Origin of the sequence: Pseudonocardia sp. (assembly GCF_035305885.1) — a bacterium.
Classification (GTDB): Bacteria; Actinomycetota; Actinomycetes; order Mycobacteriales; family Pseudonocardiaceae; genus Pseudonocardia.
Genome location: NZ_DATGOP010000106.1, coordinates 1 through 49,610, shown reverse-complemented (window position 1 = coordinate 49,610; position 49,610 = coordinate 1). Strand labels below are relative to the sequence as shown.

General features: G+C 73.6%; 47 protein-coding genes and 1 pseudogene. 27 read left to right on the top strand and 21 right to left on the bottom strand.

The annotated features are described in order from the left end of the window. Positions 1 to 6 precede the first annotated feature (6 nt). Positions 7 to 1,473 carry an NAD(P)/FAD-dependent oxidoreductase gene (locus VKZ81_RS22360; RefSeq protein ID WP_324243597.1) on the bottom strand — a complete coding sequence of 489 codons (1,467 nt, stop codon included), beginning with the start codon at positions 1,471 to 1,473 and terminating at the stop codon, positions 7 to 9. A 5-nt stretch (positions 1,474 to 1,478) separates the two neighbouring features. Further along, positions 1,479 to 2,423, bottom strand: coding sequence for a UDP-glucuronic acid decarboxylase family protein (locus VKZ81_RS22355; protein ID WP_324243596.1), 945 nt, complete (start codon positions 2,421 to 2,423; stop codon positions 1,479 to 1,481). Positions 2,424 to 2,980: 557 nt separating this feature from the next. Between VKZ81_RS22355 and VKZ81_RS22350 the strand changes: the two genes are divergently transcribed. After that, complete coding sequence (locus tag VKZ81_RS22350; protein WP_324243595.1) at positions 2,981 to 5,029, top strand: DEAD/DEAH box helicase; 2,049 nt, start codon at positions 2,981 to 2,983, stop codon at positions 5,027 to 5,029. 66 nt (positions 5,030 to 5,095) lie between these two features. Here the strand turns inward: VKZ81_RS22350 and VKZ81_RS22345 are convergent, their stop codons facing one another. Genes VKZ81_RS22345 through VKZ81_RS22325 form a run of 5 tightly spaced genes read right to left on the bottom strand, consistent with a single transcriptional unit; the run spans position 5,096 to position 9,903 of the window. Beyond that, the gene (locus VKZ81_RS22345) at positions 5,096 to 6,106 is read right to left on the bottom strand and encodes an ABC transporter substrate-binding protein (protein ID WP_324243594.1); all 1,011 of its coding nucleotides are present in this window, start codon (positions 6,104 to 6,106) and stop codon (positions 5,096 to 5,098) included. After that, positions 6,103 to 6,975: an ABC transporter permease gene (locus VKZ81_RS22340; RefSeq protein WP_324243593.1), complete on the bottom strand. Its 873-nt coding sequence runs from the start codon at positions 6,973 to 6,975 to the stop codon at positions 6,103 to 6,105. The genes VKZ81_RS22345 and VKZ81_RS22340 overlap by 4 nt, the downstream gene beginning before the upstream one ends. After that, positions 6,972 to 7,772, bottom strand: coding sequence for an ABC transporter ATP-binding protein (locus VKZ81_RS22335; protein WP_324243592.1), 801 nt, complete (start codon positions 7,770 to 7,772; stop codon positions 6,972 to 6,974). The genes VKZ81_RS22340 and VKZ81_RS22335 overlap by 4 nt, the downstream gene beginning before the upstream one ends. Positions 7,773 to 7,786: 14 nt before the next feature. Further along, entirely contained in the window at positions 7,787 to 8,629 is an 843-nt protein-coding gene (locus VKZ81_RS22330; RefSeq protein ID WP_324243591.1) for an NAD-dependent epimerase/dehydratase family protein, read from the bottom strand. 29 nt (positions 8,630 to 8,658) lie between these two features. Beyond that, positions 8,659 to 9,903 carry an FAD-dependent oxidoreductase gene (locus VKZ81_RS22325; RefSeq protein ID WP_324243590.1) on the bottom strand — a complete coding sequence of 415 codons (1,245 nt, stop codon included), beginning with the start codon at positions 9,901 to 9,903 and terminating at the stop codon, positions 8,659 to 8,661. An 81-nt stretch (positions 9,904 to 9,984) separates the two neighbouring features. Between VKZ81_RS22325 and VKZ81_RS22320 the strand changes: the two genes are divergently transcribed. Together VKZ81_RS22320 and VKZ81_RS22315 are read left to right on the top strand one after the other, a co-directional pair. After that, complete coding sequence (locus VKZ81_RS22320; protein ID WP_324243589.1) at positions 9,985 to 10,908, top strand: LysR family transcriptional regulator; 924 nt, start codon at positions 9,985 to 9,987, stop codon at positions 10,906 to 10,908. 74 nt (positions 10,909 to 10,982) lie between these two features. Continuing rightward, positions 10,983 to 11,723 (top strand): SDR family NAD(P)-dependent oxidoreductase, encoded by a 741-nt coding sequence (locus VKZ81_RS22315; RefSeq protein WP_324243588.1) that lies wholly within the window; start codon positions 10,983 to 10,985, stop codon positions 11,721 to 11,723. Here the strand turns inward: VKZ81_RS22315 and VKZ81_RS22310 are convergent, their stop codons facing one another. Beyond that, positions 11,724 to 12,650, bottom strand: a complete 927-nt coding sequence (locus tag VKZ81_RS22310; protein WP_324243587.1) for a LysR family transcriptional regulator — start codon at positions 12,648 to 12,650, stop codon at positions 11,724 to 11,726. An 81-nt stretch (positions 12,651 to 12,731) separates the two neighbouring features. Here VKZ81_RS22310 and VKZ81_RS22305 point away from each other — a divergent pair, with 81 nt between their 5' ends. Then, positions 12,732 to 13,661, top strand: coding sequence for a DMT family transporter (locus VKZ81_RS22305; RefSeq protein ID WP_324243586.1), 930 nt, complete (start codon positions 12,732 to 12,734; stop codon positions 13,659 to 13,661). A 13-nt stretch (positions 13,662 to 13,674) separates the two neighbouring features. Here the strand turns inward: VKZ81_RS22305 and VKZ81_RS22300 are convergent, their stop codons facing one another. Beyond that, on the bottom strand, positions 13,675 to 14,334 hold the full coding sequence (locus VKZ81_RS22300; protein ID WP_324243585.1) for a GntR family transcriptional regulator: 660 nt from the start codon (positions 14,332 to 14,334) through the stop codon (positions 13,675 to 13,677). 79 nt (positions 14,335 to 14,413) lie between these two features. Here VKZ81_RS22300 and VKZ81_RS22295 point away from each other — a divergent pair, with 79 nt between their 5' ends. From VKZ81_RS22295 to VKZ81_RS22275, 5 genes are read left to right on the top strand one after another with little or no spacing between them, the layout of a single operon-like run. After that, positions 14,414 to 15,169 (top strand): sulfite exporter TauE/SafE family protein, encoded by a 756-nt coding sequence (locus VKZ81_RS22295; protein ID WP_324243584.1) that lies wholly within the window; start codon positions 14,414 to 14,416, stop codon positions 15,167 to 15,169. Continuing rightward, complete coding sequence (locus tag VKZ81_RS22290) at positions 15,159 to 16,508, top strand: amidohydrolase family protein (protein ID WP_324243583.1); 1,350 nt, start codon at positions 15,159 to 15,161, stop codon at positions 16,506 to 16,508. The genes VKZ81_RS22295 and VKZ81_RS22290 overlap by 11 nt, the downstream gene beginning before the upstream one ends. Positions 16,509 to 16,544: 36 nt before the next feature. After that, on the top strand, positions 16,545 to 17,786 hold the full coding sequence (locus tag VKZ81_RS22285) for an MFS transporter (protein WP_324243582.1): 1,242 nt from the start codon (positions 16,545 to 16,547) through the stop codon (positions 17,784 to 17,786). After that, positions 17,783 to 18,490, top strand: coding sequence for a fumarylacetoacetate hydrolase family protein (locus tag VKZ81_RS22280; protein WP_324243581.1), 708 nt, complete (start codon positions 17,783 to 17,785; stop codon positions 18,488 to 18,490). The genes VKZ81_RS22285 and VKZ81_RS22280 overlap by 4 nt, the downstream gene beginning before the upstream one ends. Next, positions 18,477 to 19,382, top strand: coding sequence for a polysaccharide deacetylase family protein (locus tag VKZ81_RS22275; protein ID WP_324243580.1), 906 nt, complete (start codon positions 18,477 to 18,479; stop codon positions 19,380 to 19,382). The genes VKZ81_RS22280 and VKZ81_RS22275 overlap by 14 nt, the downstream gene beginning before the upstream one ends. A gap of 18 nt (positions 19,383 to 19,400) precedes the next feature. Here VKZ81_RS22275 and VKZ81_RS22270 read toward each other — a convergent pair whose 3' ends face one another. The 3 genes from VKZ81_RS22270 to VKZ81_RS22260 all read right to left on the bottom strand — a co-directional run bounded on the left by VKZ81_RS22270 (position 19,401) and on the right by VKZ81_RS22260 (position 21,246). Then, positions 19,401 to 19,562, bottom strand: a complete 162-nt coding sequence (locus VKZ81_RS22270; RefSeq protein ID WP_324243579.1) for a DUF1059 domain-containing protein — start codon at positions 19,560 to 19,562, stop codon at positions 19,401 to 19,403. Between the two features lie 86 nt (positions 19,563 to 19,648). Continuing rightward, on the bottom strand, positions 19,649 to 20,392 hold the full coding sequence (locus VKZ81_RS22265; protein WP_324243578.1) for an AfsR/SARP family transcriptional regulator: 744 nt from the start codon (positions 20,390 to 20,392) through the stop codon (positions 19,649 to 19,651). A 176-nt stretch (positions 20,393 to 20,568) separates the two neighbouring features. Further along, the gene (locus VKZ81_RS22260) at positions 20,569 to 21,246 is read right to left on the bottom strand and encodes a TetR/AcrR family transcriptional regulator (RefSeq protein ID WP_324243577.1); all 678 of its coding nucleotides are present in this window, start codon (positions 21,244 to 21,246) and stop codon (positions 20,569 to 20,571) included. A gap of 188 nt (positions 21,247 to 21,434) precedes the next feature. Here VKZ81_RS22260 and VKZ81_RS22255 point away from each other — a divergent pair. The 5 genes and pseudogenes from VKZ81_RS22255 (at position 21,435) to VKZ81_RS22235 (ending at position 25,952) form a co-directional block, all read left to right on the top strand. Then, positions 21,435 to 21,982: pseudogene (locus VKZ81_RS22255) on the top strand (MFS transporter). After that, complete coding sequence (locus VKZ81_RS22250) at positions 21,979 to 22,164, top strand: hypothetical protein (RefSeq protein WP_324243600.1); 186 nt, start codon at positions 21,979 to 21,981, stop codon at positions 22,162 to 22,164. The pseudogene VKZ81_RS22255 and the gene VKZ81_RS22250 overlap by 4 nt, the downstream one beginning before the upstream one ends. After that, complete coding sequence (locus VKZ81_RS22245) at positions 22,113 to 22,787, top strand: MFS transporter (RefSeq protein ID WP_324243599.1); 675 nt, start codon at positions 22,113 to 22,115, stop codon at positions 22,785 to 22,787. The genes VKZ81_RS22250 and VKZ81_RS22245 overlap by 52 nt, the downstream gene beginning before the upstream one ends. Positions 22,788 to 22,902: 115 nt before the next feature. After that, entirely contained in the window at positions 22,903 to 23,799 is an 897-nt protein-coding gene (locus VKZ81_RS22240; protein WP_324243576.1) for an LLM class flavin-dependent oxidoreductase, read from the top strand. After that, positions 23,799 to 25,952: an LLM class flavin-dependent oxidoreductase gene (locus VKZ81_RS22235; RefSeq protein ID WP_324243575.1), complete on the top strand. Its 2,154-nt coding sequence runs from the start codon at positions 23,799 to 23,801 to the stop codon at positions 25,950 to 25,952. The genes VKZ81_RS22240 and VKZ81_RS22235 overlap by 1 nt, the downstream gene beginning before the upstream one ends. Positions 25,953 to 25,967: 15 nt before the next feature. On the opposite strand, the gene VKZ81_RS22230 is transcribed toward VKZ81_RS22235, so the two are convergent. From VKZ81_RS22230 to VKZ81_RS22210, 5 genes are all read right to left on the bottom strand, one after another. Further along, positions 25,968 to 26,825 carry a helix-turn-helix domain-containing protein gene (locus VKZ81_RS22230; protein WP_324243574.1) on the bottom strand — a complete coding sequence of 286 codons (858 nt, stop codon included), beginning with the start codon at positions 26,823 to 26,825 and terminating at the stop codon, positions 25,968 to 25,970. Positions 26,826 to 26,883: 58 nt separating this feature from the next. Then, on the bottom strand, positions 26,884 to 28,575 hold the full coding sequence (locus tag VKZ81_RS22225) for a BCCT family transporter (RefSeq protein ID WP_324243573.1): 1,692 nt from the start codon (positions 28,573 to 28,575) through the stop codon (positions 26,884 to 26,886). A gap of 93 nt (positions 28,576 to 28,668) precedes the next feature. Beyond that, complete coding sequence (locus tag VKZ81_RS22220) at positions 28,669 to 29,796, bottom strand: aromatic ring-hydroxylating oxygenase subunit alpha (RefSeq protein WP_324243572.1); 1,128 nt, start codon at positions 29,794 to 29,796, stop codon at positions 28,669 to 28,671. Between the two features lie 22 nt (positions 29,797 to 29,818). Next, the gene (locus VKZ81_RS22215) at positions 29,819 to 30,994 is read right to left on the bottom strand and encodes an NAD(P)/FAD-dependent oxidoreductase (protein WP_324243571.1); all 1,176 of its coding nucleotides are present in this window, start codon (positions 30,992 to 30,994) and stop codon (positions 29,819 to 29,821) included. Beyond that, positions 30,994 to 31,320, bottom strand: coding sequence for a bifunctional 3-phenylpropionate/cinnamic acid dioxygenase ferredoxin subunit (locus VKZ81_RS22210; protein ID WP_324243570.1), 327 nt, complete (start codon positions 31,318 to 31,320; stop codon positions 30,994 to 30,996). Before VKZ81_RS22210 ends, VKZ81_RS22215 begins: the two co-directional genes overlap by 1 nt. 137 nt (positions 31,321 to 31,457) lie before the next feature. Here VKZ81_RS22210 and VKZ81_RS22205 point away from each other — a divergent pair, with 137 nt between their 5' ends. Further along, positions 31,458 to 32,264, top strand: a complete 807-nt coding sequence (locus tag VKZ81_RS22205; RefSeq protein ID WP_324243569.1) for an IclR family transcriptional regulator — start codon at positions 31,458 to 31,460, stop codon at positions 32,262 to 32,264. 5 nt (positions 32,265 to 32,269) lie between these two features. Here VKZ81_RS22205 and VKZ81_RS22200 read toward each other — a convergent pair whose 3' ends face one another. Continuing rightward, entirely contained in the window at positions 32,270 to 32,929 is a 660-nt protein-coding gene (locus VKZ81_RS22200) for a GntR family transcriptional regulator (RefSeq protein ID WP_324243568.1), read from the bottom strand. A 95-nt stretch (positions 32,930 to 33,024) separates the two neighbouring features. Here VKZ81_RS22200 and glyA point away from each other — a divergent pair, with 95 nt between their 5' ends. Genes glyA through purU form a run of 9 tightly spaced genes read left to right on the top strand, consistent with a single transcriptional unit; the run spans position 33,025 to position 44,654 of the window. After that, positions 33,025 to 34,335: a serine hydroxymethyltransferase gene (gene glyA, locus VKZ81_RS22195; protein ID WP_324243567.1), complete on the top strand. Its 1,311-nt coding sequence runs from the start codon at positions 33,025 to 33,027 to the stop codon at positions 34,333 to 34,335. Then, entirely contained in the window at positions 34,332 to 35,549 is a 1,218-nt protein-coding gene (locus VKZ81_RS22190; RefSeq protein WP_324243566.1) for a sarcosine oxidase subunit beta family protein, read from the top strand. The genes glyA and VKZ81_RS22190 overlap by 4 nt, the downstream gene beginning before the upstream one ends. 8 nt (positions 35,550 to 35,557) lie before the next feature. Continuing rightward, a complete protein-coding gene (locus tag VKZ81_RS22185) occupies positions 35,558 to 35,836 on the top strand; it encodes a sarcosine oxidase subunit delta (RefSeq protein WP_324243565.1) in 279 nt (92 codons plus the stop codon). After that, a complete protein-coding gene (locus VKZ81_RS22180) occupies positions 35,833 to 38,730 on the top strand; it encodes a 2Fe-2S iron-sulfur cluster-binding protein (protein WP_414709443.1) in 2,898 nt (965 codons plus the stop codon). Before VKZ81_RS22185 ends, VKZ81_RS22180 begins: the two co-directional genes overlap by 4 nt. Continuing rightward, complete coding sequence (locus VKZ81_RS22175) at positions 38,720 to 39,304, top strand: sarcosine oxidase subunit gamma (protein WP_324243564.1); 585 nt, start codon at positions 38,720 to 38,722, stop codon at positions 39,302 to 39,304. Before VKZ81_RS22180 ends, VKZ81_RS22175 begins: the two co-directional genes overlap by 11 nt. Beyond that, positions 39,304 to 41,763 carry a GcvT family protein gene (locus tag VKZ81_RS22170; protein ID WP_324243563.1) on the top strand — a complete coding sequence of 820 codons (2,460 nt, stop codon included), beginning with the start codon at positions 39,304 to 39,306 and terminating at the stop codon, positions 41,761 to 41,763. The genes VKZ81_RS22175 and VKZ81_RS22170 overlap by 1 nt, the downstream gene beginning before the upstream one ends. Positions 41,764 to 41,796: 33 nt before the next feature. Next, entirely contained in the window at positions 41,797 to 42,414 is a 618-nt protein-coding gene (locus tag VKZ81_RS22165; RefSeq protein WP_324243562.1) for a cyclodeaminase/cyclohydrolase family protein, read from the top strand. Beyond that, positions 42,411 to 43,784: an L-serine ammonia-lyase gene (locus tag VKZ81_RS22160; protein WP_324243561.1), complete on the top strand. Its 1,374-nt coding sequence runs from the start codon at positions 42,411 to 42,413 to the stop codon at positions 43,782 to 43,784. The genes VKZ81_RS22165 and VKZ81_RS22160 overlap by 4 nt, the downstream gene beginning before the upstream one ends. Positions 43,785 to 43,805: 21 nt before the next feature. Further along, a complete protein-coding gene (gene purU, locus VKZ81_RS22155; protein WP_324243560.1) occupies positions 43,806 to 44,654 on the top strand; it encodes a formyltetrahydrofolate deformylase in 849 nt (282 codons plus the stop codon). A gap of 13 nt (positions 44,655 to 44,667) precedes the next feature. Here the strand turns inward: purU and VKZ81_RS22150 are convergent, their stop codons facing one another. Next, the gene (locus VKZ81_RS22150) at positions 44,668 to 45,054 is read right to left on the bottom strand and encodes a MerR family transcriptional regulator (RefSeq protein ID WP_324243559.1); all 387 of its coding nucleotides are present in this window, start codon (positions 45,052 to 45,054) and stop codon (positions 44,668 to 44,670) included. Beyond that, positions 45,051 to 46,058, bottom strand: a complete 1,008-nt coding sequence (locus VKZ81_RS22145; protein ID WP_324243558.1) for an aldo/keto reductase — start codon at positions 46,056 to 46,058, stop codon at positions 45,051 to 45,053. The genes VKZ81_RS22150 and VKZ81_RS22145 overlap by 4 nt, the downstream gene beginning before the upstream one ends. 61 nt (positions 46,059 to 46,119) lie before the next feature. Between VKZ81_RS22145 and VKZ81_RS22140 the strand changes: the two genes are divergently transcribed. Both VKZ81_RS22140 and VKZ81_RS22135 read left to right on the top strand, forming a co-directional pair. Beyond that, positions 46,120 to 47,064, top strand: coding sequence for an RNA polymerase sigma-70 factor (locus tag VKZ81_RS22140; protein ID WP_324243557.1), 945 nt, complete (start codon positions 46,120 to 46,122; stop codon positions 47,062 to 47,064). A gap of 104 nt (positions 47,065 to 47,168) precedes the next feature. Beyond that, on the top strand, positions 47,169 to 48,341 hold the full coding sequence (locus VKZ81_RS22135) for an NAD(P)/FAD-dependent oxidoreductase (RefSeq protein ID WP_324243556.1): 1,173 nt from the start codon (positions 47,169 to 47,171) through the stop codon (positions 48,339 to 48,341). Positions 48,342 to 48,353: 12 nt separating this feature from the next. On the opposite strand, the gene VKZ81_RS22130 is transcribed toward VKZ81_RS22135, so the two are convergent. Next, positions 48,354 to 48,572 carry a hypothetical protein gene (locus VKZ81_RS22130; RefSeq protein WP_324243555.1) on the bottom strand — a complete coding sequence of 73 codons (219 nt, stop codon included), beginning with the start codon at positions 48,570 to 48,572 and terminating at the stop codon, positions 48,354 to 48,356. Between the two features lie 382 nt (positions 48,573 to 48,954). Here VKZ81_RS22130 and VKZ81_RS22125 point away from each other — a divergent pair. Then, positions 48,955 to 49,610, top strand: a 656-nt coding sequence (locus VKZ81_RS22125; RefSeq protein ID WP_324243554.1) for a glycoside hydrolase family 16 protein, incomplete at its 3' end; no start/stop codon positions are given.

The window sequence follows — 49,610 nt, the reverse complement described above, 5'->3', positions numbered from 1 at the left end:
GTCCGCTCAGCCCCGGCGCGGGAGCACCGGCGCGTCCCGGCCGGTGCTGATCTCCTCGTGGTAGTCGGCGTCGACGTTCACCGACCAGATGTCGTGGTCGGCGCCGAGGACGTTCTCCACGGCGAGCATCGCCGTGAGCATCGAGTGGTCCTGGTTGTTGTAGCGGTGCTGGCCGTTGCGCCCGACCGGCTGCACGTTCGGCGCGTGCTCGGCGAGCCAGGAGCGCAGCAGCGCGACGCGCTCGGCGAAGCCCTCCTCGTAGACCGGGTAGGCCTTGGGCATCCGCACGACGTAGCCCGCCTCGACCCGGTCCGCCGGGACGAGGCCGATCGCCGCGAGCTCCCGCGTGCCCAGCGCGACCAGCTCCTCGTCGGGCAGCTCCCACAGCTCGTCGCCCTCGAAGACGAAGTACTCCAGCCCCAGGCAGGTGCGCCCCGGCTGCACCATCGCCTCCGACCAGGCCCCGAAGTTCTGGATCCGCCCGACCGCTACCTCCGGGGAGTGCACGTAGATCCAGTTGTCGGCGAAGGCGCACTCGGCGGGCACGACGAGCGCCACGGTGAGGAAGTCGCGGAACCGCAGGGCGGCGGCCGCGGCGGCGACCTCGGGCGGCGGGGGCGGGTCCATCGCCCTGACCAGCTCGGGCAGCGGCATCGACGAGATCACGTGCGTGCACGGGTAGACCGAGACGGCGCCGTCGGCGGTGGTCTCGACGCTCACCACGCGCCCGTCCTCCCGGCGGAGGCGGGTGACCGGCTGCTCGAGCAGTACCTTGCAGCCCGCGGCCTCCACCCGCTCGGCGCAGCGCTCCCACATCAGCCCGGGGCCCAGCCGCGGGTAGTGGAACTGCTCGATCAGCGAGACGACCTCCGTGCGGCGCCGCGGCAGCAGCGCGTTGCGCACCGCGGCCGCGAGCGAGAGGTTCTTGATCCGCTGGGCGGCCCAGTCGGCGGGCATCGCCGAGGCGGGCATGCCCCACACCTTCTCGTTGTAGCTTTTGAAGAAGTGCCGGTAGAGGCGCTTGCCGAAGCGTGCGGAGACCCAGCCCTCCAGGTTCGTCTGGTCGGCGGGCGGGTGGATCTGCGCCCACGCGTAGGACGCGATGCAGCGCATCGCCTCCACGAACCCGAGGTTGCGCAGCGCGTCCCACGGCCGCAGCGGGTACTCGAAGAACCGGCCGCGGTAGAGGATGCGGCTGCGCCGGGGGCGCAGGAGGAACTCCTCGTCGCCGAGCAGGTCGTGCCAGAACCGGGCGACCCGCTCGACCTTGGTGAAGAAGCGGTGCCCGCCGATGTCGAAGCGCCAGCCCTCGCGCTCGACGGTGCGGCTGATCCCGCCCACCACGGAGTCGGCCTCGACGACGGTGGCCGGGACGCCGGCGGCCACGAGCTCGGCGGCGGCGGTGAGCCCCGCCGGCCCGGCGCCGATGACGACCACCTCGAGGTCGGGCCGGGGTTCGGCCGTTGCCGACATCCAGATCAGACGGCCCGCACGACGGCGGGGTCGTCGAGCGTGGCGCGGAACCAGTCGATGGTGCGGCGCAGGCCGTCGGCGAGGTCGACCTTCGGCTCCCAGCCGAGCACGGCGCGCGCGAGGCTGATGTCGGGCCTGCGCACGGTGGGGTCGTCCTCGGGCCGGGGCACGTACTCCAGCGGGCTGTCGGAGCCGACCAGGTCGCGCACGAGCAGCGCCAGCTCGGTCATCGACACCTCGCACGGGTTGCCGATGTTCACCGGCCCCGCCTCCCGCGAGTGCAGCAGCCGCACGCACCCCTCGACGAGGTCGTCGACGTACTGGATGGACCTGGTCTGACTGCCGTCACCGGATACGGTGATCGGCCCGCCGGTGAGCGCCTGGCGGATGAACGTCGGCACCGCGCGGCCGTCGTCGGGGCGCATCCGCGGGCCGTGCGTGTTGAAGATCCGTACGATCGCGGTGTCGACGCCCTGCGCCCGCCGGTAGGCCATCGTCATCGCCTCGGCGAACCGCTTCGCCTCGTCGTAGACCCCGCGCGGCCCGACCGGGTTGACGTGGCCCCAGTAGGTCTCCGGCTGCGGGTGCACCTGCGGGTCGCCGTAGGCCTCGGACGTCGAGGCGAGCAGGAACCGCGCCTTCTTCTCCTTGGCCAGGCCGAGCGTGTGCAGCGTCCCGATCGAGCCGACCTTCAGCGTCTCGATGGGCATCCGCAGGTAGTCGGCGGGCGACGCGGGCGAGGCGAAGTGCAGCACCGCGTCGACGTCGCCGACGACGTGCACGAAGTCGGTGACGTCGGCCCGCACCAGGCGGAACGGCCCGATCTCGGCCAGGTGCGCGACGTTGGCCGGGGATCCGGTGGAGAAGTCGTCCAGGCACAGCACGCTGTAGCCCTCGTGCAACAACCGTTCCGACAGGTGGGAACCCAGGAACCCGGCCCCGCCCGTCACGACTGCCCGCGGTCTCGCCACAGCCCACCAACCCTTTGATCGGCCCCGACGACTGACAAAGTATGGCTACCCTAGCCTAAGTAGCGCGGATCCGGGCCGGATCGGCGGAACCGTCACCGGGATCACTCCGACCGGGAGGAATCGACGCTCGCACCGGAGCGTTGCACCCGTCAACCGGTCGGGCCCGGCGTTCATCGCGCCGCAACCGGCGCGGCGCGCGCCGGGCGGTAGGATCGGGCGAACCCGGCGGGCAACGCTCGTCCGGCGACAGCCGGCCCGGTGCCGCGGCCGTCGACGGTGGTCGCGCCTTTCCCGCCACACGTGGGTGGGCTGCCCGGCCCGCGGTGTCCACCTCCGCGAATCCGCGGGTCCGCTCGCGTGCGAGAGGAGCCAGTCGGCCCCTTCCCGCGAGCCGTCACCCGTCCACAGCACCGAATGCGGCACCCCACCAGGAGGAGTCAGTGGCTCGACGAGGCCAGCCCAGTACGAGGGCTCGCCGCCCCGCATCATCACGCGACCGCCGTTCCGGCCGTCGCCGAGCCGACGTCCCACAGGACGTGAACGCGGTGCTCGCCCGCGCCGTCCGGGAGATCGAGGCGGCGCTGCGGAGGGGCCGGGCCACGTCCACCACGCGTACGAAGTTCCAGGCCACCGCGCTCCTGCTGCGCGAGGAGCGGGCGAAGGTCCAGGAGGGCGAGGGCAGCGAGGCGCACAAGGCCGAGCAGCTCAAGCGGCTCGACGGCATCGCCAAGATCCTCGCGACGAGCGCCGTGCGCGACTCCGACCTCCTCGCGCTGCTCGCCGACGACGCCGTCGTCACGCCCGAGGCCCGGGCGCTCAAGCGGGAGATGCTGCGGTCCGCGGGCCTCGACCCGGGCGAGGAGGAGCCGCCGCCTGCGCCGCCGGCCGAGCCCGAGCACCGCGTGGTGCCGCGGTCGGTGATCTCGCGGCAGCTGGCGAACCCGTTCCTCGCGCCCGACGCCTCCGCCGTCCGGCCGCGCGCGCCGCGCCCGACCCGGCTGGCCACGTGGGAGCTGATCGGTCCCCTGCTCAGCTCGTTCGAGCGCGCCGGCAGCGGCGCCGTGTCGTGCATGGACCTGCCCGAGCCCACCGCGCGCTACACGCCGCGCGGGATGGAGCTGATGCCGCACCAGGGCCGCGTGGTGGCCGCGGCCGCGGCGGGCCACCGGACGTTCCTGCTCGCCGACGAGCCCGGCCTGGGCAAGACCGCGCAGGCCCTGCTCGCGGCGGAGGCGGCCAACGCCTACCCGCTGCTGGTCGTCGTGCCGAACGTCGTCAAGACGAACTGGGCGCGCGAGGCCGCGATGTGGGTGCCGCACCGCACGGCCACGGTCGTCCACGGCAACGGGGAGTCGGTCGACGGGTTCGCCGACATCGTCGTCGTCAACTACGAGATCCTCGACCGCCACGTGGGGTGGCTCGGCGATTTCGGCCTGCGCGGGATGGTCGTCGACGAGGCGCACTTCATCAAGAACAAGCAGTCCCAGCGCTCCCGCAACGTCCTCGCGCTCTCCGACCGGGTCCGCTCGTTCACCGCGCGCCCGCTGATGATGGCCCTCACCGGCACCCCGCTGATCAACGACATCGACGATTTCCGGGCCATCTGGCAGTTCCTCGGCTGGATCGACGAGACCAAGCCGCTCGCCGACCTGATGAACGCCCTCGACGAGACCGGCCTCACCCCGGCCGACCCCGGCTTCTACCCCGCGGCCCGCCAGTGCGTCATCGACCTCGGCATCGTCCGCCGCCGCAAGGTCGACGTGGCCGCCGACATCCCGGCCCGCCGCATCGCCGACCTCCCGGTCGAGCTGGACGGGCCGGCCGGCCGCTCGATCCGCGCGGCCGAGCGCGAGCTCGCCCGCCGCATGGTGGCGCGCTACGAGGAGGCGCTCGCCGCCCGCCGCTCCGGCGAGGTGGTCGAAGGCATCGACCACGACCTCGTGCGCCAGGTCGCGAAGTGGGAGCAGAAGGACGCGGCGAACGCGTCGTCCGGGCACAACGTCTTCAGCATGATGCGGCGCATCGGCCGCGCGAAGGCCCGGCTCGCCGCCGACTACGCGGCCCAGATCGCGCGCAGCGCGGGCAAGGTCGTGTTCTTCGCCAAGCACATCGAGGTGATGGACGAGGCCGAGCTGACGTTCGCCGAGCAGGGCGTGCGCTTCGCCTCGATCCGCGGCGACCAGACGCCCTCGGTGCGCCAGCGCAACATCGACGCGTTCACCAACGACCCGGACGTCGCCGTCGCGGTCTGCTCGCTGACGGCGGCGGGTGTGGGCCTCAACCTCCAGGTCGCCTCCGACCTCGTGCTCGCCGAGCTGTCCTGGACCGCCGCGGAGCAGACCCAGGCCATCGACCGCAGCCACCGCATCGGGCAGACCCAGCCGGTCACGGCGTGGCGCATCATCGCCGCGCAGACGATCGACGCCCGGATCGCGGAGCTGATCGACTCGAAGGCCGGGCTCGCCGCGCAGGCCCTCGACGGTTCGGACGAGGAGGTCGGCTCCTCGGCCGACGTCCAGCTCGAGGCGCTCGTCGCGCTGCTCACCGACGCGTTGTCGCAGACCCCGGCCGGGCTCGCGAGCTGACCTCCGCGACGACGGCGGGCTGCGAGCGCGGGCGGTGCGTCCGCGCTCGCAGCCCGGCTCCGACCGCTATCCGCGTGACGCGGCGTTCTCGGCGAAGCGGCTGTCGACGTAGGTCTCCGTCGGGACGGGCTCCTCGTACTCGAGGGCGCCCACCTCCATCCACATCCGCTCCATGGCCGCGAGCTGGTCGGGAAGCGGCGCGAGGTCCGGCAGCCACGCGTAGAGCGGCACCGATGCGACCTGCTCGGGCGTCTGGCCGGTGGCCTCACCGATGATCTTGAGGTTCTCGTCGGAGTAGCGGGCGTCACCCTGCAGGTCCTGGGCGCCGCGGGCCAGCGCGTTGAAGAACTTCTGCGCGAGCGGCGACTCGACGAACTGCGCGCCGAAGAGGATGCCGGTCCCGGACGTGCCCTCCGGCGTCGTCCAGACCTTGACGGCGGTGCCGTCGTCCACCGCCAGCTTCCAGAACGGGGCGGAGACGAACGCGGCGTCGATCCCGCCGGTCTTCAGGGCGGTGGGGATGTCCGGGCTGCTCAGCTGGACGAACTCCACGTCCTTGATCGACAGTCCCGCTTCCTCCAGCGCCATCCCCACGTAGAAGGCGCTGGTCGCCCCCGCGCCGCCGAGGGCGCCGACCTTTCGTCCCTTGAGGTCGGCGATCGAGGAGAACTCGCCGGAGTCGACCAGCGGCTTCGCCACCACCAGCGCGGAGGCGGGGTTCTCGGTGTCGGCGTCGGCAACCCCCATGGAGCCCACGACGCGCACGTCGAGCCCCGACTCGATCGCGCTGAACATCCCGGCCGAGAAGCCGGCGAGCACGGCGTCGAGCTTGCCGCTCGCCGCGAGCGGGATCGCGTCCTGCCCCGACTTGACGTTCTCGATGTTGACCGTGAGCCCTTCGTCGGCGAAGTAGCCCTTGGCGTCGGCGACGAAGAGCGGCGCGAAGATCGGTAGCTGCACGACGCCGACGTTCACCGTCGACTCGTCGGCTCCCTCCGCACCGCCGCTGTCGCCGCCGCAGGCGGCCACGGCCAGGCCGAGCAGCGCCGTCGCTGCCACGGCCACGAGTCTCCTCATGACTTCCTTCCCTTCCTCCGAGGGCCGCTCGCGTGCCGCCACGGCAGCAGCGCTCGCTCCAGCAGGATGACGAGGCCCGTGATCAACGCGCCGATGAGCGACACCGTGATGAGCCCGACGAACATGATCTGCGGTTGGAACAGCTGCCAGGAGTTCCAGATCAGGTAGCCCAACCCGTTGTTGGACGCGACGAACTCCACCGCGGTCACGACGATCACGGCCATGCCCGCGGACACCCGCAACCCGGTCATGATCGAGGGCGTCGCACCCGGCAGCAGGACGTACCGGAAGAGGTTCCACCCGGTGGCGCGGTAGGCGCGCGCCGCCTCGAGGATCCGCCCGTCGATCTGCACGATGCCCGCGAGGGTGTTGATCTGGACGACGAAGAAGACCGAGATCGCCACGGACAGCACCTTGGGCGTCTCGGTGAGGCCGAAGATGAGCAGCAGCAGCGGGAGGATCGCGATCTTCGGCAGCGCGTACAGGGCCGTGAAGGTCGGGCCCAGCGCCGCGCGGATCGGGCGCGAGACGCCCATCAGCAGCCCCACCGCGATCCCGACGACCGCACCGAGGACGAACCCGGCGGCCAGGCGGGCCACGGTGGCGCCGGTGTGGATCCAGAGCTCGCCGTCGACGACCATCTCCCAGCCCTCGGCGAGGATCTCCGACGGCGGGGTGAACAGCCGGGAGTCGAGCGCACCGGCCCGCGCCGCGCTCTCCCACGCCAGCAGCAGGAGCAACGGCGTGAGGGCGGCCAGCGCCGTGTCGCGCGCCTGCAGCCGCCGGTGCCGGCGGTGCTCGCGCCGGACGGCCTCGTCCAGCGCCGTGGTGTGCCTCTCCTGCAAGGCCCGTTCCAGCGATGTCGTCATGAGAACCCCAACGATGCCTGCACCTCGTCGCGCAGTGACTCCCAGATGTCCTGGCGCATCCGCGCGAACTCCGGGTCGGACTCGATCTCGACGCTGCGCGGGCGTCCGAACGGGACGTCGAGGACGTCCTTGATCCGGCCCGGCCGGGCCGACATGACCACGATCTGATCGCCGAGCAGCAGCGCTTCCTCGATCGAGTGCGTCACCAGGACCACGGTCTTGCGCTCGGCCTCCCACAGCGAGACGAGCTGCTCCTGCATGAGGATCCGGGTCTGGGCGTCCAGCGCCCCCAGCGGTTCGTCCATCAGCAACGACGGCGAGCCGGTGGCGAACGCCCGGGCGATCGCGATCCGCTGCCGCATCCCGCCGGAGAGCTGGTGGGGGTAGGCCGACTCGAAACCGGTGAGCCCGACCTCCGCGATCCAGTGCCGCGCGTGCTCCTCCCGCTCCCGCTTCCCCACCGAGGCCATCTGCTCGCCGAAGGCGACGTTCTGCAGGACCGTGAACCAGGGGAACACGCCGTGCTCCTGGAACACGAACGCCGACCGCGGCACCCGCCCGGCGGGGAGGTTGTTGCGCACCTCGCCGACGGTCGGGGTCTCGAGCTCGCCGAGGATGCGCAGCAGCGTCGACTTGCCGCACCCGGACGGGCCGACGATGCAGGTGAACGACCCGGTCTTCAGGCTCAGGGTGATGTCGTCGAGGGCGTGCACCGGCGTGTCGCCGACGAAGATCTTCGAGACGCCCCGGACGACGAAGGCGTCCGTCGAGGGGATGGCGGAGGGCGCTGTGGTCATGCCGATCCTCTTGCTCATCGAGCGGATGGGTTTCGGGCCGGATCCGGGGACACGGCGGGGCCGTGGTGCATCGGTGGGTCGGGGGAGCAGAAGTCCCCTCCGATGTAGCGCCGGTCCCACTCGGAGGCCAGCACCGCCGGGTCACGGCGCGCGGCCTCGAACAGCTCGGTGGCGTGGTCCTCCGCGTCGTCGCGGGGGTGGAAGCCGATCGCCGCCCCGCCTTCCGGCGACAGGTAGCCGCGGCTGTTCGCCGACACCCCCCAGACGATGCGGAACCCCGGCGACGCGACGGTCAGCGCCGCGTCCAGCAACCGGACCGCGTCCGCGGGGGACAGCCACGTGCTGAGCATGCGCTCACCGAGCGGCCGGGCGAACCGGGACGCGATCCGCAGGCACACCACGTCCATGCCGTACCGGTCGTGGTACAGGCTGCCCAACGCCTCGAGCGCCGCCTTGCTGACGCCGTAGAACGTGTCCGGCCGGACCGGTACGTCGTCGGGCACGCGCTCCGTCCCACCGGGTACGGGGACGAACCCGGCCGCGTGGATCGAGCTCGCCAGCACCACGCGGGGCACGCCCGCGCGCCGCGCGGTCTCGAGGACGGACTGGGTCCCGTCGATGTTGACGCGCAGGAGCTGCTCCCAGTCGGCCTCCAGCGGGATCCCCGCGAGGTGGACCACCGCCGCGCAGCCGTCGAACGCGGTGCGCAGCGCCTCGCGGTCGGTGACGTCGCAGCGCACCCAGCTGCACGGGGTGCCCGGGGGCGCAGGCAGCCGGTCCACCCCGACGATGCCGTACCCGAGCTCGGCGAGTCCGGGCAGGACGTCGGAGGCGAGCGAGCCTGCCGCGCCCGTCACCGCGATCCGCGAACCACCGCGAGACCCCATCAGACCAGCGCGCCTTGCCGCTCGAGCCCTTCGCGCACCGCCGCGTAGTCGTGACGGCCGCCGTCGGCGTACACCGCGGCGGCGACCCCGCAGGCGTGGCCGGTCGCGAAGGACGTCCCCATGACCCTCAGCGAGGCGTACGCCCGGTTGTCCGAGCTGGTCAGTCGCCCACCCGCCCACAGGTTCTCGGTCGACGCCGCGCAGATCGCCCCGTAGGGGATGTGGTACCAGCCCCCACCCGCGATCTTCCCGTACTCGGTCACGCCCGGCGCGACGTGGCTCTCCATCGGCCAACCGCACCGCGCGACGGCGTCGTGCGGGCGCTTGCGGGCGGCAGAGACGTCGGCGGCGCTCACCTGGTCGCGGCCGCGCAGCCGGCGCCCCTCGCGGATGCCGATCTGCGGGCCGGTGCCCGCGAGGTAGCCGTCCTCCCAGCCGGGGAGGTAGCGCCGGAACGCCTCCAGGTACAGCCAGGACAGGCGGCGGGCCTCCAGCTCGGCACGGGTCAGCTCGTGGACGTCGAGGACGTCGCGGTGCTGGTCGACCAGCAGCATCATCACCTCGCGGCTGACCGGCATCCGCACCGCGATGCCGCTGGTCCGGACCAGGTCCGCTCCGGTCTCGGCGGTGTACTTGCCGACGGCGGCGGCGATCCCCGCCTGGGAGAGGTCGGCCTCGTCCCGCACGCCACCGACGCGCATCACGAGCGTGCTCGCCTGTCGTTCCGCCACGTGTGACAGCATCACATCATCGGCACCGGCCGCCGCGAGCAGTGCGCCGTCGCCGCTGCAGTCCACGAACGCGCGCCCGGTGATGCGCTCGCGGCCCCCGCGGTGGGCCACCTCGACGCCGGTGATCCGCCCCTCCTCGGTGGTCGCACCGACGAGCGTGCTGTGCAGCAACAGCTCGACGCCGGCCGAGGTGACCAGTTCGTCGTACACGGTCTTGGTCGTCTCGAGGTCGAGGAGCACGATCGTGTTCCCGGACTCGGGGACCGTGTGCGTGCGGTAGAGCCGGTGCGCGTCGAGCCGGTCCAGCACCTCCTGGCCGACCCCTCGCACGACCTGCGCGCCCGTCTGGTCGAAGAACCCGCAGTGGGTGAGCACCGAGCTGTTCGTCGCGGCCCCGCCGAGGAACCCGTACTGCTCGATCAGGCACACCTCGGAGCCGGACCTCGCCGCACCGACCGCAGCGGCGATCCCCGCCGCACCACCCCCGACGACCACCACATCGAAGTCCGCCACGCGAGCACCTTCACCCGGGCGGGGGCATGCGTCCAATGCCTGTCGAGCCCGAGGGCCATGCCTGCAGTGCATGATGCGGCCGTGGAACTGCGCCAGCTCACCTATTTCCGGAAGGTCGCGGAGGTCAGGTCCGTGAGCAAGGCCGCCGGGCTGCTCCACATGACCCAGCCGTCGCTCAGCCGGCAGATCCACGCCCTGGAACGGGAGCTCGGGCAGCCGCTGTTCGACCGCACGCCGCACGGCGTGGAGCTCACCGCGGCCGGCCGCAGCCTGCACCGCCACCTCGAGGACGTCTTCGCCCAGGTCGAACGCATCCCCGAGGTCGTGCGGACCGGAGGGAACGGCCTCCAGCTGATCCGGGTCGGGGTTCCGCAGGGCCTGCCCGATGGCTGGGGGCTCGCACTGCTCGACCGGCTCGGCTCGACCTTGCCCGGGGTGCGGCTCTCGCTGCACGAGGCCACCACGGAGGACCAGCGCCACCTCCTGCAGAACGGGCTGATCGACATCGGCCTGATCCACATGAACGCGCCCGAGCTCGTCTGCGAGCACCTCCTCGTGCAGCGCATGGGGGTCGCCGTCGAGGCCGGCTCCCGGCTCGCCGGCGCAGGCCGCGTCACGTTCGCCGATCTCGACGGGCTGCGGGTGATGGCCCACGCCGTCGGGGAGATCAAGGTCGAGGTGACGCGCCTGCAGGCGGCCTCGGCCGCGGCGCACGCCGCCACGGAGTGGCTGTTCCGGCGCTTCTCCGAGCACACCCGGCTCATCGCGCTCGCCTCCGAGGTGGACGCGGTCCTCATGACCCGCGAGTCGGCGCTGCGCCACCTGCCGGACTGGACCTGGGTGCCCGTCGACGACCGCGACGCCTCGGGCGAGGACCTCGACCTGCACACCTGGGCCGCGCGGCGGGATCCCGCCCCGCAGGTCGTGTGCGACGTCATCGACGTGATGAAGCGGGTGCCCTGGCCGCCCACGGCCAACCCGTGCGGCGAAAAGTCGACCTTATGACCGATAATTCGACCGATGGGTTGAATCAAGGTGTTCCGCTGGGTACCGTTGCCCCGCGAACACGAGGAGGGCCGGTGCGACTCGACGACAAGGTGGCCGTGGTGACCGGCGCGGCGTCCGGGATCGGCCGGGCGACCGCGCGCACGCTGGCAGCGGCGGGGGCCACGATCGCCGCCGCCGACCGCGACGCCGACGGCCTGACCGAGCTGGTGGCGGAGATCGGCGGCGGGACCACGGGACACCGGGTCGACCTCGCCGACAAGGAGGAGATCCGCACGCTGCGCGACGACGTGGTCGCGGCGCACGGCCTCCCGCACGTCATCGTCAACGCCGCGGGGTTCGACCGGGCCGAGCCGTTCATGCAGAACGACGACGAGCTGTGGGAGCAGCTGGCCGCGGTGAACTTCCTCGGCCCGATCCGGCTCACGCGCGCGTTCCTCGAGCCGGTCCTCGCCGCCGAGCACCCGCTCAAGATCGTCAACATCGCCAGCGACGCCGGCCGGGTCGGCAGCCTCGGCGAGACCGTCTACGCGGGCACCAAGGGCGGGCTGATCGCGTTCACCAAGTCGCTCGCCCGCGAGATGGCGCGGTACGGGATCAACGTCAACTGCGTCTGCCCCGGCCCCACCGACACACCGCTGTTCGCGTCGCTGCCGGAGAAGGTGCGCGAGGGGCTGATCAGGGCGATCCCGTTCCGCAGGCTCGCGCAGCCCGACGAGGTGGCCGACGCGGTGCTGTTCTTCGCCTCCGACCGCGCGCGCTACCTCACCGGCCAGGTGCTGTCGGTCAGCGGTGGGCTGACCATGGCCGGCTGATCACCCTGCCCGCAGCGGGGAGGCCGTCGAGCGCACGAGGCTCTCGGCCGCGATCTCCCGCAGCTCCGCGCACGTGGCCTGCACCGGTGGGGTGTGCGCGACCGCGTCGCGGACCACGGCGTGGATCGACCGCACCGGCACCGGGTGGACGACCGGCACGGCGCACGTCCCGGGCGGGAGGTTCATCGCCCCCAGCTCGGGCAGCACCGTGATCCCGATGCCGGCGCCGACGAACGCGAGCGCGGTCGGGTAGTCGTGCGCCTCGACGTGGAACGGTGGCCGGAAGCCCGCCGCGGTGCAGGCCTCGATGAGGTTGCGCCGGCACCAACCACGGGCGAAGTCGTTGTCCACCCAGCGCTCGTGCGCGAGCTCGGCGAGCTCGACCCGATCGCGGTCGGCGAGCGGGTGCCCGTCGGGAACCACGACGACGTACGGGTCGTCGATCAGGTGGTGCGCGGTGAACCCGGGCCCCGGCGTGAAGTCGGGGCGCTCGACCGCGATCTGCACGTCCGACCGCTCGGTGGGGTCGTCAGGCAGCCACTCCCGCAGCGAGAGGTCGAGCCGGACGCCCGGGAACTCGCGGGTCAGGCGCCGCACGACGCGGGGCAGCCAGGCCGCCCCGACCGAGGCGAAGTACGACAGCGACAGCGACCCCGTCCGGCCGGCCCGCAGGTCGGCGACCATCGCCTCCGCCTCCCCGATCCGGTCGAGGATCGCGTCGGCCTGCTCGGCGAGCAGCAGCGCGGCGGCCGTGGGCCGCAGCCCGCGCCCGACGCGCTCGAACAGCACCAGACCCGTCTCCCGCTGCAGGGCCGCGATGTGCTGGCTCACCGCGGACGGGGTGTAGGAGAGGTTGGCGGCGGCGGCCTGTACCGACCCGCTCGCGACGACGGAGCGGAAGACGCGCAGGCGGTGGGTGTCGAGCACACCCCGACCGTACAGTCCGACTGAATTGAACGGTAGCAATAATCGCTGGTCCTGAACTTTCTGGCGGCGCAGGCTTGGGCCATGTCCCTCTCCCGACAGACCCTCCCCCTCGCGGCGGCCGTCGTCACGGTCGTCCTGTGGGCCTCGGCGTTCGTCGGTATCCGGGCGGCCGGCCACGAGCTCTCGCCCGGCGCGCTGGCCCTCGGCCGCATGCTCGTCGGCTCGCTCACGCTCACGACGATCGTCCTGGTCGTGCGGGTGCGGCGCCCCATGGCCCCCTTCCCGCAGGGGCGGCTGCTCGGCGCGATCGCGGTGTGGGGCGCCGCCTGGTTCGGCCTGTACAACCTGGCCCTCAACGCGGCCGAGCGGCACCTCGACGCCGGCACGGCCGCGCTGCTGGTCAACGTCGCGCCGGTCGTGGTGGCGGTGCTCGCCGGGCTGCTGCTCGGGGAGGGTTTCCCGGCCCGGCTGCTGGTCGGGATGGCGGTCGCCGTCGCCGGCGTGGCGCTGATCGCGACCACCACCTCCAGCGGGGGCGTCGACCTCGGCGGGGTGCTGCTCGGGCTGCTCGCGGCGCTCATCTACGCGGGCGCCGCGGTGGCGCAGAAGCGGCTGCTGGCCCAGGCGGACTCGCTCACGGTCACCTGGATCGGCGCCGTGGCGGGCACGCTCGCGCTGCTGCCGTACCTCCCCGCGCTGCTCGACGAGCTCGAGACCGCGCCCGCCTCGGCGAGCGCCGCGGTCGCCTACCTGGGCGTCTTCCCCACCGCCATCGCGTTCCTGACCTGGGGCTACGCGCTGTCCCGCACGACCGCGGGCCGGCTCGCCGCCGCCACCTACGCCGCCCCGCCGATCGTCGTGCTGCTGTCCTGGGCGCTGCTCGGTGAGCTCCCGGCGCCGCTCGCGCTGGCCGGCGGGGCGCTCTGCCTCGCGGGCGTCGCGGTGGCGACCCGCCCCGCGCGTCCCTCCGCCACCCCGCGGGTCACGGCGGAGGCGAAGACCGGCGTCTGACGCGCCGCTCGGCTCAGTGGGCCGCGCGGTAGATCTCCGCGGCCGACCGGATGTGCTCCTCGGCCGCCCGGCGCGCCGCGTCGGCGTCGCCGTCGACGATGGCCGCGCAGATCGCCCGGTGCTGGCCGAGCACGGTTCGGGCCCACTCCGCGTCGGCGAGGTTGGACACGGTGGACACCGCGATGCGGTCCCACACCCGGTGCAGCGCGTCCTCCAGGAAGGGGTTCACCGGGGCGAGCCCGAAGGCGCGGTGGAACGCGAGGTTCGCACGCGCTGACCGCTTCACGTCGCCGTCGGCCACGGCCCGTTCCACCGCGTCCGCGGCCTCCTGGATCCGGCGCACCTCGGCGGGCGCCATCAGCCCCGCCGCCTGCCGGCGCGCCGTCAGCGCCGCCGCGAGGCCTTCCAGGGCCGCCCGCAGCTCGTAGATCTGCTCGATCTCCTCGCGGCTGAGGGTCGCGACGACGACGCCGCGCGCCGCGGGCACCACGAGGCCGTCGGAGAGGAGCCTGCCGAGGGCCTCGCGCACCGGCGTTCGGCTCACCCCGAGCTCCTGGGCCAACGCCGCCTCGGTGAGCCGCTCACCCGGCGCGAGGTCGCCGTCAGCGAAGCGCCCGCGCAGGGTCACGTACACCGCCTCCGCGCTGCTCGACGCCGATCTCGGAGCTGCCACGCGGACAGCATACGTTGCATGCAAGGCGCGGCTGCGACCCCTTGACATGCATTGCATGCAATGCATACGGTCTCGGGCCGTGGACCAGCTGCTCGTGCTCGCGGCCGTCGGTCTGCTGGCCGGTGCGGTGAACGCCGTGGCGGGCGGCGGGTCGATGATCTCCTTCCCCGCCCTGGTCGCGATGGGCATCCCGCCCGTCACCGCGAACGTCACGAACTCGGTGGCGGCGCTTCCCGGCTACGTCGGGGGCTCGCTCGGCTACCGCGCCGAGCTCGCGGGTCAGGGCCCACGGATCGCGCAGCTCACGCTGGTGAGCGTCGGCGGCGCGCTGGCCGGGGCGCTGACGCTGCTCGCCGTGAGCGCCGAGGTGTTCCGCGCCGTGGTCCCCTGGCTCGTCCTCGGGTCCGCGGTGTTGCTCGTGGCGCAGCCGCGCGTGGGCGCGTGGGCCGCGCGCCGCCGGGCGGGCGGCCCACGTCGATCGGCGCTGCTCGCGGCCCAGTTCGCGGTGGCGTTCTACGGCGGTTTCTTCGTCGCCGGTCTCGGCATCGTCATGCTCGCCGTGCTCGGGATGCTGCTGGACGACACCACCCAGCGCCTCAACGCGCTCAAGGGGGTGCTGTCGCTGGTCGTCGGGGCCGCGTCCGCGGTTGCGTTCGTGGTCCTCACCGCCGTGGCGTGGGGCCCGGCCGCCCTGTTGGCCGTCACCGGCCTCGTCGGCGGCCGGCTCGGGGTGCTGGTCGCCCGCCGGGTCCCCTCGGCCGCGCTCCGTTGGGCGGTCGCCGCGTGGGGTGTCGTCGTCGCCGTCGCTCTGGAGGTGAGCAGGCATGTTCGCTGAGGAAGACCTGCCCGACCGGCAGGACCTGGTCCTGACCGGGGTCACCGCGCTGACCATGGACCCCGCGATCGGCGACGTGCCGGACGCGACGATCGCGGTGGTGGACGGCGAGATCACCGCGGTGTCCGCGGGCCTACCGGAGCGCACGCCCCCCGGCGCTCGGGTGGTGGACGGGCGCGGGCTCATCGCGCTGCCGGGATTCGTCGACACCCACTGGCACCTGTGGAACAGCCTGCTGCGCGGGACGGTCGGGGACGCGCCGGGGCGCGACTACTTCTCCGTGAAGCGGGGCCTCGGCCCGTACCACGAGCCGGCCGACTTCTACTGGGCGGCGCGGTTCGCGCTGGCCGAGGCCGTGACGGCGGGCATCACGACGGTGCACAACTGGGACCACAACGTCCGCTCGCCGGAGGACGCCGACGTCAACGTCCGGGCCCAGCTCGACGCGGGCGTCCGCGGGCGCTTCTCCTACGGCCCGCGCGACTCCACCCCCGCCGACGAGCCGATGGACCTCGACGACCTGCGCGCCTTCGTGCAGCGCTGGCCCGACCGGCGGCGGGGCGGCCTGCTCGACATCGGGGTGGCGCTGCGCGGGCCGTACCGCACGCCGCCGCAGGTCTACCGGCGGGAGTGGGCGGTCGCGCGCGAGCTGGGACTGCCGATCACCATGCACTGCGACCGCTGCCTGCGCGAGGAGGGGTGCTCCTCCTGCGGGCTCACCCGGCTCGCCGACGAGGGGCTGCTCGGTCCGGACCTGCAGGTGGTGCACGCCGTGCACGCCTCCCCCGCCGACGTCACCGCGCTCGCGACGTCGGGCACCCGGGTCTCGCTCAGCCCGATCACCGAACTCCGGACGATGGGCTTCCCCCTGGTCACGGAGCTGTTCGAGGCCGGGGTGCCGGTCTCGCTGTCCACCGACACGCTGGCGATGCCGACCGCGCCCGACGTCTTCACCACGCTGCGGGCCGTCGAGGCCGTGGAGGCCGCCCGGTGCGGCTCGGGCGTGGTCACGCCCCGCAGGCTGCTGCGGATGGCGACGCTCGACGGCGCGAGCGACCTCGGGATCGCCGACGTCACCGGCTCGCTGACCCCGGGGAAGCGGGCCGACCTCGTGCTGGTCGACGCGCGCGGCTCGAACCTGCTCCCGTCCGGCGACCCCGCCGAGGCGCTCGTGCGGCAGGGGCGCGCCACCGACGTCCGCACGGTTCTCGTCGACGGCCGGGTGCTCCTCGACGAGGGCGAGCTCACCCAGCCCTCGGCACGCGCAGCGGTGGCCGACGCCGACGCCCGCCGCGACGCACTGGTCGCGCGCGCCCGCGCCGCGGGCGCGTGGGACTGACGCAGGTCCAGATCAACGACGACTCGGACGGTGACCATGACCACGAGTGCTGTACCCCCGCGGGCGCGCGTCGCCACCGGCCCCGCCATCGCGATGTTCGGGCTGCTCCTGGTGGCCTACTCGGTGAACGCGATGGACCGGATGGTCTTCCCGGTCCTGCTGCCCGAGGTGCGCGCCGAGTACGGCTTCGACCTCGACCAGTCCGGGTTGCAGTCGACGATGTTCGCGATCGGCATGGGGCTCACGGGCGTCCCCGCCGGCATCGCCCTCGCCCGGTTCGGCCGCAAGGTGCTGGTCGTCGCGGGCACCCTGCTCTTCTCGGCGGCGACGATCCTCACGGTGGTGAGCGCCGGTTTCGCCGACATGCTCCTGTGGCGGGTGCTCTCCGGCGTCGGGGAGGCGCTGCAGCTCGCGGCGATCCTCACGGTGGCGGCCGGCGCGTTCCCGCGGCGGCGCGGGCTCGCCATCGGCGCGGTGAACATGGCGTTCGCCCTCGGCTCCGTCATCGGGCCGATCGCGGCGGCGGCGCTGCTCGAGGCGCACGGCACCTGGCGCTCCCCCATGATCGTCTTCGGGGCGTTCGGCCTCGTCGTGACCCTCGCTGTCATCGTCCTGGTGCCGCGCCGGTTCACCGAGGCCACCGGCCTGCAGACCCGGACGCGGCACGTCGGGGGCGCCCGGTCGGTGCTGACCTGGAACCCGCTGCTGCTCGCCGTCGTCACCGTGCTGTTCGGGCTCGTGGACTTCGCCTACATCGGCATGTACGCCACGTACCTGCGGGAGGGCCTGGGCTTCACCCCCGCCCAGGCGGGGCTCGCGGTCGGGCTCTCCGGGCTGGCGGCCTTCGCCTCCCCGCTCGGCGGCTACCTCACCGACCGGCTCGACCCCCGCCTGTGCCTCGCCGGCGTGAACCTGCTGACGGCCGCGTCCGCGGCCGCCCTGTTCCTCGGGCCGCCCACGCCGGGATGGCACGCCGCGTTCTCGTTCCTGTTCGGCCTGTTCGCGAGCAGCGGCTGCTACGTCGTCCTCGCGGGTCTGCTCGTGAAGTCGGTGCACCCCACCGTCGCCGGGCACGCCTCCGGCGTGTTCATCACCTGCATCTACCTCGCTGCCGGCGTGGCGGGCTACGTCTTCAGCCGCTTCGTCGGCGCCCTCGACTGGGTCGGCGCCGGGCTCGTGCAGATCGCCGGCTTCTCCGTGGTCGGCGCGCTGCTGGCGCTGCTGCTGCGCCCGGCCACGTTCAGCACCACAGCTCCCGCCGGATCGGAGGCCCCATGACCCTGTTGTTCGACCCGCCGACCGTCGCGGTGCCGATCGCGGGCACCGCGGACCGGTTCCCCGTGCGGCGCGTGTACTGCGTCGGGCGCAACTACGTCGACCACGTCCGGGAGATGAAGGAGGGCGACGAGCGCGACGACCCGTTCTTCTTCCAGAAGCCCGCCGACGCCGTCGTCGGCGACGGCACCCGGGTGCCGTACCCGCCCCGCACCGCCGATCTGCAGTTCGAGGGCGAGCTCGTCGTCGCGATCGGCGCGGAGGGGGTGGACGTCCCCGCCGAGCGGGCGCACGAGCTCGTCCTCGGCTACGCGGCGGGCATCGACCTCACCCGCCGCGACCGCCAGCGCGAGTGCCGAGCGCGGCAGATCTCCTGGGAAGCGGGCAAGGCGTTCGACGCTTCCGCGCCGTGCGGCCCCATCACCCCCCGCGCGCAGGCCGGTGACATCGCCGCTGCCGAGCTGCGGCTCGCGGTCAACGGCGAGGTGCGCCAGCGCACGCCGATCGCCCTGATGATCTGGAACGTCGCCGAGATCATCGCCCACCTGTCCGCCGACTACCGGCTCGCGCCCGGCGACCTCGTCTACACCGGCACGCCTGCGGGCGTCGGCGCGGTCGGCCCCGGTGACGAGATCCGGGTCTCCGTCGACGGCCTGCAGCCCTTGTCCGTCACCATCATCGAGAGCGGGAGCAATGGAGCCCACTGAGCGCATCGACTACGACCCGATCGAAGGCCGCCCGGCGCTGCAGCTGCCCGGCGGCGCCCGGGTCGCCGTCTGGTTGATCGTCAACGTCGAGGAGTGGTCGGCCAGGGAGCCGATGCCACGCACCGTCCTCACCCCACCCGCGGGCGGGGTTCCCTCGCCCGACATCCCGAACTGGGCGTGGCACGAGTACGGCAACCGGGTCGGGTTCTGGCGGATGCTGCGTGTGCTCGACCGGCACGCCATCCCGGTCGCCCTCGCCGTCAACGGGTCCGCGATCGAGGCCTACCCGCAGATCACCGCGGCCGCCGTGCAGCGGGGCTGGGAGTTCATCGGGCACGGCTACACCCAGAAGAACATGCAGAAGGTGCCCGACGAGCGGCGCGACATCCAGCTCACCCGCGACGCGATCGCGGCCGCGACCGGGCGACGCCCGCGCGGCTGGCTCGGGCCCGGCCTCACCGAGACCTGGGAGACGCCGGACCTGCTCGTCGAGGAGGGCTACGAGTACGTCTGCGACTGGGTGCTCGACGACCAGCCCACCCGGCTGCGCACCCGCACCCGCCCCATCGTCAACGTCCCGTACACGCAGGAGTGCAACGACGTGGCGATGATGCTCATCCAGCACCACACCGCCGACGAGTACCGGCGCAGGGCCGTCGACCAGTTCGACCAGCTGCTCGCCGACGCCCGCGCCGACGGCTCCGCGCGCGTGATGGCGCTGGTCGTGCACCCCTACATCATGGGCGCCCCGCACCGGCTGAAGTACCTGGACCTCGCCCTCGAGCACATCCGCGGCCACGACGAGGCGGTGTTCCTCACCGGCGAGCAGATCCTGGACTGGTACACCGCCGCCCGCCCCGACCGCCACCCGGCGGACGCCACCGCCGGGTAGGCGCTCGTCCGCGGGCCGTCAGCTGGGGACCAGCTCGATCCACCCCCGCACCACGGCGGGCGTGACGTTCGGGGCGAGGTCCGGGTGGGTCGACGCGACGTGCGCCAGCACGGCCTCGACGACCCGGTCCTCGTCCTCGTCCCGCACGGAGAACCCGCACTCGCAGTTCACCTGGTTCATGGCTGCTCCTCCTTCTCCCCCGACCGCGTGAGTCTGCGCGCGGGTGGTGTCCGCGACGTTGTCGGAAGCTTGTCGTCGCGCCGCGGTCAGAGCAGTCGGCTGACCAGGTCGCGGGTGGCCGGGCTCGGGGAGACACCGAGGTCGTCGCGCAGCACGCGCCGCAGCCGGTCGTAGACGAGCAGGGCCGCGGCGTGGTCGCCCCGCCGGGCGAGGGCGCGCATCAGCAGGCCGTACCCGACCTCGGACAGCGGCTGGAGCTCGACCAGCCGGCGGGCGCTGCGCTCGGCGCTGGGCAGCTCGGCCGGGCCGAGGTGCAGGCACGCCTCGGCGTAGCAGGCGAGCGCCCGCTCGTGGTCGTACTGGGCGGAGCGGCGGCGCTCGTCGACCCACGGGTGCTCGAACCCGGACAGGAATTGCCGCTGGGTCACGAAGAGCGCGCTCAGGGCGTGGGTCCAGGCGCGCGGCCAGTCTTGCTGACCGGTCGCGGACTCGGCGTCGTGCAGGGCGGCGGCCGCGCGCTCGGCGTCCACCACGGAGTCCGGCGGCAGGACGATCTGCAGGCTGCTGCGGCCCCGGATCTCGATCGGCGCCAGCGCGGCCCGCGCCTTCGACAGCAGGGCGTTGAACCCGGCGACGGCGCCGTCGCCCGGGCCTGCGGGGCGCCACAGCGCCTCGAGCAGGGCCGCGCGGTCGACCGCGGACCGGCGGTGCGCGGCGAGGTAGGCCACCAGCAGCCTGCCCCGCCTGCCGGGCAGGTCGCGCTCCACCAGGCGCCCGTCGACGTGCACCGCGAACCGCCCGTGCAGCTGGATCCTCGCCCGGGTTCCCATCCCCACGCGCACCCCCCAGCAACGGGTCGAGGTCCGGAACGTCGCTGGGCCACGACGCCTCGTTACGCCGCGGGTGCCGCTTCGACGATCGTGGCCCGCACAGCACGGCAGAAAACGAAGGATCACTCCGAATAATACGGAGGACTTCTCCGTTTCAGACACGACCCGCGGATCCGTCAACCTCGGCGGCGTTCGCCCGACCGCGAACCCCGCGGCGACGAGCGGGGCCGCCCGGCGTCGTCGCCCGGGGACAGGAACCCGCGGGCGGCGACCGCCAGGAGGCGGTCCGCGGTCGCGGGATCGCGCTCAGCGGCCACCGCGATCGCTCCGACCAGCCGCAGCACATCGATGAACGCCAGGTCGGCCGGGGCCTCACCGACCGCCTGGGCGCGGAGGAACAGGGTTTCGCCGGACAGGCGCATCCGGTGGCAGGAGTCGGACAGGCGCGCCGTCTCCAGCGTGGCCAGGGCGGACGAGGCCATGCCGTGGAAGGCCGTGACCTGGGAGATGAACGCACGCAGCCAGTCGAGCAACGCCTGGCCGGGGGATTCGGCGGACAGCATGTCGCGAGCCTGGGCGCCGAGCCGGTCGTAGGTGTCGGCGAGCAGCGCTTCGAGGAGGTCCTGGCGGGTCGGGAAGTGGCGGTAGAGGGTGGCGATCCCGACCCCGGCCCGCTTGGCGACGGCGTCCAGCGGAGCCTCGGCCCCTTCCGCCAAGAAGATCTCCTCGGCGGCGGAGAGCAGCCTTTCCCGGTTGCGCCGGGCGTCCGCGCGCTCGGACCGTGCCGGAGGGCGGTCGGCCCCCATCTCCACCTCCACCACCTCGTGCACCTCGACCGGCCACCCCGAGGGCAACAGGTCGCCTCACCAGCGCAAAACGGAGGATTACTCCATATCATCCGGAGTCATTCTCCGAATCTTGCTCGGACCTCTCTCACTGCCGCCGTTCCACCAAGGGGCTCGTGCCGGACATCGAACGCGAGGCGGTATCCGGGCACCGTCCCGGCATCGCACTCGCCGTGATCCTGGCCTGCCAGCTGGTGATGGTGCTGGACGGCACGATCGTCAACATCGCCCTCCCCGAGATCCAGCACGGCCTCGGCCTCACCGACGCGGGACGCTCGTGGGTGGTCAACGCCTACCTGCTGACCTTCGGAGGATTGCTGCTGCTCGGCGGCCGAGCCGGCGACATACTGGGCCGCCGCCGGGTGCTGGTCGGCGGGGTCGTCCTGTTCACGGTCGCCTCGCTCGCCGGTACCGGCTGGGTGCTGCTGGTCGCGCGCGCCCTCCAGGGGGCCGGGGCGCGCTGGCCGCCCCGGGCACGTTGGCGCTGATCATGACCAACGCCGGCGGTGAGGCCGCCCGCCACCGGGCCCTCGGCCTGTTCTCGGCGGTGGCCGGGTCCGGCATGGCGGTGGGGCTGATCCTCGGCGGCGTGCTCACCTCGGGCGCGTCATGGCGCTGGGTGATGTTCATCAACGTGCCGCTCGGCGCGCTGATCGCCGTGCTGGCCCCGCTGTTCGTCGACGAACCACCGCGACAGCCGGGGCGGTTCGACGCCGCCGGCGCGCTGACCTCGACCCCGGGATGACCGCGCTGGTCTTCGCGTTCGTCCGCATCGCCGAGACCGGGTGGAGCGATCGCGCGGGCCTGACCGCGTTCGGCGCGGCGGTGGCGCTGCTCGCGCTGTTCCTGGCCACGAGGCGCGAGCCAGGCAGCCGATCATGCCGCTTCGGCTGTTCCGACACCGCAACCGGGCCTTCGCCTACCTGAACGTGCTGATCCTCGGCGCCGCGTTGATGAGCCAGTTCTTCTTCCTCACCCAGCTGTTGCAGAACGCGCTCGGCTACAGCGCCCTCCAGGCCGGGGTCGCGTTCCTGCCGATGGCGCTCACCCAGCTCGTCGCGGCCCGCAGCACGCCGCGGATCATCGCCAGGTACGGCATGAAGGTGCCGATGCTGTCGGGCGTCCTGCTGGTCGTGGCCGGGATGGCCTGGCTCACCCGGATCACCGACGAGGTCGGCTACCTCACCGGGGTGCTCGCCCCGATGCTCCTGTTCGGGATCGGCGTCGGGCTGTGCTTCATGCCGCTCAACACCACCATCATGACCTCGGTCGAGGAACGCGACGCGGGATCGGCCTCGGGGCTCCTCCAAGCCCTGCTCCAGATCGGTGGATCGGTCGGCATCGCCGTCTTGACCACCGTCTACAGCACGGCGGTGCGCCAGGAGGCGGCGCGCCTGCTCCCCGGCGACGCCGCCCAGCAGGCGCACCACCTGCTCGTGCACGGCGTCTCGAGCGCCTACGTGGGCGGGCTGGTCCTCGCCGTGGTCGTCTTCCTCGTCTTCCTGTTCGGCATCACGACCACCTCCCGGCCCGCCACGGGCGGTTCGTGAGCCTCGTGGCACCGTGGTCCGGCCCACTCCGGAACGATCGTGGGAATCCCGAGCGCAGATGCTCTGTTACGCAGAACGTCTAGCGAACAACACAGTGGATCCGGGGTGAGGAGCCATGACGGACTACGGTCACGACCTGCGATTCGGATCGTTCATCACGCCGACGAACGCGGATCCGCAGCGGGTCGTCCAGCTGGCGGAGGCCGTGGAGGCGGCGGGGCTCGACCTCGCGACGTTCCAGGACCACCCCTACCAACCCGGGTTCCTGGACACCTGGACGCTGCTCAGCTACGTGGCGGCCCGGACCCGGCGGATCAGCCTGTCGGGCAACGTGCTGAACCTCCCGCTGCGCCCGCCCGCCGTCCTCGCGCGGTCCGCGGCGAGCCTCGACCTGCTCTCCGGCGGCCGGTTCGAGCTCGGCCTCGGTGCGGGCGGGTTCTGGGACGCCATCGAGGCGATGGGCGGGCGGCGGCTCGCCCCGGGGCAGGCCGTCGACGCGCTCGGCGAGGCCATCGACGTCATCCGGGGCATCTGGGACGCGGGCGACCGCACGCCGCTGCGGATCGACGGCACCTACTACCGGGTGCACGGGGCCAAGCGCGGCCCCGCCCCGGCCCACCCGATCGGCATCTGGCTGGGCGCGTACAAGCCGCGGATGCTGCGGCTCATCGGGCGCAAGGCCGACGGCTGGCTGCCCACGCTGCCGTACCTGGGCTCGCTGCAGGCCCTCGCCGACGGCAACGCGGTGATCGACGAGGCCGCGGCCGAGGCCGGGCGCGACCCGCGGGCGATCCGCCGTCTGCTCAACATCGGCGGCGAGTTCCCCAGCCGGTCGGGCGAGCGGCTGTTCGCCGGCCCGCTGCCGCAGTGGTCCGAGCAGATCGCGGAGCTGGCGCTGGAGCACGGCGTGTCCGGCTTCATCCTGGCCAGCGACGACCCGCGCGCCGTCGCCGTGTACGGCGAGGAGGTCGCCCCCGCGGTCCGCGAGCTGGTCGCGAAGGAGCGCGCGTGATGGGCACGACCGACCACGGCCACCCGCTGCGGTTCGGCCTGGCCGCCCCGACCGGCGATCCGCAGGCCGCCGTCGAACTGGCGCGCCTGGCCGAGGAGCTGGGCCTCGACGTCGTGGCCGTCCGCGACGAGCCCGACGGGCCGGACGCGTGGACCCTGCTGTCCTGGATCGCGGGCGAGACGAACGGGGTCCGGCTGGCCCTCGACGGCCTCGACCTGGTCCGCAGGCCCGCCTCCGTCGCCGCCCGCGCGGCGGCGAGCCTCGACCTGCTCTCCGGCGGCCGCGTCGAGGTGGGCCTCGCCCCGGACGGTGCCGACGAGGCCATCGACATCCTGCGCGCGCTGTGGGCGTCCGACCCCACGCCGGTGACCTACGCCGGCACCCACCAGCGGCTCGCCGGCGCCACCCGGGGTCCCGCGCCCGCCCACGACATCCCGATCTGGGTCGGCGGCGCAGCGCCGGACCTCGCCGGCCGGGCCGCGGACGGCTGGTCGGTCGCGCTCGACCGCGTCGACGCGGACGCCCGGCGGGCCGGGCTCGCCGCGGTGGACGCGGCCGCGCGCGCCGCGGGGCGCGACCCACGGGAGGTCCGCCGCGTCGCGACGCTCTCCGGGCCCGCCGACGCCGACGAGCTCGAGCGCCTCGCCCGCGACGAGGGGTTCGCCACGTTCCTGCTGGCCGCCGCCGACGCGGATGCCCTGCGCGCCTTCGCCGACGTCGCCGCGGCGGTCCGGGCGCGGGTCGCGGTGGCCCGCGCCGCGGCCGGGGTGCGGGTCGGCTCGGTCCGCAGCGCCGCCGTGCGCGCCCGCCGCAGGCCCGGCATCGACTACGACGCCATCCCGGCCTCGCTCGCCGAGCGGGCTGTCGAACCCGGCGACGCCCGCTACGACGCCGTCCGCTCCAACTACCTGCGTGGCGGCTCGCCGGGCCTGGTGCTGCGGCCACGCACCACCGCCGAGGTCGTCGACGCGCTCGCCTACGCGCGCCGCCACGACGTCCCGCTCGGCGTGCGCAGCGGTGGCCACGGCGTGAGCGGGCGCTCCACCAACGACGGCGGCATCGTCATCGACCTGGGCGCGCTGAACCGCATCGAGGTGCTGGACCCGGCGACCCGCCGCGTCCGGATCGGGCCCGGCGCCCGCTGGGGCGAGGTCGCGCCTGCGCTGCAGCCGCACGGCTGGGCCATCACGTCGGGCGACCACGGCGGCGTCGGGGTCGGCGGGCTCGCGACCGCGGGCGGGATCGGCTTCCTGTCCCGCGAGCACGGGCTCACCATCGACCACATCCGCGCCGTCGAGGTGGTGCTGGCCGACGGTTCGGTGGTGCGCGCCGACGAGCACCACCACCCGGACCTGTTCTGGGGCGTGCGCGGCGCGGGGAGCGCGCTGGGGATCGTCACGTCGTTCGAGTTCGAGGCCGACGAGGTGGGCGAGCTCGGGTTCGCGCAGCTCACCCTGGACGCCTCGGACACGGCCACGCTGCTCGAGCGCTACGGGTCGGTGGTGGAGGCCGCGCCGCGCGATCTGACCGCCTTCCTCGTCCTCGGCCCGCCGCGGCGCGGCATGCCCGCCGTCGCGACGGTCATGGCCGCCGTCGACTCGCCGGATCCGGACACGATCGTCGAACGGCTGCAGCCGCTGGCCGGCATCGGGCCACTGCTGGCCCAGCAGGTCGTGCTGACGCCGTACCCGGGGATCGTGGGTTCGCCCGATCCGGGTCCGCACCAGGGCCAGGGCGAGCCGGTGACGCGGTCGGGGCTGGTGGACCACATCACCCCCGAGTTCGCCCGCGCCGCCGCGGACTTCCTGCACAGCGGGGCGACGTACTTCTTCCAGTTCCGCTCGGTCGGTGGCGCGGTCGCCGACGTCGACGAGGACGCCACGGCCTACGCGCACCGATCGGCGAACTTCTCCGCCGTCGCCTTCGGCCTCAGCAGGCAGCGGTTGGACGCGGCCTGGGACCGGATGGCCGGGCACTTCAACGGGTCGTACTGGAGCTTCGAGACCGACCGGCGGCCCGGCCGGCTGCTCGAGGCCTACCCGGCCGCCACGCTGCGGCGGCTGTGCGAGGTCAAGCGCCGCTACGACCCGGACAACGTGTTCCGCGACAACGTCGTCCTCCAGCCGGCCGAGGAGGCGCTGTTGGCGTCCTGACGCCGCGGGGCCCGGTCAGCCGGGCCCCGCGGCGTCGGTCTGGAACTCCTCGGCGCCGACCACGCGGAGCAGGTCGAGCCGGTCGCGCGAGTCGGCGTCCGCGGGGGTGAGCACCAGCAGCTGCTGGCGCTGGTCGGGGGTGACCAGCGTTTCGCAGTCCATCCGCAGGGGGCCCACCCGCGGGTGCAGGAACGTCTTGCGGTCGGCGCGCCGCACCCCCACCTCGTGCTCGGCCCAGAGCCTGCGGAACTCGGCGCTCGCGGCCTGCAACCGTTCGACGAGCCCGGTGACCTCGGCGTCACCACCGCGGCGGCCCGCGGCGGCCCGCAGGTCGGCCACGAGTGATCGGGCGTGGTGCTCGTGCTCCTCGGGCGGGTGGATGGCGCGCGCCTCGGGCTCGGTGAACCACCGGTAGACGAAGTAGCGGCGGTCGCCGGTGAGGTCGCGGTGATCGCCGGGTGCCAGCAGCTCCGACCCCCGGTTCCGGGCGAGGATCTCCCCCAGGTCCGACAGCACCATCGCGGGGGTGTCGCCGAGCAGGTCGAGCATGCGCAGCAGGCCCGCCCTGGCCAGCTGCGCGGTGCCGTCGGCGGGCGGGGGCTGGTGGCCCGCCAGGTGGAACAGGTGGGTGCGTTCGTCCTCCGACAGCCGCAGCGCCCGGGCCAGCGCCCCGAGCAACTGGGTGGAGGGCTGGCTGCTGCGCCCCTGCTCGAGGCGGACGACGTAGTCGACCGACATGCCGGCGAGCATCGCCACCTCCTCCCGGCGCAGGCCCGCGGTGCGGCGGCGCGGGCCGGCCGGGATCCCGACCTCGGCCGGCCGGACCGCCGCGCGGCGACGCTTCAGGAAGTCTGCGAGCTGATCGCGCTGCACGCCACCCATGCTCCCCGCGACGGGCGGGGCGATCCAGGGAGCGGCCGTCCCACCCTCGTCATCCGCCGCCGTCGGCCTCCGTCCGCGCCGGGGCCGGCTTGACGTTGATGAAGAACCGGTCGCCGTAGTTCGCGACGCCGTAGCTCACGGCCTGCTCCACGGCCCGCTGCGAGCGCGCGTCCCGGCGGATCAGCGGGTCGCGGCGCAGGTCCCTGGTGAGCGCCACGCACAGCAGCACCATCACCAGCCCGAACGGCACGGACATGATGATCGTGAGGTCCTGGATGCCGGTGAGGGCGTCGTCGCCGCCGACGAGCAGCATGACGGCGGCGATCGCGCCCATCACCAGGCCCCAGAAGACGACGACGCCCCGCGAGGGGTGCAGCGAGCCGCGTTCGGACAACGTGCCCATGACGACCGCGGCGGCGTCCGCGCCGGAGACGAAGAAGATCGCGATCAGCACCATCGCGACGACGCCGAGCGCAGCACCGAGCGGGTACGCCTCGAGCACGCCGAACAGCTGGCCCTCCGGCGACCGCGAGGCGAGGTCCGCCCCGCCGCGTTCGAGGGTCACGGCCGCGCCGCCGAAGATCGCGAACCAGACCAGGCTGACCAGGCTGGGCACCAGGATCACCCCGGCGACGAACGCCTTGATCGTGCGCCCGCGGCTGATCCGCGCGATGAACATCCCGACGAACGGGGTCCAGGAGATCCACCACGCCCAGTAGAAGACGGTCCACCCCGAAAGCCACACCTCGGTCGCGTCGCCGCCGGTGGCGCCGGTGCGCGCCGCCATCTGCGCGAGGTCGCCGAAGTAGTCGCCGATCGTGGTGGGCAGCAGGTTGAGGATGAGGATCGTCGGCCCGGCCACGAACACGAACGCCGCGAGCACCGCGGCGAGCACCATGTTGGTGTTCGACAGCCACTGGATGCCCTTGGCGACGCCGCTCACCGCGGAGGCGACGAACGCGATCGTGAGCACGACGATGACGGCCACGAGCAGCGCGGTGGGCGCTTCGGCCAGGAAGCCGCCCGCCTGCAGCCCGCCCCCGATCTGCAACGCCCCGAGGCCGAGCGACGCCGCGGAGCCGAAGAGCGTCGCGAAGATCGCCATCACGTCGATGGCCCGCCCCAGCGGGCCCGCGCAGCGCCGGGCGCCGAGCAGCGGCTCGAAGGCCGAGCTGATCAGCGACCGGCGGCCCGCGCGGAACGTGCTGTAGGCGATGGAGAGCCCGACGACGGCGTAGATCGCCCACGGGTGCACCGACCAGTGGAACAGGGTGGTGGCCATCGCCACGTCGAACGCCGCGTCGGTGCCGGCGGCCACGGTGCCCGGCGGCGGGTCGGTGAAGTGGGCGAGCGGCTCGGCCACCCCGTAGAACATCAGCCCGATGCCCATCCCGGCGCTGAACATCATGGCGACCCACGAGACGGTGCGGAACTCGGGCCGTTCGCCGTCGCGGCCGAGCGGGATCCGCCCGTAGCGGCTCAGCGCGAGCCACAGGGCGAACACGACGAAACCGCTCGCCGCGAGCACGAACGCCCATCCCCCACCACGGATCACGCCGTCGAGCACGGAGGAGGCCACCGCGCTCAGCGACGTGGTGTTCACCAGCCCCCACGCGATGAACGCGACGACCAGGACCGCCGCCGACCCGAACACCCACCGGTCGACGCCGGACCGCGCACCCGCGTCCGGGACGTCGCTGTCCGGGATCTCGCCCGCGTCGGGGGATGCCTGCAGGACCATGTCGCGTCGACGCCTCCTGTTCGATCGGTGCCGTCCTCCCCGCTCAAGGACGGTCGTGGTGGGTGGGCGAGTCGGACGGGGAGGCCCGCCGCGTCAGGAACCGAGCTGCTCGGTCACCCAGTTGTGGAAGGCGCTGATGTGGTGCTCGCTGGGCACCAGGACGCCGCCGTCGGCGTAGGCCTTGGACGAGGCGGCGAGCTGGCAGCGCTCGCAGGCGTCGAAGTCCTGCTGGTTGACGCGGTGGAACAGCTCCACCGAGCGGTCCAGGTCCCGGCCGCTGCGCACGACCTCCGGCAGGTACAGCCAGTCGCACTCGACGACCGTGCGGTCCGGCGCGACCGGGTACATGCGGTGGAAGATCACGTGGTCGGGCACGAGGTTGATGAACACCTGCGGGTTCACCGTGATCGCGTAGTACTTGCGGTCGTGGCCGTCGGCGACCCCGGGGATCACGTCGAGGCCCGGGCTCTTGTCGACGGTGAACCCCTGCGCGTCCTCGGCGAACTCCGCCCCGTGCCCCACGTAGTACTGCGCGGCGTAGCCCTCGGCGAACTCCGGCAGCACCTCGGTGAGCTCGGGGTGGATGGTCGCGCAGTGGTAGCACTCCATGAAGTTCTCGACGATGAGCTTCCAGTTGGCGCGCACGTCGTAGGTGTGCCTGCGGCCGAGGTCGAGGTTCTCGATCTCCCACCGGTCGATGACGCCCTCGGCCCCGAGCCGCTCGGTGACCGCACCGACCACCGTGTCCTCGAACGACGGCGGTTCGTCGGCGACGCAGACCCAGGCGTACCCGAGCCACTCGCGCAGCGCCACCGGCAGGAGCCCGAACGCTTCGCGGTCGACGTCGGGCATCTTGGTCAGGTTCGGGGCTGCGACGAGCTTGCCGTCGAGGCCGTAGGTCCAGGCGTGGTAGCCGCACTGGACGTTGCGGCGCGCCACGCCGGAGCGCTCCATGCAGACCCGGGCGCCCCGGTGCCTGCAGACGTTGAGGAACGCCCGCAGCTGCCGGTCGCGGCCGCGCACGACGAGCACGTTCTCGCGGCCCACGTCGAGGGTGCGGAACGCGCCGGGCTCGGCGAGGTCGGCGCTGCGCGCGGCCGCGATCCAGCGGGCCTCGAAGATCTTCTCCTGTTCCCGCCGGTAGATCTCGGGGTCGGTGTAGGAGAGGCCGGGGAGGGTGGAGATCAGGCTCGACGACACGTGGGTGGTTGGAGCGGACACGTGACACCTCTCGTGGGGGAACTCAAGCGAGGGGGGCGGCGGCGGGGGCCGCGAGCTGACGGCGCCACTTGGCGAAGAGCTTGGGTTGGTTCATGGCGAACACCGCGACGAGCCGGCCGTCGCGGCGGTAGCCGGCCACGAAGCGGCGGGAGTCCGGGTCGCCCTCGATGATCTCGACCTCGTCGTCGGCGGTCCGGTGGCCCGCGAACTGCATCCGCACGCCGTACTGGTCCGACCAGAAGTAGGGCGGCGCGGGCCGGGCGGGCGCCGCGTCCCGCCCCAGCAGGGTGGCCGCCGCGGCCGAGGCCTGCTGCAGCGCGTTCGTCCAGTGCTCCTGGCGCAGCTCGACGCCCGCGTAGGCGCAGTGGGAGAACGTGCAGTCGCCCGCGGCGACGACGTTCGGCAGGTTGGTGGCGCCCGCGGCGTCCGTCCACACGCCGCGGGGGTCGTGGTCGACGCCGGAGCCGGCGAGCCACTCGACGTTCGGCAGCGCCCCGATGCCGACGACCACCACGTCGGCGGGAACCGCACGGCCGTCGGCCAGGCGGACCTCGCGAACCCGGTCGGTGCCGACGAGACCGGCGACGGGGGTGCCTGCGATCAACCGAACCCCGCCCTCGGCGTGCAGCGAGGTGCACACCGCGGCGAGCTCCGGCCCGAGGACGCCGGCCAACGGGAGCCGTTCGGCCTCGACCACGGTGACCTCGACGCCGAGGTCGCGCGCCGTGGACGCCACCTCGGCCCCGATGAACCCGGCTCCGATCACCACCAGCCGGCCGCCGGAGCGCAGGCCGTCGCGCAGGGCGATCGCGTCGTCGACGGTGCGCAGGGTGTGGACCCCGGGCAGGTCGTCGCCCGGCCACGGGCGCGCCCGCGCGCCGGTCGCGAGCACGACCCCGTCGGCGGCGACCTCCTGCCCGGACGCGAGCACGACCGAGCGGCCGCGGGGGTCGAGGCGCACCGCCGTCTCGCCGAGCCGCCAGTCCAGGTCGAGCTCGGCGTCGGCGTCGGTCGTCAGAGCGAGGTCGTCGATGCCGATCTTGTCGGCCAGGAACTCCTTCGACAGGGGCGGGCGGTCGTAGGGGAGCCGGTCCTCGGCGCCCACGACCACGACGCGGCCGTCGAACCCGTGCTCGCGCAGGGCGCGCGCGGCGCTGATTCCGGCGAGCGAGCCGCCGATGACCGCGACGGTGCGCATCAGGCGGCCGCCTCCACGGCCTGCGCGACGCGGACGTAGACGAAGCCGTCGACGACGACGACCTCGTGGGTGCGCACAGGGGTCTTCGCGGGCGGCCCGGACGGCATCCCGGTGCGCAGGTCGAAGCAGGCGGCGTGCAGCGGGCACTCGACGCTGCAGCCCTCGACCCAGCCGTCGGCGAGCGAAGCGTCCTGGTGGGTGCACGTGTCGTCGATGGCGAAGAACTCGCCGTCGACGTTGAACACCGCGATCGGGGCCTCGACGCCTTCTTCCACCCGCACGGCCTCGCCGAGCGGTATGTCCTCCGGTCGACCGACGAGGATCATGGCACCTCCGTTACGGGCTTGTTTCAGATAGCGCAACGCGACTCGCTATCAGCAACAGCATGATGAGGGCGCGCTGACCAGGCCGTCAAGAGCCTTCGACCTGCTCGAATCGGCAGGTCGCCGTAGAGTTCGGCGTGATGTCCGATTCAGTGCGCCAGGGCAGGGAGGCTGCCCCGTCCCAGGTCCAGTCGGTGGACCGAGCCATCGCGATCCTGTACCTGCTCGCCGAACGAGGTCGCGACGGCGCAGGGGTGACCGAGGTGGCCGCTGAGCTCGGCGTGCACAAGTCGACCGCGTTCCGGCTGATCGAGGCCCTGGAGAACGGCGACCTGGTGGAGCAGCTCGAGGAGCGCGGCAAGTACCACCTGGGCCGCGGCATCGTCCGGCTCGCGGGCGCCACCACCGCCCAGCTCGAGCTGACCACCGAGAGCCGCCCGGTCTGCCGCAGGCTCGCCGCCGAGCTCGGTGAGACCGTCAACCTCGCCATCGCCGACACCGGCGAGGTGACCAACATCCTCCAGGAGTACGGCAGCTCCGCGATCAGCGGGCGCAACTGGACCGGTCAGCGCACCCCGCTGCACGCCACCGCCAGCGGCAAGGTCCTGCTCGCGTGGGCCGACGAGGAGACGGTGAAGGAAGCCCTCGCCGCCGAGCTGTTCGAGTACACGCCGCACACCATCACCGACCCCGCCGCGCTCCAGGCCGAGCTGGACGAGGTGCGCGCCCGGGGCTGGGCGTCGACGGCCGAGGAGTTCGAGCTGGGGCTCAACGCGCTCGCCGCGCCCGTCCGCAACGCGGGTGGCGACGTGATCGCGGCGGTCGGCGTGTCCGGCCCGTCGTTCCGCCTGACGGCGGAGTCGTTCCCCGAGGTCGCCGCCCACCTCGTGGAGGGCGGCCGGGAGATCAGCGAACGCCTCGGCTACTTCGGCGCCGCAGAACGCTGACGCCTCTAGAGGATCGCGCGCACCGCCCGCTCGAACCCGACGACGTGCTCCAGCGCCAGCCGCCCCGCCTTCTCGGCGTCGCCGTCGACGATCGCCTCGAGCAGCCCGACGTGCTCGCCCACGTGCCCGGCGATCGCGGGTAGCCGGTCGAGGAACAGGCACCAGATCCGGGTGGCGAGGTTGTCCTGCCGGACCAGGATGTCCTCGAGATACGGGTTGCCCGCGGCGCGGTAGATCTCGCGGTGCACCTGGACGTCGCGGCGCAGGAGCTCGCGCCGGTCGTCGACGCGGGCCTCGAGCTCGGCCACGTCCTTCGCCAGCTCGGCGAGGCGGGTGCGGGTGGCGGCGGAGGCGTTGACCGCCGCGCGGGACGCCGCGAGCGGCTCCAGCTGCGCGCGGATCTCCGAGATGTGGGCGAGGTCGGTGATGTCGACCGCGGTGGCGAACGTGCCGCGCCGGGGGTAGGCGACGACGAGCCGGTCGCCTTCGAGGCGCTTGAGCGCCTCGCGCACCGGGGTGCGCCCGGTGCCGAGCTCCTGGGCGAGCGCCTCGTCGTTGAGCGGGTCGCCCGGGCGGATGTCGAGCATGATCAGGCGATCGCGGATGCCCTCGTAGGCCTGGTCCGCGAGAGAAGCCGGCCCGGGCAGCTGCGCTGCGAGACCCATGTGCACCCCTTGACGACGTTCCTCGGCCGACCTACCGTACACCGCCGACTGATATACCAGTCTGCGCGAGCTTGGTACGACAGATCGGACACCGAATGCTCGACACCCAGGTCCGCACCGTCCTCACCCGCAGCCTCGCCGAGGTCGATCCGGAGATCCACGCCGCGGTCGGCGCCGAGCTGAAGCGCCAGGAGTCCACGCTGGAGATGATCGCCAGCGAGAACTTCGCCCCGCTCGCCGTGATGCAGGCCCAGGGCTCGGTGCTCACGAACAAGTACGCGGAGGGCTACCCCGGCCGGCGCTACTACGGCGGGTGCGAGCACGTCGACGTCGTCGAGCGGCTCGCCGTCGACCGGGTCGAGGAGCTGTTCGGGGCGACGTTCGCGAACGTCCAGCCGCACTCGGGCGCGCAAGCCAACGCGGCCGCGATGGCCGCGCTGTTGAAGCCGGGCGACACGATCCTCGGCCTCGACCTCGCCCACGGCGGCCACCTCACCCACGGGATGCGGCTCAACTTCTCGGGCCTGCTCTACGACGTCGCCGCCTACCACGTCCGCGAGGACGACCACCGGATCGACATGGCCGAGGTCGAGCGGCTCGCGCACGAGCGCCGCCCGAAGGTGATCGTCGCCGGGTGGTCGGCCTACCCGCGGCACCTCGACTTCGCGGAGTTCCGCCGCATCGCCGACGAGGTCGGCGCCTACCTGATGGTGGACATGGCGCACTTCGCCGGGCTCGTCGCGGCCGGGCTGCACCCGTCGCCCCTGCCGCACGCGCACGTCGTCACGACCACCACCCACAAGACCCTCGGCGGCCCGCGGGGCGGCGTGATCCTCTCCGCCGAGGACGACCCGGACCTGCGCAAGAAGCTCAACTCGGCGGTGTTCCCCGGCCAGCAGGGCGGCCCGCTGGAGCACGTGATCGCCGCGAAGGCGGTGGCGTTCAAGCTGGCCGCGACCGAGGCGTTCCGGGAGCGGCAGGAGCGCACCCTGCTCGGCGCGCGCCTGCTCGCCGACCGGCTGCTCGCGCCCGACTCGCGGGAGGCGGGCATCGGCGTGGTGAGCGGCGGCACCGACGTCCACCTGGTCCTCGTCGACCTGCGCCACAGCGAGCTCGACGGCAAGCAGGCCGAGGACCGGCTGCACGCCGCCGGCATCACCGTCAACCGCAACGCGGTGCCGTTCGACCCGCGTCCGCCGATGGTCAGCTCCGGGATCCGGATCGGCACACCCGCGCTCGCCACCCGCGGGTTCGGCGCCGACGAGTTCGCCGAGGTCGCCGACATCATCGCCACCGCGCTGCGCCCGGACACGGACGACGACGCGATCGCCGCGCTGCGCGGGCGCGTGGGTGCGCTCGCCGCCCGCCATCCGCTCTACCCGGCGCTGGGAGGGACCCCGGCATGACCGAACAACTGCCCGAGCACCCGGACTTCCTGTGGCGCAACCCGGAGCCCAAGCGCAGCTACGACGTGGTGATCGTCGGCGCGGGCGGGCACGGCCTCGCGACCGCGCACTACCTCGCCCGCAACCACGGCATCACCGACGTGGCCGTGCTGGAGCGCGGCTGGCTCGCCGGCGGGAACATGGCGCGCAACACCACGATCATCCGCTCCAACTACCTGTGGGACGAGAGCGCCGCGATCTACGAGCACGCCCTCAAGCTGTGGGAGGGCCTCGAGGAGGAGCTCGACTACCCGATCCTGTTCAGCCAGCGCGGCGTGCTCAACCTCGCCCACGGCCTGCAGGACGTGCGCGACAGCGTCCGGCGGGTCGAGGCGAACCGCCTCAACGGGATCGACGCCGAGTGGCTCACGCCCGACGAGGTGAAGAAGGTCTGCCCGATCGTCAACACCTCTCACGACATCCGCTACCCGGTGCTCGGCGCCACCTACCAGCCGCGCGCGGGCATCGCGAAGCACGACTACGTCGCGTGGGGCTTCGCGCGGAAGGCCGACGCCGCGGGCGTCGACCTCATCCAGGACTGCGAGGTCACCGGCTTCACCACCGACGGCGACCGGGTCACCGGGGTGCGCACGTCCCGCGGTGACATCGCCGCGGGCAAGGTCGCGCTCTGCGCGGCGGGCCACACCTCCGTGCTCGCCGACACGCTCGGGCTGCGCCTGCCGCTGCAGAGCCACCCGCTGCAGGCGCTGGTCTCCGAGCTGCTCGAACCCGTGCACCCCACCGTGGTGATGTCCAACGCGGTGCACGTCTACGTCTCCCAGGCCCACAAGGGCGAGCTGGTGATGGGCGCGGGGATCGACGCCTACAACGGCTACGGCCAGCGCGGCGCGTTCCACATCATCGAGCGCCAGATGGCCGCCGCGGTGGAGTTGTTCCCCGTGTTCGCCCGCGCGCACCTGCTGCGCACCTGGGGCGGCATCGTCGACGTCACCCCGGACGCCTCCCCCATCGTCGGCCTCACCCCGTTCCGGAACCTCTACCTCAACTGCGGGTGGGGCACCGGCGGGTTCAAGGCCACCCCGGGGGTGGGCTGGTGCATGGCCCACACGATCGCCCACGACGAACCGCACCCGTTCAACGCGCCGTTCACGCTCGAGCGCTTCGTCACCGGCGCGCTCGTCGACGAGCACGGCGCCGCCGCCGTCGCCCACTAGGAGAGCCCGTGCAACTCATCCGATGCCCCTGGTGCGGGCCGCGCGAGGAGACCGAGTTCCACTACGGCGGCCAGGCCCACGTCGCCTACCCCGCCGACCCGGCCGCGCTCTCCGACACCGAGTGGGCGCACTACCTGTTCTTCCGGGACAACCCGAAGGGCATCTTCGCCGAGCGCTGGTGCCACTCGGCGGGCTGCCGCCGCTGGTTCAACGCGCTGCGCGACACCGCGACCTACCGGTTCCACGCCGTCTACCGCCCCGACGAGCCCCGCCCGGTGATCCCATGAGTGAGCGTGCGAGCGAATCATCGACACAGAGCGAGCGTGCGAGCGAGTCATCGACGCAGGGTGGGTTCCGCGTCCCGGACCGGGGCCGTATCGACCGCGCCACCACCCACCGCTTCACGTTCGACGGCGTGGCCTACACCGGCCACCCCGGGGACACGCTCGCCTCGGCGCTGCTCGCGAACGGCGTGCACGCCACCGGCACGAGCGTCGCGCTGGGGCGCCCCCGCGGCATCGGCGCGGCCTGGGCCGAGGACCCGGGCGGCCTGGTGCAGGTCGAGGAGCCGTTCCCGGAGCCGATGCTGCTCGCCTCCACGATCGAGCTCGTCGACGGGCTCGTCGCCCGGAGCGTCGCCGGCCGCGGCCGGCTCGCCGACGTGCCCGACTCCGCCCGCTACGACGCCAAGCACGCCCACTGCGACCTGCTCGTCGTCGGGGCCGGCCCGGCCGGGCTGGTCGCCGCGCTCACCGCGGCGCGGGCGGGCGCCCGGGTGGTGCTCGTCGACGAGCACGCCGAGCCCGGCGGGTCGCTCCTGGGCGGCACCGACCGCCTCGACGGCGCCCCGGCGCTCGACTGGGTGGCCGCGGCGACCCGGGAGCTCGCGGGGCTGCCGGACGTGCTGCACCTGCAGCGCACCACCGCGTTCGGCCACTACGACGACGGCTTCGTGCTCGCGCTGGAGCGGCGCACCGACCACCTCGGCGCCGCGGCCCCGCGCAACCGCTCCCGCCAGCGGGTGTGGCGCATCCGCGCCCGCCACGTGCTGCTCGCGACCGGTGCCCACGAGCGGCCGATCGTGTTCGCCGACAACGACCGGCCCGGGATCATGCTCGCCGCGTCGGCTCGCACGTTCCTGCACCGCTACGGCGTGCTCGCCGGGCGCGACGCGGTCGTGTTCACCGCCGACGACGCCGCCTACGCCGCCGCGGTCGACCTCGCCGACGCCGGGGCGCGGGTGCACGCCGTGGTCGACGCGCGGGCGCAGGCCCCCGCGCACTGGCGCGCCGAGTGCGAGCGGCGCGGCATCGGGGTCCGCACCGGCCGGTTCGTCACCGGCACCGAGGGCACCGACCGGGTCAGCGCCGCCCTCGTCGCCGACGCCGACGGCGGGGAACGCGAGCGGATCGGCTGCGACCTGCTGCTGGTCTCCGGCGGCTGGAACCCCGCGGTGCACCTGTTCAGCCAGGCCCGCGGCCGGCTGCGCTACGACGACGCGCTGGGCGCGTTCGTGCCCGCAGAGACCCTTCCCGGTACGTCCGTCGCGGGCGCGGCGGCCGGCGTGTTCGACCTGGACGGCTGCGTGCGCGAGGGCGCGAGGGCCGCCCTCGGCGCGCTCGCGGAGCTGGGGATCGAGGCGGGCGGGGTCGGGGCGCTGCCCACCGCGGACCCGGTCCCCGAGCGCACCCCGCCGCTGGTGCTGTGGCGGGTGCCGGGCGACGAGCGCGCCCAGTTCGTCGACATCCAGCGCGACGCCACCGTCGCCGACATCGCCCGCGCGGTCGGCGCGGGGATGCGCAACATCGAGCACGTCAAGCGGTACACGACCATCGGCACCGCGCACGACCAGGGCAAGACCTCCGGCGTCGTGGCCGCCGGGATCACCGCCGAGCTGCTCGGGGTGCCGGTCGCGGCGCTGGGTACCACCACCTTCCGCCCGCCCTACACCCCGGTGGCGTTCGCCGCGCTCGCCGGCCGCAACCGCGGCGCGCTCTACGACCCCGAACGCGTCACCGCCATCCACGACTGGCACGTCGCCCGCGGCGCGGTGTTCGAGGACGTCGGGCAGTGGAAGCGGCCCCGCTACTACCCGCTGCCCGGCGAGGACATGGAGGCCGCCGTCCTGCGCGAGTGCGCCGCGGTGCGCAACGGCGTCGGCATCCTCGACGGGTCCACCCTCGGCAAGATCGACGTGCAGGGCCCGGACGCGGGCGTGTTCCTCGACCGGCTCTACACGAACGTGATGAGCAGCCTGCGGGTCGGGTTCGTGCGCTACGGCGTGATGTGCGGCGCCGACGGCATGGTGCTCGACGACGGCACCGTGATGCGGCTCGCCGAGGACCGGTTCCTCGTCTACACCACCACCGGCGGCGCCGCGAAGGTCCTCGACTGGATGGAGGAGTGGCTGCAGACGGAGTGGCCGGACCTGCGGGTGCACCTCACCTCGGTCACCGACCACTGGGCCACCTTCCCCGTGGTCGGGCCGCGCTCGCGCGACGTGATCGCCGCCGTCTTCTCCGACGTCGACTGCTCCAAGGACGCCTTCGGGTTCATGGCGTGGCGCGACACCCGCCTCGACGGCGTCCCGGTGCGGATCGCCCGCGTCAGCTTCTCGGGCGAGCTCGCCTACGAGGTGAACGTCGACGCCTGGCACGCGCTCGCGGTCTGGGAGCGGCTGATCGCGGCGGGCGAGCCGCACGGCATCACCCCGTACGGCACGGAGACGATGCACGTGCTGCGCGCGGAGAAGGCCTACCCGATCGTCGGGCAGGACACCGACGGCACCGTCACCCCGCAGGACCTGGGGATGTCGTGGGTCGTGTCGAAGAAGAAGCCCGACTTCGTCGGCAAGCGCTCGTTCTCCCGGCTGGAGAACCGCAACCCGCAGCGCAAGCAGCTGGTCGCCCTGCTGCCGCACGACCGCACGGTGCTCCTGCCCGAGGGCTCGCAGGTCGTCGAGGCCGACCGGCTGCCCGAGCCGCCGGTGCCGATGCTCGGGCACGTCACCTCCAGCTACCGCAGCGCGGCGCTGGAGCGCACGTTCGCGCTCGCGCTGGTCAAGGCGGGCCGCGAGCGCATCGGGCAGACGCTGCACGTCCCGGTCGGGGACGCGCTGGTCCCCGTCGAGGTCACCGATCCCGTGCTGGTCGACCCGGAAGGAGCCCGCCGTGACGGTTGAGCTTGCGCGCACCGGCGCGTTGCCCGGCTGGTCGGAGCGGTTCGCCGAGCTGCCCGACGAGGTGCAGATCGTGCCGGAGCCGTTCGTCGCCATGACCGACCTGCGCCTCGACCCCGCCGGGCCCGCCGCGGGCGCCGTGGCCGAGCACCTGGGCGTCGCCCTGCCGACCACGCCGAACACCTGGGTGGCCGGCGAGTTCTCCACGGTGATCTGGCTCGGCCCCGACGAGTGGCTGGTCACCAGCCCGTTCCGCAGCCCGGAGGCGCTCGAGTCCGGCGTGCGGACCGCCCTTTCCGGCGCCGGCGCGGCGGTCGACGTGTCCGCGCAGCGCACCACGCTGCGGCTGCGCGGCGCGCACGTGGCGGACGTGCTCGCCACCGGCTGCTCCATCGACCTGCACCCGCGCGCGTTCCCGGCGGGTTCGGCCGTGCAGACCACCCTCGGGCTGGCCGGGGTCGTGCTGCTCGCCCTGGACGACACGGCGACGCACTACCGGCTGCTGGTCCGGTCCTCGTTCGCGCGTTACCTCGCCACCTGGCTGCTCGACGCGGCCACCGAGTTCAGGGGAGCCTGATGCCCACCTCGCCTCGTGTCGTGATCATCGGAGCCGGGATCGTCGGGACCAACCTCGCCGACGAGCTGACCGCCCGCGGATGGGACCGGGTCACCGTCGTCGACCAGGGCCCGCTGCCGCTCGCGGGCGGCTCCACCTCGCACGCGCCCGGCCTGGTGTTCCAGACCAACCCGTCGCAGACGATGACGCGGTTCGCCCGCTACACGGTCGAGAAGTTCTCCGGGCTCGACCTGGACGGCGCCTGGTGCTTCAACCAGGTCGGCGGGCTCGAGGTCGCGACCACCCCGCAGCGGCTGGCCGACCTGCACCGCAAGCACGGCTGGGCCACCTCGTGGGGCGTCGAGAGCCGGGTCGTCGACCCGGACGAGTGCGTGCGCCTGCACCCGCTGCTCGACCGCGACCGGGTGCTCGGCGGCTTCCACGTGCCCACCGACGGCCTGGCGAAGGCGCCGCGGGTGGTCGCCGCGCTCATGCGCCGCGCCGAGGCGCGGGGGGCCCGGTTCCAGGGCGGGACCCGGGTCACCGGCATCGAGCACTCCGGGGGCCGGGTCACCGGGGTGCGCACGCCGGACGGGGTGCTGCCCGCCGACGTCGTGGTGTGCTGCGCCGGGTTCTGGGGCCGGCGGGTCGGCGCGATGGTGGGCATGGCGGTGCCGCTGCTGCCGCTCGCCCACCAGTACGCCAAGACCGGGCAGGTCGCCGAGCTCGTCGGCCGCAACGACGAGGCGAGCGAGGCGGGCCTGCCGATCCTGCGCCACCAGGACCAGGACCTGTACTTCCGCGAGCACGTCGACCGGCTCGGGATCGGCAGCTACGCCCACCGCCCGATGCCGGTGCAGCTGTCCGACCTCGACGAGGACGGCCCGGTCACGGCGTCGTCGATGCCGTCGATGCAGCCGTTCACCGAGGAGGACTTCGCCCCGTCCTGGCAGCAGAGCCGGCTGCTCCTGCCCGCGCTGAACGCGGCGAAGGTCGAGGAGGGCTTCAACGGGATCTTCTCCTTCACCCCGGACGGCGGACCGCTGATCGGCGAGTCGCCCGACGTCGCCGGGTTCTGGATCGCCGAGGCGGTGTGGGTGACCCACTCGGCGGGTGTGGCGAAGGCGGTCGCGGAGCTGCTCACCACCGGGGTGTCCGAGGTGGATCTGCACGGCTGCGACGTGCACCGGTTCGAGGAGATCCAGTTGACCGACGACTACGTCGCCGAGACCTCCCAGCAGAACTTCGTGGAGATCTACGACGTGGTGCACCCGCTGCAGCCGCGGGAGTCGCCGCGCAACCTGCGGGTCAGCCCGTTCCACGCCCGCCAGCGGGAGCTGGGCGCGGTGTTCCTGGAGGCGGCGGGCTGGGAGCGCCCGCACTGGTACGAGGCCAACGCCCCGCTGGTCGAGCGGCTGCCCGAGGCGTGGGTGCCGCCGGAGCGCGACGAGTGGTCGGCGCTGTTCTGGTCGCCCATCGCCGCCGCGGAGGCCTGGCGCACCCGCGAGGGCGTGGCGCTGTACGACATGACCCCGCTCAAGCGGATCGAGGTCTCCGGCCCCGGCGCGCTGGCCCTGCTGGACCGGCTCACCACCGGCACGATGGACAAGCCGGTCGGTTCGGTCACCTACACCCTCGCCCTCGACGACGCCGGCGGCATCCGCAGCGACCTCACCGTGGCCCGGCTGGCCGAGGACCGGTTCCAGGTGGGTGCGAACGGCAACCTCGACCTCGACCACATCCGCCGCCACGCCGGCCCCGACGTGCAGGTCCGCGACATCACCGGCGCCACGTGCTGCATCGGCGTGTGGGGGCCGCTCGCCCGCGACCTGGTCCAGCCGCTGTCGCGCGAGGACTTCTCGAACGAGGGGCTGAAGTACTTCCGGGCGATGCCCGCGCGGATCGGCGGGGTCCCGGTCACCGCCATGCGGCTGTCCTACGTCGGCGAGCTCGGCTGGGAGGTCTACACCAGCGCCGAGTACGGGCTGCGGCTGTGGGACGTGCTCTGGGAGGCCGGGCAGGAGCTCGGCGTCATCGCGGCGGGCCGGGCGGCCTTCAACAGCCTGCGGCTGGAGAAGGGCTACCGCTCGTGGGGCACCGACATGACCACCGAGCACAACCCGTACGAGGCGGGCCTCGGGTTCGCGGTGCGGCGGGGCAAGGCCGACTTCATCGGTCGCGACGCGATCGCGAACCTCGACCCGGACGCGGTCACCCGCAGGCTCACCTGCCTCACGGTCGACGACCGGCGCAGCGTCGTGCTGGGCAGCGAGCCGGTGTACCTCGACGGGCGCCCGGCGGGCTACGTCACCAGCGCGGCGTTCGGGCACACGATCGGCGCCCCGATCGCCTACGCGTGGCTACCGGCGAGCGCGACGCCCGGCACCGCGGTCGAGATCGAGTACTTCTCCCGGCGCATCCCGGCCACCGTGGCCCAGGAGCCGCTGGTGGACCCGGAGATGGCCCGGATCCGCCGCTGACGCCCCACCCCGACCACGGAAGAGGGCACCAGGGTGCGCAACCAGACGATCGGGCAGTACCTCACCGCGCTCGCCGCCCGGGTCCCCGCGCCCGGCGGCGGCGCGACCGCGGCGCTGCACGCCGCCCAGGCCGCCGCGCTGGTGGCCATGGTCGCGCGCTACAGCGACGGGCCGGAGCACGCCGAGCACGCCGCGGCGATCGGGCGCATCCGCGACGCCGCGGACGAACTGTGCGAGAACGCGCTCACGCTCGCCGAGGACGACGCGGCCGCGTTCACGGCCGTCACCGAGGCCTACCGGCTGCCGCGGACCGACTCGCGCCGCTCCGCCGCCATCGCGTCCGCGCTGCGCGCCGCGGCCCGCCCGCCCGCGTTCGTCATCGGGATCGCGGCGCGCGTGCTCGACCTGGCCGAGGAGCTGCTGCCGATCGGCAACCCGAACGTGATCAGCGACGTGGCCGCGGCGGCCGAGGCGGCGCGGGCCGCGGCGACCACGGCGCGGGTCAACGTCGAGATCAACCTCGCGGGCGTCGGCGACGCGCAGGCCCGCGGCGAGCTGTCCGCCGCGGCCGCGTCGGTCGGCGGGCTGTGCGACCGGGCCGACAAGATCACCGCAGGCGTGCGGGCCGAGCTCACCGCGGAGCGGCCATGACGATCAGCGCGTTCGACCTGTTCAAGGTGGGCATCGGCCCGTCGAGCTCGCACACGGTCGGCCCGATGCGCGCCGCGAGCGCGTTCGCGGGCCGGCTCGAGCGCGACGGGCTGCTCACCCGCACCGCCCGTGTGCGGGTCGAGCTGTTCGGGTCGCTCGGCGCCACCGGGCACGGGCACGGCAGCGTGAAGGCGGTCGTGCTCGGGCTCGAGGGCGAGCAGCCCGACCTCGTCGACCCGGTGGCCGCGGAACCCCGGCTCGCGGCCGTCCGCGACGAGGGCAGGCTGCTGCTCGCCGGCAAGGTGCCGATCCGGTTCCGCGTCGACGACGACGTGGTGCTGCACCGGCGCAAGCGGCTGCCCTTCCACAGCAACGGCATGCTGTTCCGCGCGTTCGGCGCCGACGGCGCCGAGCTGGTGCGCCGGGAGTACTACTCCGTCGGCGGCGGGTTCGTGGTCGACTCCGACCAGGCGGGCAACCCCGTGCTCGTCGAGGACCCGACTCCGGTGCGCTACCCGTTCCGCACCGGCGAGGAGCTGCTGCGGCACACCCGCGAGACCGGGCTGCGGATCAGCGACGTCATGCTCGCCAACGAGCTCGCGTGGCGCAGCGAGGAGGAGGTGCGGGCCGGCCTGCTGCACATCTGGTCGGTCATGCAGGAGTGCGTCGAGCGCGGCACCCGCGCGACCGGCGTGCTGCCCGGCGGGCTGAAGGTGCGCAGGCGCGCCGCCGCGCTGCGGGAGCGGCTGGAGGCGGCGGGCGACGAGCAGGACCCGCTGCGCGCCCTCGACTGGGTCACGCTCTGGGCGCTCGCGGTCAACGAGGAGAACGCCGCGGGCGGGCGGGTGGTCACCGCGCCGACCAACGGCGCCGCCGGCATCATCCCGGCCGTCCTGCACTACTACCGGCGCTTCGTCGGCTCGTACTCCGACGACGGCGTGGTCCGGTTCCTGCTCACCGCCGCCGCGATCGGGCTGCTGTTCAAGGAGAACGCCTCCATCTCCGGCGCCGAGGTCGGCTGCCAGGGCGAGGTGGGCTCGGCCTGCTCCATGGCCGCCGCGGGCCTGGCCGAGGTGCTCGGCGGCACCGCCGAACAGGTCGAGAACGCCGCCGAGATCGGCATCGAGCACAACCTCGGCCTCACCTGCGACCCCGTGGGCGGGCTGGTCCAGATCCCCTGCATCGAGCGCAACGCGGTGGGCGCCATCAAGGCCGTCACCGCGGCCCGGCTCGCCGTGCGCGGCGACGGGCGCCACCAGGTCAGCATCGACAAGGCGATCAAGACCATGCGCGAGACCGGGGCGGACATGAAGGACAAGTACAAGGAGACCGCCCGCGGCGGGCTCGCCCTCAACGTCGTCGAGTGCTGACCACCCGGGACGAGGAGCATCGTGACCAGCACGTTCATCCTGACGCTGAGCTGCCCGGAACGGCCGGGCATCGTGCGCGCGGTCAGCGCGTTCCTGTTCGAGCAGGGCTGCGACATCGTCGAGCACCAGCAGTTCGACGACCGCGTGCGCGGCTCGCTGTTCCTGCGCACGGCGTTCGTCACCGCGCGCGAGACCGACGCGGCCGCCCTGTCCGCCGCGTTCGAGCCCGTGGCCGCCGAGTTCGACATGGACTACCGCCTCACCGACGACGCGCCCCAGCGGGTGCTGGTGATGGTGTCCAAGGCCGGGCACTGCCTCAACGACCTGGTCTTCCGGTGGCGCGCGGGCAGCCTCGGCGCCGAGCTGGTCGCCGTCGTGTCCAACCACGAGGACCTGCGGCCGATGGCCGAGGCGGCCGGGCTGCCCTACCACCACGTCCCGGTCGATCCGACCACCAAGCCGCAGGCCGAGGAGCGCCTGCTCGAGCTCGTCGAGCGCTACCGCGTCGATCTCGTGGTGCTGGCCCGCTACATGCAGGTGCTCTCCGACGAGCTGTGCCGGAAGCTGCACGGCCGGGCGATCAACATCCACCACTCGTTCCTGCCCGGCTTCAAGGGCGCCAAGCCCTACCACCAGGCCTACGACCGCGGCGTGAAGCTGGTCGGCGCCACCGCCCACTACGTGACGCCGGACCTCGACGAGGGGCCGATCATCGAGCAGGAGGTGATCCGGATCGACCACACCTTCGACCCCCGTCGCCTCAGCACGGCGGGCCGCGACGCCGAGGCGCTCGCGCTGTCGCGCGCCGTGCGATGGCACTGCGAGCGCCGCGTCCTGCTGAACGACCGCAGCACGGTCGTCTTCCGTTAGCCTGCGCGATCGGCTACACGGGCTGGGCGACCGTCTGCTGCGCCTCCAGGGCCTTCTGCTCCAACTCGCGGTACGCCGCGATCTTGCCGTCGAGCACCTCCAGCTCCCGGTAGGTGCGCTCGATGCGTTCCAGCACCGCCGCCCGGTGCGCCTCCAGCAGCTCCCGTCTGCGCGCCGGCTCGCGGTCGCCGTCGATCGCCACGAACCGGCGCAGGTCGGCCATCCGCATGCCGGTGTCGCGCAGGCACCGCAGCACCCGCAGCCACCCGAGGTCGCCCTCGGTGAACTCGCGGGCCCCGCCCGGGGTGCGCCGCACCGCGCCGAGCAGGCCGAGGCGGTCGTAGTAGCGGATCGTGTCGACGGCGACCCCGGTGCGCCGTGCGGCCTCGGAGATGTTCACCTCACCGATGGTGCCGCGTCCGGCACCGGGCCCGCGAGGAGCCGGTCGACCTCCGCCAGCTGCGCCGGGTCGAGCGGGCCGTGCTCCAGCGCGCCCACGAGCTCCTGCACCTGCGCCACGGTCCGCACGCCGGGCAGCGCCACCGCCCGCTCCGAGCGGGCCCACACGTAGGCGAGCGCGCCCTGCACCAGGGTGCGCCCACCGGAGGTGAGCACGTCCCGCACGGCGTCGAGCCGGGCGAGCCACTGCGGCATCCGGTCGGCCTTGAAGAAGCTCCACCACGGGGTGTGGCGGCGCACGTCCGAGGCCGGGAGCTGCTGCGGGCTGCGGTACTTGCCGCTGAGCAGCCCCATCGCGAGCGGGGTGCGGGCGAGCACGGCCAGGTCGTGGCGGTCGCAGGCGGCGAGGGCGGGCTCGTCCGCGCCGAACACGTTGAGCTCCTGCTGCACCGACACCCCGTGGCCGCCCGCGGCGACGACCGCGATCGTCGCCGGGTCGGTGGCGCTCGTGCCGTACGCCCGGATCTTGCCGGCGGCGACGAGGTCCTCGAACGCCGCCACCACCTCCTGCGCGCGTTCGGCGTCCGCGTCGCCGGGGTGGATCTGGTAGACGTCGATGTGGTCCACCCCGAGCCGGCGCAGGCTCGCGTCGCAGGCCTTGCGGATGTGCCCCGCGGACAGGTCGGTGCCCGCGCCCGCGCGGGTGGCCTCGTCGAACAGGAGCCCCACCTTCGTCGCGAGCACCACGTCGTCGCGGAACGGGGCGATCGCCTTGCCGACGACCCGCTCGGCGTGCCCGCAGCCGTAGACGTCGGCGGTGTCGACGAACCGGACCCCGCCGTCGTAGGCGGCGCGGAGGGCGGCGATCGACTCGTCGTCGTCCACCGGCCCCCAGCCCGCGGGTTCGCCGTCGAACGCCCACTCGCCGCCCAGCGCCCAGGTCCCGATGCCGAGCGCGGGAACGCGCCACTCCCCCACGCGCCGGGCCGTGATCGATCCATCCATGGCAGCGAGGCTGCACCCTGGAGCGCGCTCCAGGTCAAGCTCGCGTGCTTGACTGTGCGGGATGGAGCTCAGCCCGCGCGAGGTCGCCCTGTTCGAGGGCGCGAGGGGTCGCCTCGAGGCGATCGCCTACCGCCTGCTCGGCTCGGCGAGCGACGCCGAGGACGCCGTGCAGGAGGCGTTCCTGCGCTGGCAGGCGGCCGACCGGGACCGCATCGAGGTGCCCGAGGCGTGGTTGACGAAGGTGCTCACCAACCTGTGCCTCAACCAGCTCACCTCGGCGCGGGCCCGCCGCGAGACCTACGTGGGCCAGTGGCTGCCCGAGCCCGTCCTGGCCGGGGACCCGATGCTCGGCCCGGCCGAGACCGCCGAGCAGCGCGAGTCGGTGTCCCTCGCGGTGCTCGCCGTGCTGGAGCGGCTGTCGCCGCGGGAACGCGCGGTGTACGTGCTGCGCGAGGCGTTCGGCTACCCGCACGCCGAGATCGCCGCGATCCTCGACACCACCGAGGCCGCGAGCCAGCAGATCCACCACCGGGCGCGGCAGCGGGTCGCCTCCGGCCGGGCCCGCGCGCAGGTCGATGCGGCCGCCGCGACCCGGATCGTGGAGCGCTTCCTCGCCGCGGCCCTGAGCGGCGACACCGCGCCGCTGGTGGAGATGCTGACCGCCGACGCGGTGAGCATCTCCGACGGCGGCGGGCGCGCCCCCGCGCGCAAGGACCCGCTCACCGGCGCCATCGCGATCGCGCGGTTCGTGCGCGGCCTGTTCACCTCGACGACGGTCAAGCGGCTGCTCGCCGACGGCGGCCACGCGCTGCACGCCGCGGTCGTCAACGACGAGCCCGCGCTGCTCGCGGTGGCCGGCGGCCGGGTGGTGGCGGTGATGGCGTTCGACGTGACCCCCGACGGCGTCGCCGCCATCCGGTTCCAGGTCAACCCGGACAAGCTCGAGCGCATCTCGCGCCAGTGGGCCGCGTCCGAGCACGGGGAGCCGCTCGCCCGCTACGCGTGACCCGGCACGTGTGACGCACGGCACAGCCAGCTCCGGTCAGGGATCGGGCGGCCACCCGGTTCAGGAGGCGAACCCGCCCAGACCGGAGAAGGAGCGTGCACGAGATGAAGCACCGGATCGTCGTCCTCGGGGCCGGGTACGCCGGAGCGGGCGCCGCCGGGCGCCTCGCCCGCAGGCTGCACCCGGACGACACCGAGATCACCCTGGTCAACGCCGACCCGGACTTCGTCGAGCGGATCCGCCTGCACCAGCTCGCCACGGGGCAGGAGCTGCGCCCCCGGCCGCTGCGCGAGGTGTTCGCGGGCACGGGCGTCACCGTGCGCCGGGCGCGCGTCGCCGCGCTCGACGTCGCCAACCACACGGTCGAGCTGGCCGACGGCGCGGGCGAGATCGGCTACGACACCCTCGTCTACGCCCTCGGCAGCACCGCCGCCGTCCACGGCGTGCCCGGGGTCGCCGAGCACGCCCACCACGTCGCGGGCCGGCAGGCCGCGCTGCGGCTGCGCGAGCGGCTGCAGGCCCTCGCCGCGGGCGGCGCGGTGCTGGTCGTCGGCGGGGGCCTCACCGCCATCGAGGCCGCCACCGAGATCGCGGAGGCCCGCCCGGACCTCGACGTCGCGATCGCCGCCCGCGAGGGCGTCGGCGACTGGCTGGGCGAGAAGGCCCGCCGCCACCTCGCCGCGGTCCTCGCCCGGCTCGACGTCACCGTGCACGCGCACACCGACGTCGCGCGCGTCGACGAGGCCGGCGTGGTCACCGGCGACGGCGGCCGGATCGCGGCGCCGGTGGTCGTGTGGGCGGCGGGGTTCGCCGTGCACCCGATCGCCGCCGCCTCGGCGCTGCGGGTCGCCGACACCGGGCAGATCGTCGTCGACGCCACCATGCGCTCGGTGTCGCACCCCGAGGTGTACGCGGTGGGCGACGCAGCGCTCGCCGAGGGCGCGGGCGGCCGGCCGCTGCGGATGTCGTGCGCGTCGGGGATCCCGACGGCCTGGCTCGCCGCCGACGCCATCGCCGCGCGCCTGACCGGCCGCCGGGTCCCGGAGCGGACGATCGGCTACACGATCCAGTGCATCAGCCTCGGCCGCCGCGACGGCATCGTCCAGTTCGTCACCCCGGACGACGTGGCCAAGCCGTCGGCCGTCACCGGCAGGGCGGCCGCCCGCATCAAGGAGCTCATCTGCGCGGGCGCCGCCTGGAGCACCGCCCACCCGACCGCCATGCTGCCGACCCGTCGCCGCCGGGTGACGGCGGCCGTCGGTGCGCCCGCGCGCTGACGCCGCGAGGGCTCAGTCGTCGTCCAGCTCGTCGCCGCCCGCCAGGACGGGGTGCCCCGCCTCCCACCGCTCGCGCCGCTGCGCCGCGAGGTCGGCGAGGCGGGGCCGCCGGAGCGCGTCCGTGACGCGCAGGATGATCGCGCCCATCGACAAGCACTCGAAGCCGGCGAGCATGAAGCCGATCAATGGCGTGATCTTCGCACCGCTGGCGGTGACGAGAAGCGTGATCATGACGGGATCTCCCTTGCAACCCTCCCGATCGACGGCAGCCAGCGGTCGAACGCCGCTTCACGCAGAAAGCCGAGGTCACCGGCGCTTCGTGCCGTCCTGGTAGCCGATTATTGACCCGACCGGGGCGGTCCGAACCAGAATTCATCACCCGCGGCGACCAACACCGCTCGATCGGGTGAGGCACATTCGGAGCACCGTCACGCATCGGCGGCGGCGGCGCACGCAGCGTCGACGGCGCGTGATCTCCGGCGGCCGCAGGCGCGGGCCGATCACCCGACACGGGGGCACCCGGTACCTCCCCGTTCGTCCGGTTCGTTAGGGTCGGGGTCGCGCGCCGGCACCCCCGTCGCTCCCCCTCCGGCGTGCACGTCGAGGAGGCTGGATGTCCCGGTTCCCCCGGCGCCCGTTGTGCGCGCTGGTCGGCGCCGTCGCCGTCCTGCTCGCCGCGTGCGGCAACGCGGCCGGCACCGACGAGCCGGACCTGTTCGAGGCGCTTCCCGCGCCGTCACCGCCGCCGACCAGCGTGCCGGTGATCGACGACGCGCGCGGCGGCCGCGGACCCACGGCGTCGAAGGACGAGTGGCGGCTGGTCTTCAGCGACGACTTCGAAGGATCGTCGCTCGATCCGAAGGTCTGGAACCGCTACAACTCGATCGGCGGCTTCGGCAACGGGTACCGCCGCCCGTCGGCGATCACCGTCGAGGACGGCAAGCTGCGCGTCACCGCCCGGGGCAACATCTCGGGCGGCATGAACCACGAGTACAGCCAGACCTACGGCCGGTGGGAGTTCCGCGCCCGCACCGACAAGGGCCGGGGCCGGGGCTCGGCGATCCTGCTGTGGCCCGACTCGCTGAACAAGGAGGCCGACGGCGAGCTGGACATGATGGAGGTGCCGGACGAGGACCGCGGCGAGGCGCACTTCGTCATCCACTTCTCGCCCCAGAACAAGCAGGCCGGCAACAAGATCACCGGCGACTTCAGCCAGTGGCACACGTTCGCCATGGACTGGCTGCCGAACCGCATCACCTGGTACGTCGA

Excerpts from the sequence above, each read along its gene's own strand:
- VKZ81_RS22305 (WP_324243586.1), top strand. The coding sequence starts at position 12,732 with ATGTCCCTCTCCCGACAGACCCTCCCCCTCGCGGCGGCCGTCGTCACG.
- VKZ81_RS22280 (WP_324243581.1), top strand. The coding sequence starts at position 17,783 with ATGACCCTGTTGTTCGACCCGCCGACCGTCGCGGTGCCGATCGCGGGC.
- glyA (WP_324243567.1), top strand. The coding sequence starts at position 33,025 with ATGCTCGACACCCAGGTCCGCACCGTCCTCACCCGCAGCCTCGCCGAG.
- VKZ81_RS22290 (WP_324243583.1), top strand. The coding sequence starts at position 15,159 with ATGTTCGCTGAGGAAGACCTGCCCGACCGGCAGGACCTGGTCCTGACC.
- VKZ81_RS22360 (WP_324243597.1), bottom strand. The coding sequence starts at position 1,473 with ATGTCGGCAACGGCCGAACCCCGGCCCGACCTCGAGGTGGTCGTCATC.
- VKZ81_RS22335 (WP_324243592.1), bottom strand. The coding sequence starts at position 7,772 with ATGACCACAGCGCCCTCCGCCATCCCCTCGACGGACGCCTTCGTCGTC.
- VKZ81_RS22240 (WP_324243576.1), top strand. The coding sequence starts at position 22,903 with ATGACGGACTACGGTCACGACCTGCGATTCGGATCGTTCATCACGCCG.
- VKZ81_RS22265 (WP_324243578.1), bottom strand. The coding sequence starts at position 20,392 with ATGGGAACCCGGGCGAGGATCCAGCTGCACGGGCGGTTCGCGGTGCAC.
- VKZ81_RS22340 (WP_324243593.1), bottom strand. The coding sequence starts at position 6,975 with ATGACGACATCGCTGGAACGGGCCTTGCAGGAGAGGCACACCACGGCG.
- VKZ81_RS22145 (WP_324243558.1), bottom strand. The coding sequence starts at position 46,058 with ATGGATGGATCGATCACGGCCCGGCGCGTGGGGGAGTGGCGCGTTCCC.
- VKZ81_RS22205 (WP_324243569.1), top strand. The coding sequence starts at position 31,458 with ATGTCCGATTCAGTGCGCCAGGGCAGGGAGGCTGCCCCGTCCCAGGTC.
- VKZ81_RS22190 (WP_324243566.1), top strand. The coding sequence starts at position 34,332 with ATGACCGAACAACTGCCCGAGCACCCGGACTTCCTGTGGCGCAACCCG.
- VKZ81_RS22250 (WP_324243600.1), top strand. The coding sequence starts at position 21,979 with ATGACCGCGCTGGTCTTCGCGTTCGTCCGCATCGCCGAGACCGGGTGG.
- VKZ81_RS22140 (WP_324243557.1), top strand. The coding sequence starts at position 46,120 with ATGGAGCTCAGCCCGCGCGAGGTCGCCCTGTTCGAGGGCGCGAGGGGT.
- VKZ81_RS22170 (WP_324243563.1), top strand. The coding sequence starts at position 39,304 with ATGCCCACCTCGCCTCGTGTCGTGATCATCGGAGCCGGGATCGTCGGG.
- VKZ81_RS22180 (WP_414709443.1), top strand. The coding sequence starts at position 35,833 with ATGAGTGAGCGTGCGAGCGAATCATCGACACAGAGCGAGCGTGCGAGC.
- VKZ81_RS22215 (WP_324243571.1), bottom strand. The coding sequence starts at position 30,994 with ATGCGCACCGTCGCGGTCATCGGCGGCTCGCTCGCCGGAATCAGCGCC.
- VKZ81_RS22130 (WP_324243555.1), bottom strand. The coding sequence starts at position 48,572 with ATGATCACGCTTCTCGTCACCGCCAGCGGTGCGAAGATCACGCCATTG.
- VKZ81_RS22210 (WP_324243570.1), bottom strand. The coding sequence starts at position 31,320 with ATGATCCTCGTCGGTCGACCGGAGGACATACCGCTCGGCGAGGCCGTG.
- VKZ81_RS22285 (WP_324243582.1), top strand. The coding sequence starts at position 16,545 with ATGACCACGAGTGCTGTACCCCCGCGGGCGCGCGTCGCCACCGGCCCC.
- VKZ81_RS22200 (WP_324243568.1), bottom strand. The coding sequence starts at position 32,929 with ATGGGTCTCGCAGCGCAGCTGCCCGGGCCGGCTTCTCTCGCGGACCAG.
- VKZ81_RS22235 (WP_324243575.1), top strand. The coding sequence starts at position 23,799 with ATGGGCACGACCGACCACGGCCACCCGCTGCGGTTCGGCCTGGCCGCC.
- VKZ81_RS22225 (WP_324243573.1), bottom strand. The coding sequence starts at position 28,575 with ATGGTCCTGCAGGCATCCCCCGACGCGGGCGAGATCCCGGACAGCGAC.
- VKZ81_RS22270 (WP_324243579.1), bottom strand. The coding sequence starts at position 19,562 with ATGAACCAGGTGAACTGCGAGTGCGGGTTCTCCGTGCGGGACGAGGAC.
- VKZ81_RS22135 (WP_324243556.1), top strand. The coding sequence starts at position 47,169 with ATGAAGCACCGGATCGTCGTCCTCGGGGCCGGGTACGCCGGAGCGGGC.
- VKZ81_RS22275 (WP_324243580.1), top strand. The coding sequence starts at position 18,477 with ATGGAGCCCACTGAGCGCATCGACTACGACCCGATCGAAGGCCGCCCG.
- VKZ81_RS22160 (WP_324243561.1), top strand. The coding sequence starts at position 42,411 with ATGACGATCAGCGCGTTCGACCTGTTCAAGGTGGGCATCGGCCCGTCG.
- VKZ81_RS22345 (WP_324243594.1), bottom strand. The coding sequence starts at position 6,106 with ATGAGGAGACTCGTGGCCGTGGCAGCGACGGCGCTGCTCGGCCTGGCC.